The organism is Pseudomonas sp. NPDC089396 (assembly GCF_044749545.1).
Classification (GTDB): Bacteria; Pseudomonadota; Gammaproteobacteria; order Pseudomonadales; family Pseudomonadaceae; genus Aquipseudomonas.
In genome coordinates this window covers 1-55,502 of the sequence record NZ_JBIVIC010000021.1, presented here as the reverse complement: position 1 = coordinate 55,502, position 55,502 = coordinate 1, and the positions used below count along the sequence as shown (strand labels likewise).

General features: G+C 61.5%; 56 protein-coding genes, 4 pseudogenes and 2 riboswitches (1 of these 62 running past the window's edge). Of the genes and pseudogenes, 42 read left to right on the top strand and 18 right to left on the bottom strand.

All coding sequences use genetic code 11. The features are described from left to right. Both cobF and ACIPZB_RS26285 read right to left on the bottom strand, forming a co-directional pair. Positions 1–530, bottom strand: the 5' portion of a protein-coding gene (cobF, locus tag ACIPZB_RS26290; protein WP_400643358.1) for a precorrin-6A synthase (deacetylating). Its footprint begins 220 nt before the window's first position; 530 of the gene's 750 nt are visible here — the first part of the coding sequence; the start codon lies at positions 528–530; its stop codon lies off the left edge, out of view. Between the two features lie 66 nt (positions 531–596). After that, complete coding sequence (locus tag ACIPZB_RS26285; RefSeq protein ID WP_400643357.1) at positions 597–1,886, bottom strand: OprD family porin; 1,290 nt, start codon at positions 1,884–1,886, stop codon at positions 597–599. A 357-nt stretch (positions 1,887–2,243) separates the two neighbouring features. Between ACIPZB_RS26285 and ACIPZB_RS26280 the strand changes: the two genes are divergently transcribed. From ACIPZB_RS26280 to ACIPZB_RS26270, 3 genes are all read left to right on the top strand, one after another. Further along, positions 2,244–2,603, top strand: a complete 360-nt coding sequence (locus ACIPZB_RS26280) for a histone-like nucleoid-structuring protein, MvaT/MvaU family (protein ID WP_400643371.1) — start codon at positions 2,244–2,246, stop codon at positions 2,601–2,603. A gap of 219 nt (positions 2,604–2,822) precedes the next feature. Next, positions 2,823–3,350, top strand: coding sequence for a lactoylglutathione lyase (gene gloA / locus ACIPZB_RS26275; protein ID WP_400643356.1), 528 nt, complete (start codon positions 2,823–2,825; stop codon positions 3,348–3,350). A 98-nt stretch (positions 3,351–3,448) separates the two neighbouring features. Beyond that, the gene (locus ACIPZB_RS26270; protein WP_400643355.1) at positions 3,449–3,691 is read left to right on the top strand and encodes a hypothetical protein; all 243 of its coding nucleotides are present in this window, start codon (positions 3,449–3,451) and stop codon (positions 3,689–3,691) included. Positions 3,692–3,810: 119 nt separating this feature from the next. On the opposite strand, the gene ACIPZB_RS26265 is transcribed toward ACIPZB_RS26270, so the two are convergent. Beyond that, positions 3,811–4,632 carry a shikimate 5-dehydrogenase gene (locus ACIPZB_RS26265; protein WP_400643354.1) on the bottom strand — a complete coding sequence of 274 codons (822 nt, stop codon included), beginning with the start codon at positions 4,630–4,632 and terminating at the stop codon, positions 3,811–3,813. 159 nt (positions 4,633–4,791) lie between these two features. Between ACIPZB_RS26265 and ACIPZB_RS26260 the strand changes: the two genes are divergently transcribed. The 3 genes from ACIPZB_RS26260 (at position 4,792) to pbpG (ending at position 6,577) form a co-directional block, all read left to right on the top strand. Continuing rightward, positions 4,792–5,130, top strand: coding sequence for a hypothetical protein (locus ACIPZB_RS26260; RefSeq protein ID WP_400643353.1), 339 nt, complete (start codon positions 4,792–4,794; stop codon positions 5,128–5,130). A gap of 94 nt (positions 5,131–5,224) precedes the next feature. Then, positions 5,225–5,407 (top strand): hypothetical protein, encoded by a 183-nt coding sequence (locus ACIPZB_RS26255; RefSeq protein ID WP_400643352.1) that lies wholly within the window; start codon positions 5,225–5,227, stop codon positions 5,405–5,407. Between the two features lie 243 nt (positions 5,408–5,650). Beyond that, positions 5,651–6,577 (top strand): D-alanyl-D-alanine endopeptidase, encoded by a 927-nt coding sequence (pbpG, locus tag ACIPZB_RS26250; RefSeq protein ID WP_400643351.1) that lies wholly within the window; start codon positions 5,651–5,653, stop codon positions 6,575–6,577. Positions 6,578–6,731: 154 nt separating this feature from the next. Here pbpG and ACIPZB_RS26245 read toward each other — a convergent pair whose 3' ends face one another. Continuing rightward, positions 6,732–7,160, bottom strand: coding sequence for a hypothetical protein (locus ACIPZB_RS26245; RefSeq protein ID WP_400643350.1), 429 nt, complete (start codon positions 7,158–7,160; stop codon positions 6,732–6,734). A 198-nt stretch (positions 7,161–7,358) separates the two neighbouring features. Between ACIPZB_RS26245 and ACIPZB_RS26240 the strand changes: the two genes are divergently transcribed. From ACIPZB_RS26240 to ACIPZB_RS26200, 9 genes are all read left to right on the top strand, one after another. Then, positions 7,359–8,693 carry a lysine N(6)-hydroxylase/L-ornithine N(5)-oxygenase family protein gene (locus ACIPZB_RS26240; RefSeq protein WP_400643349.1) on the top strand — a complete coding sequence of 445 codons (1,335 nt, stop codon included), beginning with the start codon at positions 7,359–7,361 and terminating at the stop codon, positions 8,691–8,693. Positions 8,694–8,865: 172 nt separating this feature from the next. Continuing rightward, entirely contained in the window at positions 8,866–10,059 is a 1,194-nt protein-coding gene (locus ACIPZB_RS26235; protein WP_400643348.1) for a PepSY-associated TM helix domain-containing protein, read from the top strand. After that, positions 10,056–10,595, top strand: coding sequence for a thiamine pyrophosphate-binding protein (locus ACIPZB_RS26230; RefSeq protein ID WP_400643347.1), 540 nt, complete (start codon positions 10,056–10,058; stop codon positions 10,593–10,595). The genes ACIPZB_RS26235 and ACIPZB_RS26230 overlap by 4 nt, the downstream gene beginning before the upstream one ends. After that, positions 10,592–10,912, top strand: coding sequence for a hypothetical protein (locus ACIPZB_RS26225; protein ID WP_008099886.1), 321 nt, complete (start codon positions 10,592–10,594; stop codon positions 10,910–10,912). The genes ACIPZB_RS26230 and ACIPZB_RS26225 overlap by 4 nt, the downstream gene beginning before the upstream one ends. Positions 10,913–10,923: 11 nt before the next feature. Next, positions 10,924–11,493, top strand: a complete 570-nt coding sequence (locus tag ACIPZB_RS26220) for a DUF6162 family protein (protein ID WP_400643370.1) — start codon at positions 10,924–10,926, stop codon at positions 11,491–11,493. Between the two features lie 17 nt (positions 11,494–11,510). Further along, positions 11,511–12,413, top strand: coding sequence for a metal ABC transporter substrate-binding protein (locus ACIPZB_RS26215; RefSeq protein WP_400643346.1), 903 nt, complete (start codon positions 11,511–11,513; stop codon positions 12,411–12,413). Then, on the top strand, positions 12,410–13,159 hold the full coding sequence (locus ACIPZB_RS26210; RefSeq protein ID WP_400643345.1) for a metal ABC transporter ATP-binding protein: 750 nt from the start codon (positions 12,410–12,412) through the stop codon (positions 13,157–13,159). The genes ACIPZB_RS26215 and ACIPZB_RS26210 overlap by 4 nt, the downstream gene beginning before the upstream one ends. Further along, complete coding sequence (locus ACIPZB_RS26205) at positions 13,156–14,055, top strand: metal ABC transporter permease (RefSeq protein WP_400643344.1); 900 nt, start codon at positions 13,156–13,158, stop codon at positions 14,053–14,055. Before ACIPZB_RS26210 ends, ACIPZB_RS26205 begins: the two co-directional genes overlap by 4 nt. After that, on the top strand, positions 14,052–14,921 hold the full coding sequence (locus tag ACIPZB_RS26200; RefSeq protein WP_400643343.1) for a metal ABC transporter solute-binding protein, Zn/Mn family: 870 nt from the start codon (positions 14,052–14,054) through the stop codon (positions 14,919–14,921). Before ACIPZB_RS26205 ends, ACIPZB_RS26200 begins: the two co-directional genes overlap by 4 nt. Positions 14,922–15,041: 120 nt before the next feature. On the opposite strand, the gene ACIPZB_RS26195 is transcribed toward ACIPZB_RS26200, so the two are convergent. From ACIPZB_RS26195 to ACIPZB_RS26160, 8 genes are all read right to left on the bottom strand, one after another. Beyond that, entirely contained in the window at positions 15,042–16,094 is a 1,053-nt protein-coding gene (locus tag ACIPZB_RS26195) for a DUF1615 domain-containing protein (protein ID WP_400643342.1), read from the bottom strand. 26 nt (positions 16,095–16,120) lie between these two features. After that, on the bottom strand, positions 16,121–16,672 hold the full coding sequence (locus tag ACIPZB_RS26190) for a hydrolase (RefSeq protein ID WP_400643341.1): 552 nt from the start codon (positions 16,670–16,672) through the stop codon (positions 16,121–16,123). Positions 16,673–16,725: 53 nt separating this feature from the next. Then, the gene (locus ACIPZB_RS26185) at positions 16,726–18,018 is read right to left on the bottom strand and encodes an endonuclease/exonuclease/phosphatase family protein (protein ID WP_400643340.1); all 1,293 of its coding nucleotides are present in this window, start codon (positions 18,016–18,018) and stop codon (positions 16,726–16,728) included. Positions 18,019–18,089: 71 nt separating this feature from the next. Continuing rightward, the gene (locus ACIPZB_RS26180) at positions 18,090–19,019 is read right to left on the bottom strand and encodes a hypothetical protein (RefSeq protein ID WP_400643339.1); all 930 of its coding nucleotides are present in this window, start codon (positions 19,017–19,019) and stop codon (positions 18,090–18,092) included. A gap of 76 nt (positions 19,020–19,095) precedes the next feature. Continuing rightward, a complete protein-coding gene (locus tag ACIPZB_RS26175; RefSeq protein WP_400643338.1) occupies positions 19,096–19,833 on the bottom strand; it encodes a thioesterase II family protein in 738 nt (245 codons plus the stop codon). Next, complete coding sequence (locus tag ACIPZB_RS26170) at positions 19,830–20,051, bottom strand: MbtH family protein (protein ID WP_008099910.1); 222 nt, start codon at positions 20,049–20,051, stop codon at positions 19,830–19,832. The genes ACIPZB_RS26175 and ACIPZB_RS26170 overlap by 4 nt, the downstream gene beginning before the upstream one ends. 194 nt (positions 20,052–20,245) lie before the next feature. After that, entirely contained in the window at positions 20,246–20,647 is a 402-nt protein-coding gene (locus ACIPZB_RS26165) for a hypothetical protein (RefSeq protein ID WP_400643337.1), read from the bottom strand. A 172-nt stretch (positions 20,648–20,819) separates the two neighbouring features. Then, the gene (locus ACIPZB_RS26160) at positions 20,820–21,704 is read right to left on the bottom strand and encodes a LysR family transcriptional regulator (RefSeq protein WP_400643336.1); all 885 of its coding nucleotides are present in this window, start codon (positions 21,702–21,704) and stop codon (positions 20,820–20,822) included. A 144-nt stretch (positions 21,705–21,848) separates the two neighbouring features. Between ACIPZB_RS26160 and ACIPZB_RS26155 the strand changes: the two are divergent. Further along, positions 21,849–22,277: pseudogene (locus ACIPZB_RS26155) on the top strand (pirin family protein); the annotation flags it as partial. Between the two features lie 125 nt (positions 22,278–22,402). Here the strand turns inward: ACIPZB_RS26155 and ACIPZB_RS26150 are convergent. Then, positions 22,403–22,696 (bottom strand): DUF1330 domain-containing protein, encoded by a 294-nt coding sequence (locus ACIPZB_RS26150; protein WP_008099920.1) that lies wholly within the window; start codon positions 22,694–22,696, stop codon positions 22,403–22,405. A gap of 78 nt (positions 22,697–22,774) precedes the next feature. Here ACIPZB_RS26150 and ribBA point away from each other — a divergent pair, with 78 nt between their 5' ends. From ribBA to ACIPZB_RS26100, 10 genes are all read left to right on the top strand, one after another. After that, the gene (gene ribBA / locus ACIPZB_RS26145; RefSeq protein WP_400643335.1) at positions 22,775–23,896 is read left to right on the top strand and encodes a bifunctional 3,4-dihydroxy-2-butanone-4-phosphate synthase/GTP cyclohydrolase II; all 1,122 of its coding nucleotides are present in this window, start codon (positions 22,775–22,777) and stop codon (positions 23,894–23,896) included. A gap of 382 nt (positions 23,897–24,278) precedes the next feature. Continuing rightward, the gene (locus tag ACIPZB_RS26140; protein WP_400643334.1) at positions 24,279–25,304 is read left to right on the top strand and encodes an ABC transporter substrate-binding protein; all 1,026 of its coding nucleotides are present in this window, start codon (positions 24,279–24,281) and stop codon (positions 25,302–25,304) included. Then, complete coding sequence (locus ACIPZB_RS26135; protein ID WP_008099926.1) at positions 25,301–26,218, top strand: ABC transporter permease; 918 nt, start codon at positions 25,301–25,303, stop codon at positions 26,216–26,218. Before ACIPZB_RS26140 ends, ACIPZB_RS26135 begins: the two co-directional genes overlap by 4 nt. Before the next feature lie 6 nt (positions 26,219–26,224). Beyond that, entirely contained in the window at positions 26,225–27,034 is an 810-nt protein-coding gene (locus ACIPZB_RS26130; protein WP_400643333.1) for an ABC transporter permease, read from the top strand. A gap of 19 nt (positions 27,035–27,053) precedes the next feature. Continuing rightward, positions 27,054–28,202 carry an ABC transporter ATP-binding protein gene (locus ACIPZB_RS26125; protein ID WP_400643332.1) on the top strand — a complete coding sequence of 383 codons (1,149 nt, stop codon included), beginning with the start codon at positions 27,054–27,056 and terminating at the stop codon, positions 28,200–28,202. 46 nt (positions 28,203–28,248) lie between these two features. Next, a riboswitch (cobalamin riboswitch) is annotated at positions 28,249–28,455 on the top strand. 109 nt (positions 28,456–28,564) lie between these two features. Beyond that, positions 28,565–30,691 (top strand): TonB-dependent receptor, encoded by a 2,127-nt coding sequence (locus tag ACIPZB_RS26120; protein ID WP_400643331.1) that lies wholly within the window; start codon positions 28,565–28,567, stop codon positions 30,689–30,691. Positions 30,692–30,896: 205 nt separating this feature from the next. Then, a complete protein-coding gene (locus ACIPZB_RS26115; protein WP_400643330.1) occupies positions 30,897–32,063 on the top strand; it encodes a DUF1624 domain-containing protein in 1,167 nt (388 codons plus the stop codon). A gap of 28 nt (positions 32,064–32,091) precedes the next feature. Continuing rightward, a riboswitch (cobalamin riboswitch) is annotated at positions 32,092–32,292 on the top strand. A 110-nt stretch (positions 32,293–32,402) separates the two neighbouring features. Then, the gene (locus tag ACIPZB_RS26110; RefSeq protein ID WP_400643329.1) at positions 32,403–33,425 is read left to right on the top strand and encodes a FecCD family ABC transporter permease; all 1,023 of its coding nucleotides are present in this window, start codon (positions 32,403–32,405) and stop codon (positions 33,423–33,425) included. Then, positions 33,422–34,210 (top strand): ABC transporter ATP-binding protein, encoded by a 789-nt coding sequence (locus ACIPZB_RS26105; protein ID WP_400643328.1) that lies wholly within the window; start codon positions 33,422–33,424, stop codon positions 34,208–34,210. Before ACIPZB_RS26110 ends, ACIPZB_RS26105 begins: the two co-directional genes overlap by 4 nt. 16 nt (positions 34,211–34,226) lie before the next feature. After that, the gene (locus tag ACIPZB_RS26100) at positions 34,227–35,564 is read left to right on the top strand and encodes an OprD family porin (RefSeq protein WP_400643327.1); all 1,338 of its coding nucleotides are present in this window, start codon (positions 34,227–34,229) and stop codon (positions 35,562–35,564) included. 107 nt (positions 35,565–35,671) lie between these two features. Here the strand turns inward: ACIPZB_RS26100 and adhP are convergent, their stop codons facing one another. Next, on the bottom strand, positions 35,672–36,682 hold the full coding sequence (gene adhP / locus ACIPZB_RS26095; RefSeq protein WP_008090554.1) for an alcohol dehydrogenase AdhP: 1,011 nt from the start codon (positions 36,680–36,682) through the stop codon (positions 35,672–35,674). 96 nt (positions 36,683–36,778) lie between these two features. Beyond that, positions 36,779–37,657 carry a helix-turn-helix transcriptional regulator gene (locus ACIPZB_RS26090; RefSeq protein ID WP_400643326.1) on the bottom strand — a complete coding sequence of 293 codons (879 nt, stop codon included), beginning with the start codon at positions 37,655–37,657 and terminating at the stop codon, positions 36,779–36,781. A 360-nt stretch (positions 37,658–38,017) separates the two neighbouring features. Between ACIPZB_RS26090 and ACIPZB_RS26085 the strand changes: the two genes are divergently transcribed. From ACIPZB_RS26085 to ACIPZB_RS26020, 14 genes and pseudogenes are all read left to right on the top strand, one after another. Continuing rightward, a complete protein-coding gene (locus tag ACIPZB_RS26085; RefSeq protein WP_400643325.1) occupies positions 38,018–38,263 on the top strand; it encodes a hypothetical protein in 246 nt (81 codons plus the stop codon). Positions 38,264–38,340: 77 nt separating this feature from the next. Next, a complete protein-coding gene (locus ACIPZB_RS26080; RefSeq protein WP_400643324.1) occupies positions 38,341–39,360 on the top strand; it encodes a 5'-nucleotidase in 1,020 nt (339 codons plus the stop codon). Between the two features lie 581 nt (positions 39,361–39,941). Continuing rightward, positions 39,942–41,183, top strand: a complete 1,242-nt coding sequence (locus ACIPZB_RS26075) for a molybdopterin-dependent oxidoreductase (protein ID WP_400643323.1) — start codon at positions 39,942–39,944, stop codon at positions 41,181–41,183. 9 nt (positions 41,184–41,192) lie between these two features. Next, positions 41,193–41,834: a c-type cytochrome gene (locus ACIPZB_RS26070; protein ID WP_400643322.1), complete on the top strand. Its 642-nt coding sequence runs from the start codon at positions 41,193–41,195 to the stop codon at positions 41,832–41,834. A gap of 424 nt (positions 41,835–42,258) precedes the next feature. Continuing rightward, positions 42,259–42,501 (top strand): hypothetical protein, encoded by a 243-nt coding sequence (locus ACIPZB_RS26065; protein ID WP_400643321.1) that lies wholly within the window; start codon positions 42,259–42,261, stop codon positions 42,499–42,501. A 166-nt stretch (positions 42,502–42,667) separates the two neighbouring features. Beyond that, complete coding sequence (locus ACIPZB_RS26060) at positions 42,668–42,937, top strand: DUF3077 domain-containing protein (RefSeq protein ID WP_400643320.1); 270 nt, start codon at positions 42,668–42,670, stop codon at positions 42,935–42,937. A gap of 264 nt (positions 42,938–43,201) precedes the next feature. Then, on the top strand, positions 43,202–44,365 hold the full coding sequence (locus ACIPZB_RS26055) for an AAA family ATPase (protein ID WP_400643319.1): 1,164 nt from the start codon (positions 43,202–43,204) through the stop codon (positions 44,363–44,365). A 99-nt stretch (positions 44,366–44,464) separates the two neighbouring features. Further along, complete coding sequence (locus ACIPZB_RS26050; RefSeq protein ID WP_400643318.1) at positions 44,465–44,914, top strand: hypothetical protein; 450 nt, start codon at positions 44,465–44,467, stop codon at positions 44,912–44,914. Positions 44,915–45,255: 341 nt separating this feature from the next. Next, positions 45,256–45,492, top strand: coding sequence for a hypothetical protein (locus tag ACIPZB_RS26045; RefSeq protein WP_400643317.1), 237 nt, complete (start codon positions 45,256–45,258; stop codon positions 45,490–45,492). A 423-nt stretch (positions 45,493–45,915) separates the two neighbouring features. Continuing rightward, positions 45,916–46,752: a hypothetical protein gene (locus ACIPZB_RS26040; protein ID WP_400643316.1), complete on the top strand. Its 837-nt coding sequence runs from the start codon at positions 45,916–45,918 to the stop codon at positions 46,750–46,752. A 276-nt stretch (positions 46,753–47,028) separates the two neighbouring features. Further along, on the top strand, positions 47,029–47,631 hold the full coding sequence (locus tag ACIPZB_RS26035; protein WP_400643315.1) for a hypothetical protein: 603 nt from the start codon (positions 47,029–47,031) through the stop codon (positions 47,629–47,631). A 12-nt stretch (positions 47,632–47,643) separates the two neighbouring features. Next, positions 47,644–48,068 (top strand): annotated as a pseudogene (locus ACIPZB_RS26030) (DNA cytosine methyltransferase); the annotation flags it as partial. A 319-nt stretch (positions 48,069–48,387) separates the two neighbouring features. Further along, positions 48,388–48,576, top strand: a pseudogene (locus ACIPZB_RS26025) (DNA methyltransferase); the annotation flags it as partial. Between the two features lie 472 nt (positions 48,577–49,048). Beyond that, positions 49,049–49,420, top strand: a complete 372-nt coding sequence (locus tag ACIPZB_RS26020; RefSeq protein WP_400643314.1) for a DUF1850 domain-containing protein — start codon at positions 49,049–49,051, stop codon at positions 49,418–49,420. Between the two features lie 30 nt (positions 49,421–49,450). On the opposite strand, the gene ACIPZB_RS26015 is transcribed toward ACIPZB_RS26020, so the two are convergent. Beyond that, complete coding sequence (locus tag ACIPZB_RS26015) at positions 49,451–51,424, bottom strand: BCCT family transporter (RefSeq protein WP_400643313.1); 1,974 nt, start codon at positions 51,422–51,424, stop codon at positions 49,451–49,453. A 325-nt stretch (positions 51,425–51,749) separates the two neighbouring features. Between ACIPZB_RS26015 and ACIPZB_RS26010 the strand changes: the two are divergent. Then, a pseudogene (locus tag ACIPZB_RS26010) lies at positions 51,750–52,016 on the top strand (Na+/H+ antiporter NhaA); the annotation flags it as partial. Between the two features lie 192 nt (positions 52,017–52,208). Next, positions 52,209–53,207: an NAD(P)H-dependent flavin oxidoreductase gene (locus tag ACIPZB_RS26005; protein ID WP_400643312.1), complete on the top strand. Its 999-nt coding sequence runs from the start codon at positions 52,209–52,211 to the stop codon at positions 53,205–53,207. Positions 53,208–53,691: 484 nt separating this feature from the next. Here ACIPZB_RS26005 and ACIPZB_RS26000 read toward each other — a convergent pair whose 3' ends face one another. Together ACIPZB_RS26000 and ACIPZB_RS25995 are read right to left on the bottom strand one after the other, a co-directional pair. Next, complete coding sequence (locus tag ACIPZB_RS26000; protein ID WP_400643369.1) at positions 53,692–53,916, bottom strand: hypothetical protein; 225 nt, start codon at positions 53,914–53,916, stop codon at positions 53,692–53,694. A gap of 246 nt (positions 53,917–54,162) precedes the next feature. Next, complete coding sequence (locus ACIPZB_RS25995) at positions 54,163–55,089, bottom strand: HNH endonuclease (protein WP_400643311.1); 927 nt, start codon at positions 55,087–55,089, stop codon at positions 54,163–54,165. Between the last annotated feature and the right edge of the window lie 413 nt (positions 55,090–55,502).

Here is a 55,502-nt window from a genome sequence, read left to right as displayed (position 1 = left end):
ATCACACCCTGCTTGGCCAGCCGACGCCCAGGCAGCACGGTCAGCGGCTCGCCGATACGGTTGAGTGGAATCTGGTGCCGGGCCGCCAGCGCCTGCACGCTGCTTATGCCGGGAATCACCTGCAGGCGCAGCGCGACGCCACGTTCGCGGACCAGGTCAAGCATGCGCAGGGTACTGTCATACAAGCCCGGCTCGCCCCACAGCAGAAAAGCGCCGATGTCCTCGGCGCCCATTTCTTCACTGATCAGGCGGGCGTACAGGGCGGCCCGCTGGCGATGCCAGTCATGCACCGCTTCGACATAGTCAACGGCCTCGGCATCGCGCCGTGGGTCTGCAACCTGAACCAGGCGATAACCGCCTTCAGGCCGGTAGCGCTCGAGGATGGCCTTGCGCAAACGTATCAGTTGGTCCTTATCGGCCCCTTTGTCGAGCACGAAAAACACCGTGGCACGGAGCAGCGCCTCCACAGCCTCATAGGTGACCTGCCGTGGGTCACCCGGGCCGATACCGATCAGCAACAGCTCTTTCATCGCCTGACCCTGGAAGGGAACCAGCGGCCATTGTCGGCCGGCCGCCGGGGTTTGGCAAAAACGACCTCAGAAGATCGAGAAGTTGTAGCTGACGATGACCCGAGTTTCGTCCATGTCCCGCGCCCACTGCTCATAATTGCTGCGGTAGGTGGAGTTACGCAGGCGCACGCTGACATCTTTGAACGTGCCGCTCTGCACCTGGTACTTGAACTCGGTGTCGCGTTCCCATTCCTTGCCTTCGGCGTTGCTGCCCGGGACCTTGATATGGTCACCGTTGATGTAGCGGGTGAAGAACGTCAGGCCAGGTACGCCGAGCGCCTTGAAGTCATAGTCATAACGCAATTGCCAGGAACGTTCCTGGGCAGCGGCGAAGTCATTGACCTGAGCGTAGTTGACCAGGTACGGGTTGGTGCCATCCAGGTAAGGCATGGCGCTTTCGCCGTACATGCGCTGCCAGCCGGCACTGACCTTGTGGCCGCCCAGGCTGTAGCCGAGCATGCCGCTGAAGGCACGGTGGTCGATCTCACCTGCATGGGCGTTGCCAATATCATCACTCTTGATCAGCCGCAGGTCGGCCGACAGGCTGCCGGTGGTCAGGGGCTGGTTGGCGACGAAGCCCAGGAAGTGCTGGCGGTAGATGTTGTCCAGCTCGCCGACCTGGTACTGGGCGCTGAAGCGCTCATTGAAGCGGTAGTCCAGCCCCGCCAGGTCGTAGTGGTCGGCCTCGATGTTGCAGGCATAACGCTTGTTCTTGCAGTGCACGCGAATGTCCTGGCGGTCGCTGGAATCCCGTGCGGTGTACTGGTTGAAACGGGCCAAGGTGAACTTGAGGTCGCGAATTTCTTCGGACGTCAACAGGGCGCCGTGGAACATGGTCGGCAGCAGACGGCCATCGTTGTACTTCAACAGCGGAACATCCGGCATCGACGATCCGTATTTCAATACGGTCTGGGATACCTTGACCTTGGCCGCCAGGCCCATCTTCGCGTATTGGTCGGCAGAGTGGCGCGGGTCATGGCCGGAAGAAGGCAACAAGCCGCTGTTACTGTCTGCCGGGCTGGAGTCGAGTTTGAAACCGAACATGCCCAATGCATCGACACCAAAGCCGACCGGGCCTTGGGTATAACCGGACTGCAGATTCAGAATGAAACCTTGTGCCGCTTCTTCACGCTTCGACGCGCCTTGACTGGAACTGCTATGGCCGTCACGAAAATCCCGGTTGAAATAGACAGTGCGCGCTTCGACCTTGGCAGTACTGTCTTCAAGGAAACCGGCGGCCTGGGCCTGGGCACCGGCACACAACAGCAACAGGCCGGCAACACGGCGCCCGGGGGCGAGAGGGAAAGGGGCAAACATGCGAGGGAACATCCAGAAGAAAGGCAAAAAACAAATCCGCGCCGAACAAGGCGGCGCGGATGCGGGAGGGCCGAACAATCGCCAACCCTCATCTGAAATGATCGCGCAAACGCTCTAGGACGCACCATTGGACCATAGTCTAAAACTCAGGGGTCACGCCTGGAAAACGCTTCGAATTTACCGCTCGAAAAACTAGCAAAGTTCCCGAATTACACTAAAAAGTTTGCGGTTTACCGGTACCCGACAAGTGACTACACTCGATATCAGCGAACAGTTAGACCCACCCGCGTGGCCGGCGTTTATGCCTTATCAATGTTCGTCACGCCCTGCCACGGAAGACGTACAGGAGTGATTACAGTGTCCAGACTTGCAGAGTTTCGTGCTGCCGAAAAAGCGCTCCAGGAACAAATGGCACAACTGGAGGCGCTGAAAAAGGATGCCGGCCTCAAACGCGAAATCGAATTCGAGCAGAAACTAGTCGGCCTGATGAAAAGCTATGACAAGAGTCTGCGCGATATCATCGCCATCCTCGACCCGAAAGCCGCGACGCGCGGCGCGCCCAGTGCGCCGAAACAACAGCGCCGCCCGCGCGTGGTGAAAGTGTACGAAAACCCGCATACCGGCGAGCTGATCGAAACCAAAGGTGGCAACCACCGCGGCCTCAAGGCCTGGAAAGAACAGTACGGCGCCGCCACGGTGGAACGCTGGGTACGCTGATGAAACGTCGACGCCAGCTTCACACTTTTTTCACAACAGCTGGCCCAGTATCCAGACAGCTAAAGGACTAGCGACCCCACGCGCCCGCACATGCGGGCCTCTATTTCAGCGCCCTGCCTCGTGCAGGGCGCTTTCGTTTGCGCAATCGCTTCACTGCCGTATCATGGCCCTCCTGTCTGTTTTGCTGGCCCCTCCGCCAGCCTCGTCTCTGGAGTACCCATGAGCCTGCACGATCTGTACACCCTGCCGGGCGTTACCGCCCAACCTGACGCCGCCACCGCCCAGTTCGTCTTCAACCACACCATGCTGCGGGTCAAGGACATCGAGAAATCGCTGGACTTCTACACCCGCGTGCTGGGTTTCCGCCTGGTCGACAAACGTGATTTCCCGGAAGCGGCCTTCAGCCTGTACTTCCTGGCCCTGGTCGACCCGGCGCAAATCCCCGCCGACGACGCCGAGCGCCACCAGTGGATGAAATCCATCCCGGGCGTACTGGAGCTGACCCACAACCACGGCACCGAAAACGACCCTGAGTTTGCCTACCACAACGGCAACAGCGACCCGCGCGGCTTTGGCCATATCTGCATTTCCGTGCCTGACGTGCGCGAAGCCTGCGCCCGCTTCGAGGCGCTGAACGTGCCGTTCCAGAAACGCCTGGCCGACGGCCGCATGAACCACCTGGCCTTCATCAAGGACCCGGACGGCTACTGGGTCGAAGTCATCCAGCCAGCCGAACTCAAGGGCTGATCGTTCATCGGCTCGCGCTCGTCGGGCCGGGAACTCCTGGCCACTCGCTGTGGTATATGAAGGTAACCGCTTCATACGCCACAGCGAGGTAAAGGACGATGCAATCTCTTCACTGTGAATACCGCGACTACACCATCACCGCCAGCGTGATGCCCCATCCCGACTCTCCCCTGCCCTATGCCGCCGGCTGCCTGATCACCGATCCTGAAGGGCATACCAGCAAGCGCATCCCGATGCCGATGAAGTTCTTCTCCGACCTGGAAAATGCCCAGCATGTGTCGCTGGCCCATGGGCGGGCACTGGTGGATGAGCAATTGGACAAGGGGCATAGAGCCTTCTGACTGCCTGCAGGGCCCTATCGCCGGCAAGCCCGCTCCCACAGGGACCTCCACTGGACCCGAGAGCAGTGGGGTACCTGTGGGAGCCGGCTTGCCGGCGATAGGGCCATGGCAGGCACCCTCTAGCTACCCCGCGCGTACGCCACCGCCGCCTCGACCTGCTCCGTCGTCGGCCGAACCCCGGTATACAGCACGAACTGCTCCAGCGCCTGCAGCGCAATCACCTCCAACCCGGTAATCACCGGCTTGCCCAATGCCTGCGCACGCCGGATCAACGGCGTTTGCGCCGGCATCGCCACCACATCGAACACCCGCTCGGCCGCGTCAATGGCGTTTTCGCTGAACGCCAGCTGATCAGCCTCCGGCCCGCCCGCCATGCCGATCGGCGTCACATTCACCAACATGGGCGGGCACAAGTCGCCCAGCTCGGCCATCCAGCGATAGCCGCAGACATCCGCCAGCTGCCGCCCCGCCTGCTCGTTGCGCGCCACGATCACCCCCTCGCGCAACCCCGCATCGCGCAAGGCACTGGCCACCGCCTTGGCCATGCCGCCACTGCCACGCAGGGCGAATGCAGTGCCTGGGTCGACCTGATGCTGGTCGATCAGCTGCCGCACCGCGAGGTAGTCGGTGTTGTAGGCCTTCAGCCGGCCAGCGGTGTTGACCAAGGTATTGACCGACTCGATGGCGGCCGCCGACGGGTCGATCTCGTCGACCAGGGCCATGCACGCCTCCTTGTACGGCATGGACACCCCACAGCCGCGAATGCCCAGCGCGCGTATGCCGGCGATGGCGGCCGGCAAGTCGCCAGTGGTCATTGCCTTGTAGTAATAGTCCAGGCCCAACTGCTGGTAGAGGTGGTTATGAAAGCGCACGCCGAACGTGCCTGGCCGCCCGGCCAGGGAGATGCACAGCACCGTGTCTCTGCTGGGAGTTGTCGCCATTAACTGCTCCTTTTTCATAACTGAAACGTTTGTTCAGCGTAACAGAGACCACCACTGGTCGTCCCTTACACAACCTTTACCGTTCCCCTGTGCTCAGCTGACAGAGCGCAGCTCATAGTAGTAGGACCCCGAGCGTGGGGTTTCTTGCGAGGAACCATCATGAACCGTCTCATCCCCGGAATCGTCCTGCTGGTCGGTGCCCTGGCCATCAGCGGGCAAGCATCCGCCCACGGTGGCGGTGGTGGCTGGTATGGCCCAGGCCCGCTGCTCGGGGCAGCGGTGGTTGGGGCGGTGGTCGGGGCTACGGTTTCCGCTGGCCACGACCGCACGGTGTATGTAGAGCGCCAACCGGTCTACTACGGCCCGCCTCCGGTGTATGTGCAGGCACCGCCACCGCCACCGGTTTACTACCAGCCGTACTACGTGCCGGGGCCACCCCCACCGGTGTATCGCGTCTACGGCCCGCCCCCGGTGTATTACGGCCCGCCGCGTTGGTGACCGTTGAAAAAGCTGATGAGCACTATTGAGCAAGTTGATTTCAAACCGCGTTGGCTGCTGCGTAAGGTAGGGCCATGTTTTACAGGAGGTCCCCATGGCCACTATTCAGATCATGTCCGTCATCGGCAGCGCCGTCCCGTCTACATTGCGTGAGCAAGGGCTGCTGGCATGTTGGTACCTGATGCGCAACGGCGAAGCCGTGAGTGGCCCGCTGACCACCCGCGCGTCGGCCCAGTCACTGGCCGAACAGCTCCAGGCCAATAGCCTGCTCGCTTGAACGAATGTGTTGTGCGTTGCTCCCTACGCCTCTTCTGACCCGCCTCTGGCGGGTCTTTTTTTTGCCCCGCACGAACCGACGAACGGAGGCGGGATAATCGTTACAGCATGAAGCTTTTTTCATTTCGATAGGCCGGTGCAACGAGCAATCGACAGCCGCTGAGCCATACTCCAGAATGCGAGCGTTTTTTGGGGGAAAACCCTTGCACAGCCAACGACATACCAACCTTTAGTGAGCCTCAACGTGAAAACATCCCTGCCCATCCTCAGCCTGCTGCTGTTGCTCACAGGAACTGCGACCCTTCCGTCGACCGCTGCTGCACAACCCCCAGCCCAGGTTCAACGCGACCCCTCCAAGCTGCACCTGGCTTCCGGCAGCGCCCTGCTGATCGACCTGAATACCAATCAAGAACTGTATTCGAGCCACGCCGACCGTGTGGTACCCATTGCTTCGGTCACCAAGCTGATGACCGCAATGGTAGTGCTGGATGCCAAGCAGCCCATGGATGACATGCTCACCATGACCATCGCCAACAACCCGGAGATGAAAGGCGTCTACTCGCGGGTGCGCCTGGGCAGCGAGCTGAACCGCCGCGAAACCTTGCTGATTACCCTGATGTCGTCGGAAAACCGTGCCGCTACCACTCTGGCCAACCACTACCCCGGGGGCTATCCGGCCTTCATCAAGGCGATGAATGCCAAGGCCCGCAGCCTGGGCATGAGCCATACCCGCTATGTCGAGCCTACCGGCCTGTCGACGCTGAACGTGTCCACCGCACGTGACCTCGGCAAGCTGTTGATGGCCTCGCGCAAGTACCCGCTGTTGAGCGAGCTGTCGACCACCCGCGAAAAGACCGTGGCTTTCCGCAAGCCCAACTACACGCTGGGCTTTCGCAACACCGACCACCTGGTGAACAAGAGCAACTGGGACATCAAGCTGACCAAGACCGGCTTCACCAATGAAGCGGGCCATTGCCTGGTGCTGCTGACCCGCATGGACAACCGCCCGGTGGCCATGGTGATTCTCGACGCCTTTGGCAAGTACACCCACTTCGCCGATGCCAGCCGCATGCGTCAGTGGCTGGAAACCGGTGCCGCGAAGCCTGCGCCGGCAGTCGCCATGCAGTACAAGTCGGATCGACAGAGCAAGACTCGCCTGGCTGCTGAGTAACCTGCCAACGCGGTCGCGTTGTAGGAGCGGCCTTGTGTCGCGAAAGGGCCGCGAAGCGGACCCAGGGTTTCTGCAGCGCTGCTGATATTGCCAGGGCCGCTTCGCGGCCCTTTCGCGACACAAGGCCGCTCCTACACCGATCAAGCGAGCCTGCTCAGACCTGGGTGCTGACCATCCCGCCGGCACTGCTGCCGCCCGTCGTCTGCAAGGCTTCGAGCAACTGCGCGGTCGCCTGCAAGATCTGGCCGTTGAGCGTGGCGATACTGGCCTGCTTGGCCCCCACCGCCGCCAACTTGGCCGTCTCCTCCATTTTCTGCGCCATCAGTGCAGCCAGTTGCTTCTGCTCCTCGGCCAACTGCGTCTGCAGTTTCTTGATCATTTCGCGCAATTGCTTGATGTGCGCGGGCTCGCCGCTGTCTTCGCTGCCTTGTGCGCTTTGCGCCTGGTCGCTTTTGCGCAACTTGGAAGTGTCGGCCTGAACGCTGGTGCCCTGCCCGCCTTCGACCTTCTCCGCCTCGCTGCTTACGGCAGCCGTGGCTGCGGGTGAGGCCCCACTGATAGTGATTGCTGCGATACCTACCATGTGTTTGTCCCTGTGCTGAAATGGTCCTGGCGTCGACTTCCCTATCGGCCGCCCGACGCAGACCTTTAGCACGGGCGGCCAGCCGGCACACGGCCGATCAGTAAATTCCCCGCACCTTGGCTCGTTCCAACCCATGTACCTACGCAGGAGCCGGAGTACCGGCGGGCGTCCACATTCGACCATTATGGAATCGCAGCCATGAGCCAGTCTTCGAACCCGGAAACCATCAAAGATCTGATCGGCGTGGGCTTCGGCCCGTCCAACCTGGCCTTGGCCATCGCCCTGGAAGAACTCGCCCAGACCCAGGGTCATGCCCTCGACGCGCTGTTCATCGACAAGCAGCAGGAGTACCGCTGGCACGGTGAAACCCTGGCCACCCAGAGCGAGCTGCAGATCTCCTTCCTCAAGGACCTGGTCTCGCTGCGCAACCCCACCAGCCCCTACAGCTTCGTCAATTACCTGCACCAGAAGGAGCGCCTGGCCGACTTCATCAACCTCGGTACCTTTTACCCCTGCCGCCTGGAGTACAACGACTACCTGCGCTGGGCCGCCGAGCACTTCGCCACCCAAGCCGTGTACGGCGAGCAGGTACTGCGCATCGAACCTGAAGCAAGAGCCGGCCGCGTGGAGCATCTGCGCCTGGTGTCGCGCAATGCCCAGGGCCGTGAAGTCAGCCGCCGGACCCGTTCGGTGGTAGTGGGCACAGGCGGCACGCCGAAAATTCCCGAAAAATTCGGCGCGTTCAAGGACGATCCGCGCGTCTTCCACCACTCCCAGTACCTGAGCAGCCTGAACAAACTGCCCTGCACCGATGGCAAGCCGATGCGCATCGCCGTGATCGGTTCGGGCCAGAGCGCCGCCGAGGCGTTCATCGACCTCAACGACAGCTACCCTTCGGTGAAGGTCGACATGGTGCTGCGCGGTTCGGCGCTCAAGCCGGCCGACGACAGCCCGTTCGTCAACGAGATCTTCTCCCCGGACTACACCGACCTGGTCTACAACGAACCGGCTGACCAACGCGCCAAGCTGCTGGGCGAGTACCACAACACCAACTACTCGGTGGTCGATCTCGACCTGATCGAGCGCATCTATGGCATCCTCTACCGCCAGAAGGTCGCCCACCAGTTCCGCCACAACGTGCTCTGCCGCCGCCAGGTGGAAGCGGTGGTGGCGACCCGCGAGGGCATCGAGCTGACCCTGCGCGACCTCGCCACCGGCCAGCAGCAAACCCACCGTTACGACGCCGTGATCCTTGCCACCGGCTACGAGCGCCGCTCGCACCGTGACCTGCTGGCGCCGTTGGCCGGATACCTGGAGGACTTCGCGGTCGACCGCAACTACCGGGTACTGGCCAGCCCCGAGCTGCAGGCCTCTGTCTACCTGCAAGGTTTCTGCGAGAACAGCCACGGCCTGAGCGACACCTTGCTGTCGGTACTGCCGTCGCGCGCGGCCGAGATCGGCCAGGCCCTCTACCACGACCTGTCCCACCCCCATGGCAGCCTGAAAGCGCCAGTAGCGCTCACCAGCGCCTGAACCCTCGACGCCTCTCAGAAACCGGCCAGGCGCCCCGCGCTTGGCCGGTTTTTGTACTTCTTGAAACATTTGCTTTCATTTAACTACGCAGGATTTTCATTCTCATTCGTCTTTATTAATGCAGCCCCAGTGGTTGGGCCTGTGCTCGACCCTCATTTTCAGAAGACGACCGATGGCCAAATCACCGAAAAAATCCAAGTCCAGGCTGTGGTTCCTGGTCCACAGCTGGCTCGCCCTGCCGATCTGGTTCTTCGTCCTGATCGTCTGCTTCACCGGCATGCTCGCGGTTGTCAGCCAGGAAATCGTCTGGCTGGCCAACCCCGATGTACGGGCCAGCAAGCCTGACGACAGCGCCGAACGCCTGAGCTTCCAGCAGGTGCTCGATGAACTGCACAAGGCCGAACCGGACATAGTGGTGCGTACGTTGCGCCAGCCGGACGGTTCGCACTTCGCCATCAATGCCGGCGTGACCTACCCCGACGGCAGCAGCCCCACGCTTTATGTGAACCCCTACACCGGCGCGATCCAGGGCAAGGTCCCGGACTTCAACTTCGAAGCGTTCACCCGTGCCCTGCACGGCTGGTGGCTGGTGCCCTTCACCAATGGCTTCAGCTGGGGCTGGTACCTGGTGTCGTTGCTCGGCCTGCCGATGCTGGCGTCGCTGGTGACGGGGCTTGTGGTGTACAAGAAGTTCTGGAAGGGCTTTTTCAAACCGGTGCGCACCGGCCACGGCTCACGCATCTTCTGGGGTGACCTGCACCGCCTGGCGGGGGTCTGGTCGATCTGGTTCATCGCGGTCATTTCCATCACCGGCACCTGGTTCCTGATCCAGGCCATCCTGTCCGATAACCACATCTCGATTTCCAGCGAACCGATCGTGCCGGTGATCGCCCGCGAAGATGTACCGCAAACCGCCGATGGCAGCCCTGCCCCACGCATCGACGTGGATGAAGCAGCGCGCCTGGCCGGCCTTGCGGTACCGGGCCTGGAGATCAACTTCGTCATGCTGCCGGCCACCGCCTACAGCCATATCAGCCTGGGTGGACCCGGCTGGTATCCGCTGATGTTCCAGAGCGCCGACGTCAACCCCTATACCCGAAACGTCGACAGCCAGTTCGTGATCAGCGACCGCTCCGCCCTGGAGTTCGTCACCGAGTCCATGCGCCCGCTGCACACCGGCGATTTCGGCGGCCTGCCGGTCAAGCTGATCTGGTTCTTCTTCGGCCTGGTCCTGACCCTGATGGTGTTCAGCGGCTTGCTGATCTGGACCAAGCGCACCGCCCAGGCCACCGCCGCCGCCATCAAACGCAGCGAACGCACGCCGCGCAAGGCCCGTAAGGAAACCACCGTGGAGATCCCCCAATGAGCCACGCCCAGCCCCTGCCCAGCAGCCCGCTCAAACAGTGGTGGCTGAAGTGGCGCTTCCACCTGAACATCCTGCTGATCCTGATCCCGCTGGGTTTCATGCCCAAGTACTTTGCCGATGCAGCGCTGTTTCGCGGCGATGCCGGCCTGGGCGTCAACCCGATCAGCGACATCCAGGTCGGCCCGTATAGCCTGGATCTTGCCGAACTGCGCAACGAAGCCCCTCGCGCCGACGGCCCGGCAGGCCACTTCAAGGCCTTCAACGCCGCCCTGTGCAAGGCCTGCATCAACGACGTCAAGGCCGTCTACCTGCGCATCGGCAAGCCACGCAGCCTGCGTGCCGCCGGCACCATCTTCTTCGGCGCCCCGTACCGCATGGGCACCAACCTGCCGATACCGCCACGCACCCGCCCTGATGCCGAGGTCTGGATCACCCTCGAAGGCTGGGACGGCAGCATGCACCAGGCGTCGGTTCCCCTGGCCAAGGCGTCCCCCGCCACCGTGGCCTGGCTCGAAAAACAAGGAGGCAAGAAATGAAGCACTTGATGCGCAAGCTCGCCCTGCCGCTGCTGGCCCTGGCCGCAGGCCCGGCCCTGGCCCACAACCCGATGTGCGAATGTGAAGAAGTCGCGGGGGGCCAGGTCAAATGCACCGGTGGCTTCTCCGATGGCAGCGGCGCGCCGGGGGTGACCCTGGACGTGATCGGCTACGACGAGCAGGTACTGGTCGGCGGCAAGCTCGGCCAGGACTCGACCCTGACCTTCAAACGCCCCGACGGCGAGTTCTACGTGCTGTTCGACGCAGGCCCCGGGCACGTGGTGGAAGTCGACTACGCCGACATCGCACAACCATGAGCGGCCCGACCCTGAGCCGTACCCAGGTGGTACGCCCCGCCGGTGCCGGGCATGAAACCCTCTATGTGCTGCTGGTCAGCCTGCTGATCGTCGCCCTCGCCAGCACGGTGGTGCTGCTGCGTGGCGAACGCGAGGACGAACAGGTCATCGCCAGCCACCAGATCGACGCACGCCGTGACCTGAGCGCCGCCGAGCAAGGCATCTACACCGACCTGCGGGTGGCGTTCGACGAGATCCAGCTGCTGCGCGAAGAAACCGCCACCACTCCCCCCGTGGACATGCTGGCCGAGGAAGGCCTGCCACCGTTCGTGGTGGACGCTGGCAGCCAGAGCCGTGGTGGCCACCAGTGGTCGTGGTTGCCGACCGGCGCCTACCTCGGCCTGAGCCAGGCGCCGCAGGTAGCGGGCAGCTTTCTGCTGATCCTGCCGAGCGACAGCAACGGCCAGGCCGATGTCTGGCTCCGCCGCGACAGCGCAGCACTGACCCCGGATGACCTCGGCCAGGCGGCGTTGATCGCCGCGGGCTGGCAGCAAGTGGTCAGCCATTACGACGCCGGGGTAACCCGCGAGCACCGTCACTGAACCCAAGGAATTCCTCCATGTTCCGCTCCGCCTTCGCCCTGCTGCTGGCCTGCGCCTTCCCTCTGATGGCCCTGGCCGACACCGGCAAACCCCTGCGCATCGGTATCACCCTGCACCCTTACTACAGCTACGTGAGCAACATCGTCGGTGACAAGGCCGAGGTGGTGCCGCTGATCCCGGCGGGCTTCAACCCCCATGCCTATGAGCCACGGGCCGAGGACATCAAGCGCATCGGCACCCTGGATGTCGTGGTGCTCAATGGCGTCGGCCATGACGACTTCGCCGACCGCATGATCGCCGCCAGCGAAAAACCCGACATCAAGACCATCGAGGCCAACCAGAACGTGCCGCTGCTGGCGGCCACCGGCATCGCTGCCCGCGGCGCTGGCAAGGTGGTCAACCCGCACACCTTCCTGTCGATCAGCACCACCATCGCCCAGGTCAACAACATCGCCCGCGAGCTGGGCAAGCTCGACCCGGACAACGCCAAGTTCTACACGCAAAACGCCCGCGCCTACGCCAAGCGCCTGCGCGCGCTGCGCGCCGAGGCCCTGGCCAAGGTGACCGAAGCTCCGGATGCCACCTTCCGCGTGGCCACCATCCATGCCGCCTACGACTACCTGGTGCGTGACTTCGGCCTGGAAGTGACCGCAGTAGTGGAACCTGCCCACGGGATCGAGCCGAGCCCGGCACAGCTGAAAAAAACCATCGACCAACTCAAGGCGCTGGACGTCAAGGTGATCTTCTCGGAGATGGATTTCCCGTCGGCCTACGTCGAAACCATCCAGCGCGAATCCGGCGTGCGCCTGTACCCGCTGACGCACATTTCCTACGGCGAATACACCAAGGAAAAGTACGAAGTGGAGATGAAGCGCAACCTCGACACCGTGGTGCGCGCCATCCAGGAGAACCGCGCATGACCGCCGCCGCCAACCTTGTCACGCCCAGTGGCCCGCGCCTCGACTTCGCCGGCATCGACCTGACCCTGGGCCGCACGCGCATCCTCGAACAGGTCAGCTTCAGCGTCGCCGTCGGCAGCGTGCATGCCATCGTCGGGCCCAATGGCGGGGGCAAGAGTTCGCTGATCAAGACCCTGCTCGGACAAATGCCGCACCAGGGCCAACTGACCCTGCACTGGCCCGGCGAGCACCAGGTGATCGGCTACGTGCCCCAGGCGCTGGAGTTCGACCGTGGCCTGCCGATGACCGTGGACGACTTCATGGCCGCCATGTGCCAACGGCGCCCGGCCTTTCTCGGCCTGTCGCGCCATGTTCGCCCTGCGGTCGACGCAGCGTTGGCGCGGGTGGGCATGCTCGACAAACGCAAACGGCGCATGGGTGCGCTGTCTGGCGGCGAGCGCCAGCGCGTGCTGCTGGCCCAAGGTTTGATCCCGGAGCCGCAATTGCTGGTACTCGACGAGCCGATGTCGGCGCTCGACGAAGCCGGGATTCAAGTGTTCGAACAGCTGCTCAATGGCTGGCGCCAGGCCGGCACCACCGTGTTGTGGATCGAGCATGACCTGGAAGCAGTATTGCGCCTGGCCGACCGGGTCACCGGGCTGAACCGCCGTGTGCTGTTCGATGCCCCACCCGCCCAGGCCCTGACCCCCGAGCGTCTGCTCGGCCTGTTCTCCGTCCACCCGCGCAGCGAGAGCCTCGCCTCATGAGTTATGAAGCATTCCGCCAACTGGTCCAGGAATGGGCCGGCGCTGGCTACCTGCCGGAGGCGCTGGCCTACGGTTTCGTGATCAACGCGCTGCTGGCTGGGCTGATGATCGGCCCGGTGCTGGGCGGCCTGGGCACCCTGGTGGTGGTCAAGCGCTTTGCCTTCTTCTCCGAAGCCGTCGGCCATGCCGCGCTGACGGGCGTTGCCATCGGCATCCTGCTCGGCGAACCCTACACCGGCCCTTACGGCAGCCTGTTCGGCTACTGCCTGCTGTTCGGCATCCTGCTCAACTTTCTGCGCAACCGCACCGGACTGTCGCCCGATACGCTGATCGGCGTGTTCCTTTCGGTGTCGTTGGCGCTGGGCGCCAGCCTGCTGCTGATGCTGGCCGGCAAGATCAATGTGCACATCCTCGAAAACGTGCTGTTCGGCTCGGTACTGACCGTCAGTGCTCAGGACCTGTTAGTGCTGGGCATCGTCGCGGTGCTGGTGCTGGCGCTGTCCCTGCCGCTGTACAACCGCATCATGCTGGCCAGCTTCAACCCGCAGCTGGCGGCGGTGCGCGGCGTGGCGGTGAAGACCCTGGACTACCTGTTCGTGGTGCTGGTGACCCTGGTCACCGTGGCCTCGGTGAAGGTGATCGGGGCGATTCTGGTCGGTGCCTTGCTGGTGATACCAGCGGCGGCTGCACGGCTGGTCAGCCAGTCGCTCAAAGGCTTTTTCTTCATCTCGGTGCTGATCGCCACCCTGAGCACACTGCTGGGCATTCTGCTGCCGATCATGTTCGACCTGCCGGTGCCGTCCGGTGCCGCGATCATTCTGGTTGCGGGTATCTGCTTCGCCCTCGCCGCCCTGGCGCGCGCCCTCGTTCCACGCCTGCAAGGAAACCCGGCATGAACCTGAAACGACTGACCCTGGCCCTGGCCTTGGCCGGCCTGCCCTCGCTGGCCGCTGCCACGCAAGTGCTGACCACCCTGCCTGTCACCCACAGCCTGGCCACGGCCTTGCTCGCCGGCACGTCGATAGCGCTCACCCGCGCCGCCCCGGCCAACCTGCCGGCCAGCCGCCAGCCTGCGTATTTCAGCAGCCGTGGTGGCGCCAGCCTGGCCAAGGCCGCGCAGCAGGCCGACGCGGTGATCGGCGTGCGTTCGATCTGGCGCGATGACCCGCTCTACCCGATGGCCAGGCGCAGCAACATCCGCATCGTCGAAATCGACGCCGCGCGCCCGGTGGACGGTGCGTTGCCGGGCATCGCGGTGACCGGCGACGATGCCTACAGTGCGTACCCCTGGTTGAACCCGACCAACCTGGGGCGCATGGCCGATGTGCTGGCCAACGACCTGGAGCGCCTGGCGCCGGCCGAAAAGGTCAAAATCCAGGGCAATCTGGCGGGGCTCAAGCGTCAGTTGCTGGCGCTGACGGCCGACAGCCAGACGCAGTTGGCACAGGTCGACAACCTGTCTGTGGTGAGCTTGTCCGAGCGTCTGGGATATCTGGCCAGCGGGCTGAACCTGGATGTGGTGGAACAGCCGTTGCCGGCCGATGGCAAGTGGGATGAGGCCGCGCTCAAGGCGTTGGGCGACAACCTGAAGGAGCAGGATGTGGCGCTGGTGCTGGACCATCGGCAGCCGGAGGCGGCGGTGGCCGAGGTGATCAAGGCCAGCGGGGCGAAGCTGCTGGTGGTGGAGAGTGATCCGCAGGATGCCGTGACCGGGCTCAAGGCCAGTGTCGAACAAGTGGTTGGGGCATTGAGCGAGGGTTGATGCTGGCTGCACTGGCCCTATCGCCGGCAAGCCGGCTCCCACAGGGCCCCCACAACCCTTGAGAGCAGTGGTGTACCTGTGGGAGCCGGCTTGCCGACGATAGGGCCAGTGCAGACACCCCTAGCGCTTCATGCAGCGCTGATACCGCTCATCCACCCTGCCGGCAAACCACGCGGTAGTCAGCTTGCGAGTAATCTTCGGGCTCTTCAGCTCGATCCCCGGCAACACCGCCCGCGGCGCCGGTTTGCCCGCTGCCGCATCGGCCAGGGCGAACACCCCGCTGTACAGCTTGCTGTCCTCGAACGCCAGGCGGTCACCCAGTTCCAGCTGGTTGCGGATCTGCGTATTGCGCAGCCCCAGCTTCACCCCCAGCTTGCGCGCCGCCTGCTCGGTGCTGCCGGGCATGATCGAGCCCGGCGCGATCAGGTCGCCATCGAGCGCCAGCTTGATCCCCGTCGCCTTGCTCAACGCCGCCTGAAACGCGGCGTTGCGGCTGGCGTACCAGCCAGCGTTGAAATCGGCGAAACGGTAGAGCTGACGCTCATAGGAGGCGGGATAACCCAACAAGTGAGCGATGCCGAAGTACATGCCACCTCGGCGAGTGAACACTTCCTGGCGAATCGTGCCTTCATAGGTGTAGGGATAGTCTTTGGCGTGTTGCTCGGCGAACTCGACGCTGACTTGCATCGGCCCGCCCGTGTGCACCGGGTTGAGCCCACCGAGCAGGGTCTTGCCCAGCGGCAAGCGGGCGGTGACTTCGTCGTACAGCGCGCTCAGCTGTTTCTCGCTGCGTACCGCGAGCAAGCGCTGCTGGTAGGTCTGGCCGTTGCCTGAAGTAGTGTTCAGCGCGCCGTCGACCAACAGCCGCGGCACATGCATCCCAGCGGCGCGGCGGTCGATTTCCGCGCGGGCGATGCGGCCCAGGTTGGGCACCTGCGGGTCGGCGTTGAAGGTCGACTCCTGCTCGGTGACCGCCAGCACCGCGCACAGGTTGCTCTTGCTCGGTGCGATGCGCTGGGCCTCGAACGCCTGCTGGATATCCCTGGCCCAGCCTTCGCGGTCCTTGGACTGGGCCGGCAGCAGGCGCAACAGCTGGGCATGCACTTTCGCAGGGTCGGCTTCGACTTCTTCTTCGCGCCGCCCGACGCAACCTTGCAGCAGCGCCAGGGCCATCAGGCCAGCGGTGAGGAGACGAGCGTTCAGGGCTGCTCACCGACCATGTAGGTCTTGCTGATGTGGCGGAACTGGGGATGGCTGGCATTGCCCAGCAGTTCGAACAGGACCATTTCACGGGTCACCAACTGCGCGCCCGCCTGGGCCATGCGCGCCAGTCCTGCGGCCTTGTTGGCCGGGGTGCGGCTGTCGCAAGCGTCCTCGACCACGAACACCTGCTTGCCCAGGCCCAGCAGGCCGAGCACGGTTTGCAGTACACACACATGGGTTTCCATGCCGCAGACGATCACCTGTTCGCGCGCCAGCAGGCTTTCGGGCAGGCACTGGGCCGCCACGCATGAAAAATGGGTTTTCTCCACCACCTCGGCACTCGGTACGACCGCGAGCAGTTCAGGCAGCGTGTGCCCCAGGCCTTTGGGGTACTGCTCGGAAATCACCGTCGGCAATTCCAGGTCGGCGCAAGCCGCCAGCAACCAGCGTGCGCGTGCACGGGTACCTTCGGGGTCGCTCATGGCGCCGATGAGTTTTTCCTGAATGTCGACGGCCAGCAGCGTGGCCTTCTGGTGATCGATCAACATGCTCTACCCTGCCTGAAAAGCCTAAGGCTCTCGCAGGCAGGGCACGCCGTCAATCAGTCCGAGAGCATGAAGTTGAATGACACCATGCGATGGTCCGAGTCCATCAGATCCAGCACTTGACCCGGCTCAGGTGACTGCGCCAGGTCAGAGGTGAGCGAATAGTTGAGCATGTACACCGGTCGGTTGCTCGGGTGGGTTGGGCCCTGGGCCAACACTAGCTGGGCAATACCCTGTGGCGTAATCCAGTTCCTGCTGTCGGGATGGTCAGGTGTTGGCTCACGAGGGTCACGGTTGAAGTCGCCCAGCAGGATGAACGGTGTAGCCGTGTGCCAGACCAATTCACGCAGCACTCTCGGGCTGTTCGGACCTCCGCCCGAAATGGCATGAAAACTGTAAACGGTCATATCGGTACGCAGCCCTGGCAAGCGAATGCGCAGCCCCAGCACCGGCCTTGGCGACAGCAGCCCCGAGGGTGACTGGGCGCCGTCGGCGACTACCGTCACGCCCGTCACGCTCACATCGCTGTTCACCATCATCGCCACTCGCACGCGTTGCCTGCCGACCTCCAGGTAATACAGCATGTAGTTCTCCGGGCGACCGGAAGTCCCGACCTCCCAGCGCCAGCGATTGACTTCATGAGCACCACCAAACTGGTCACTCACGCTGAGCTGTGCCTCATGCCGGGCAGAGGTTGGCGGCTCGCCCGCTTCCTGCAGCGCGATCACATGGTGCTGGCGAATTCGATGTAGCAAATGAGCGCGGAACTTGTCGGTCTGCGTTGCCGAGGTACCTTGCATGTTGAAGGTTGCCGCACGAAATTGAACAGGCGGGTTTCTTCCGCGCTGCCAGCCGATTATCGCTTGTACACCGGTGCCTGGGTCGTGCAGCCGTGCCCGGTGGTAACGGGTAATGCTTCCCCGCAGTTCGATGCTCGCACGCCAAGGCCCCCAGGCAGCGGTGACTGCAATTCGCAACAGGCGCAATGCATCGCTGGGATCAAGCCTCTGCGGCCCATGGTCGCTGAGCAGCCCGGACATGATCAATGCGTGATGGATGTTGTACACCCGCAGCAACACCGCCAGGCTCTGCTCACGACGTGCCGCCTGAAGGCCGGCAATGATGCCCGGCTCGTTGTACAGACGCTGCAACAGTGTCGTCAGGCCATGTGCTGCATCTGCCTGTTCACCCCAGTTGCTGCTGCGCATGAACTCGCTGGAGATGTGATAGCTGACATAGGCCGCCGAATGAGGCGCATCGGTTGGGGCTGTGGTCAGCAGTTGAAACAACTCACGAAAAAGGCGCTCAAGTTCGGCATTGAATTCGGTGTCGCTGAGCGAGCGCAGCAAAAGCCCGGCGCCCCATCGAATGCGAAAATTGACTGGCATGACCCACTCCTGCTTTCAAAGGCCTGATCGACTCAGACCGATGGGAAGATGAGGTTCAGTTCGCCATCCACCACTGCCGCGGCGGGGACGCCTTTGACCACTATGCCAATGCTCCGGTCGACCCGACCCAACACATTGCCGTCATAACGATAGAGGTCTAGCGTGCCCTCGACGTCTCCGTCGTGCAGATCGCCCATGCTTTGCTCGGTTGGCGCGGTCACCGACAAGGTTGGATCAGTGGATTTCACGTTGGCGTATGCCAGCGTCAGCAGGCCATCATGCACAAACACGGCAGGCATGAAGTGGTAGGGTTTTTCGAGCAGTAGTTGCCCACGGCTCCAGCCGCTGTCACCGTCGAACCTGATCAAGGACAAGCCCTCTGCACTCTGGTAGAAAACATGCAGGAGCCGCTGGTAGGTACAAACGACTGGGTCCCAGGGCGAGCGTGCCAGTCGGTTCTGCCCCTCCGGATGGACATGCCCCTGACGGAGCCAGTCAATTCCTGTCGTCGAGTTGCCCCACCGTATCCCGCCGTTCCCAGGTTCTCGCCAGAATAGATACAATTTGCCATTGAGCTCGGCTACGGATGGGGAGCCAAAGACAGTCATGCTCATGTCCAAATGAATCCGAATGTCCTCGCCAGATTGCCAGTGCAGTACTTTCGACCCGTTGGTACTGGTGATCGGGTTTTTGGCTTCGGCACTGGTGAATACATGAATGCGTCCGTTGTAGCCATAGACTGCTGGCAAACCCGAAAGGCTCGGGAACTTCAGATCGACAGGGACGCTCCAGTTTCTCGTCGCGAGCCTTGAGGTCATCATCACCTCATTGCCGTCACCAAAGTAGAAGCAATACAGCACGTTACCCATGGCCAATAGTCGACAGCCTTTTGGGGAACAAACAGGCAGGGGCAAGGAAGCATTCAACAAGCCAAGGTGGGAAACAGCGCGATGCAGCGTCATGAAGGTACCTCGCCATGATCAAGTGAGGTGCCATTAAGTCGGTGTGGCGCGCACGCGTATGTCGCTGCAATCCCGGTCAGATGACAGAAACCTGAGGTGCTGCTTGAAGGGCGGATTGCAAGCGCAAGGTCAATGTCTCAAGGATTGCGTCTTCCTGTTCATGAATGAAGAAATGGCCACCGGGGAACATTTGCAACGTGAAATGGCCGCAGCTTTCCTGCCTCCAGGCCAACAGTTGCGCCTCACTGGCGCGGTCAGCATCTGCGCCCATCACATACAGCGGGCAGGACAACGCGGGCCGCTGACGATAGGCATAACGGCCACAGAGCAGGAAGTCGGCGCGCAGGATGGGCAGGGTCAGGCTCATCAGTTCGTCGTTGGCCAGCACTTCTTCTGGCGTGCCATTGAGCGCGCGCAGCTCGCTTTTCAGCGCCTCATCGCTCTTCGGCTCGCGCCAGTCTTTGCCGTCATAGCCCTCACGCCGGGTTGGCGCCGCCGTGCCGCAGGCGAACAGCGCCACCGGTGGCGGACAACCCAACGCGCGCAGCTCGTGGGCCAGCTCGAAAGCCAGCAGCGCGCCCAGGCTGTGGCCGAGCAGCGCATAGGGCGCGGCCGTGGCCAGGCGTTGTTCGGCGGCCAGTTGCCGGGCCAGGGCCTGCAGGTCGGTGTGCAACGGCTCGGCCATGCGCGCACCGCGCCCGGGCAGCTCGACCGGGCGCACCTGCAGCCAGGCCGGCAGCTTGCGCCGCCAGCGGCTGTAGACCATCGCGCTGGCACCGGAATACGGCAGGCACAGCAGGTTGAGGGGGGTCACTGGGCAGCGGCTTCGGCCATCTTCTGGCGCAGGCTCAGAGGGCGCATGTCAGTCCAGACTTCGTCGATGTAGGCCAGGCAGTCCTGCTTCAGGCCTTTCTTGCCCACGGCGCGCCAGCCGTTGGGAATCGCCTTGTAGTCGGGCCAGATGGAATACTGCTCTTCGTGGTTGACCACTACCTGGAACTGGATATCGTCGCGGTCGAATACGGAAGTCATTGCCTGTCTCCTTGAGTGAGGGATGCCGGTACGCGCTTGGCGTGGGAGGGCTCTCAGGTAGACGTAGGAAGATTCGGAAAAATTAGGGAGCTCAATTTGAGTCTTGCGGTGGGGTTGAGATCGAGCGCCGCCCGCGCGGCGCATCGCGGATGAATCCGCTCCACCCAAAAAGCCCGCCGAACACCCGCCAGCCCTCACGCATCCCGCAGCAAGTCATGCGCATCCAGCAACCGAAACGCGACCTCAGGATTGCGTTCCAACCCTCGCCGAATCGCCGCCGGAATCGACTGCCGGGTCTTGCGACACAGCCCCGGCTGGGCATCGAGCTCGATGACGATGCCGCGCATGGTGCGCACCTCGTTGAACCCTGGTTGTATGCGCACGCGAATGCCAAGGTTCTCGAACATCCGCACCTGCAGGCGCTGCAGGTCTTCCAGATCCTTCACGTTTTCCAGGCGTTCGACCAAGCGTTTTTCTTCCTGCCGGGTAAGCAGCAGGATGCGTTGGGCCGCTGGCGGGCTCTCGGCCAGGTTTTCTCGGCCGCAGTCGCAGGCGCCAGGGGGGCACGGTTGGCGTAGAGGTGGAGGTGTGCTCATGGGGCAAGCATAGCCTGAACTGGCCCTATCGCCGGCAAGCCGGCTCCCACAAGTACAGCACTGGTTTCAAGAACGGCGGGGTACCTGTGGGAGCTGGCTTGCCAGCGATAGGGCCCTTGAGGTCAATGTCATTTGGCTTCAAGTTCAGACATGCCTAACAGCTGACGATCAACTAAAGCTGCGCCAATCGCTCTCGCAGAAACCCGACAAAACCCTGTACCGGCCTCGCCACCTGCCGATGTTGCGGATACACCGCCGACAACTGCAACGCCGCCGGTGCCCAGTCATCCAGCACCGTCACCAGGCGCCCATCGGCCAATGCCTGGCCAACGATGAAGGTCGGCAGATAGGTCACCCCCATCCCGGCTATCGCCGCGTCCCTGAGCAACTCGCCATTGTTGGCGCGCATCCGCCCGGCCACGGCAATGGCCTGCGCCTTGCCAGCACGAATGAACTGCCACTGCACCTGCCGTGAATGCCCGTAAGGCAGGCAGTCATGCCCCGCCAGTTGTTCGGGCCGCTTCGGCACACCGCGCGTTTGAAGATACTCAGTGCTCGCGCAGTACACCCGCTCGACACTGGCGATCCGCCGCGCGATCAGGCTGGAATCCTCCAGCGCACCAATGCGCAGTGCCAGATCGTAACCCTCACCGATCAGGTCCACGGCGCGATCACTGAGGTCCACCTCCACATCCACCTGCGGGTGCAGTTGCAGAAACTCGGTCAACAGGCAGCCCAGGTGCGCCATGGCGAACGACAGCGGTGCGCTCAGGCGCAAGGTGCCGCGCAAGGCCTGGGTCTGACCGCTGATGTCCTGCTCCACCTGCTGCACCTCGCCCAACAGGCGCAGTGCCGACTGGTAGTAGTGCTGGCCCAGCGGCGTAGCGTCCAGCCGCCGGGTGGAGCGGTTGAGCAGGCGCACGCCAAGCCGTTCTTCCAGTTGCATCAGGCGTCGGCTGACCGATTGCTTGGACATGCCCAGGCGGTCGGCGGCGGCGGTGAAGCTGCCGGCCTCCATCACCTGGGCAAAGATGCGCATGTCTTCGTAGGGGTTCATTGTCTTGCTCGCGGTGACAGTCAGCCGCTTTATAGCGGCTTTTTCCCATCATTGCAGCGCCCTACTCACACAACAGGCCAGGTTCTCGGGGTCTCAGGGGGAAATCGCGCTGCATTCGGGTTAAACCCAAATACGGCCCCTGTGGTGGCGCACAGCGAGTTCAACCACAGCCAGACCCAGCCGGAGCACTTTCTGCAGATCTGGATCGTGCCTGACGTGAAGGGCGCGACGCCGCGTTACCAGCAGCAGCACTTCAGTGCCGAGGAAAAGCGCGGCAAGTTGCGGCTGATCATTTCCCCGGATGGCGCGGAAGGGTCATTGCAGGTGCGCCAGGATGCGCGGGTGTATGCCGGGCTATTCGTAGGTGCGGAGCGGGCGAGCCTGACCTTGCCGGAGAACCGCCATGGCTATGTGCATGTGGCCCGGGGCAGCATCGAGCTCAATGGGCAGGTGCTGAATGAGGGGGATGGGGTGCGGGTTCGCCAGGAGCGGATGCTGGAGCTGAGCAATGGCAAGGATGCAGAGGTGCTGGTGTTTGACTTGCGGCCGCATGAGTTGCCGGGCATGGCTTGATCTCGGTGGGGGCTGTGATGGCCTCATCGCCGGCAAGCCGGCTCCCACAGGTTCACCACCGGCCTCAAGAACGGTGGGATCCCTGTGGGAGCCGGCTTGCCGGCGATGAGGCCATCAAGAACAGCTCAGGGCTCGAACCCTTCCACAATGATCACCTCTGCCTTCGCCACCCCTTGTCGGTGGCTGCAAGCTTCCTGATACAGCTCGGACCGATAACAGGCCACCGCCTGCTCATACGAATCGAACTCGATCACCACGCTGCGCTGCGGCGTCTGCCGCCCTTCCATCGCCTCGCTACGCCCGCCCCGGGCCAGGAACCGGCCGCCAAATGCCGCAAAGGCTGCCGGCGCGCGCTGTGTGTACTGCTGGTACTGCTCAGGGTCGGTCACGTCCACATGGGCGATCCAATAGGCTTTCATCCGCTGCTCTCCTGCTGCAAAACTATTTGTGTATGATGGTATACCATAAATCCACCCCCATCACAGTGAGCGTGCAGCATGGCTTTCAACACCATCGAAGAACTCCTCGAGGACTACCGGCAAGGCAAGATGGTGCTGCTGGTGGACGACGAAGACCGGGAAAACGAAGGCGACCTGCTAATCGCCGCCGAGCGCTGTGACGCCCAGGCCATCAACTTCATGGCCCGCGAAGCGCGTGGGCTGATCTGCCTGACGCTGACCGACGAACACTGCCAGCGCCTGGGCCTTGAGCAAATGGTCCCGGCCAACGGCAGCGTGTTCAGCACCGCCTTCACCGTGTCGATCGAAGCCGCCAGCGGCGTCACCACCGGTATCTCCGCCGCCGACCGGGCGCGCACCGTGGCTGCGGCAATGGCCGCCGATGCCCGCCCCGAAGACCTGGTGCAGCCCGGCCACATCTTCCCCCTGCGCGCCCGCGAAGGCGGCGTGCTGACCCGCGCCGGCCACACCGAGGCCGGTTGCGACCTGGCCCGCCTGGCCGGCTTTACCCCGGCTTCGGTGATCGTCGAGGTGCTCAACGACGACGGCACCATGGCCCGCCGCCCGGACCTTGAAGTGTTCGCCGCCCAGCATGGCATCAAGATCGGCACCATCGCCGACCTGATCCACTACCGCCTGAGCACCGAACAGACCATCAAGCGCATCGGCGAGCGCGAGCTGCCGACCGTGCATGGCACGTTCCGCCTGGTGACTTATGAAGACCGCATCGAAGGCGGTGTGCACATGGCCATGGTGATGGGCGATATCCGCCGCGAGCAGCCGACGCTGGTGCGCGTGCATGTGATCGACCCGCTGCGCGACCTGGTCGGGGCCGAGTACGCAGGGCCGGCCAACTGGACGTTGTGGGCGGCGCTGCAGAAGGTGGCCGAGGAAGGCGCTGGGGTGGTGGTGATCCTGGCCAACCATGAGTCCTCGCAGGCACTGCTGGAGCGGGTGCCGCAGCTGACCCAGCCCGTGCGGCCGTACCAGCGTGGGCAGTCGAAGGTGTATTCGGAGGTCGGGACTGGCGCGCAGATTCTGCAGGACCTGGGCGTGGGCAAGCTGCGCCACCTGGGGCCGCCGCTCAAGTATGCGGGGCTGGCGGGGTATGAGCTGGAGGTGGTGCAGAGCATTCCGTTCGAGCCGGGGATGGTTGGCTGAGCGCCCCCTCCCACAAATACACCACGGCCATTGAAACCTGTGGTGTTCCCCCTGTGGGGGCCGGTTTGCCGGCGATAGGGCCCGTACAGCCCCTCCAAGTTGCCTGCGCCGGCCTCATCGCCGGCAAGCCGGCTCCCACAGAGGATTTGCGTCAGCTTCTGGAAATTGAGCAAGCGCACGCGGAGTGATGGCCGGTCGCCTCCCCCTCTTGCGAAAAGTTTGGAATACCATAATATGATATCCCGTAGACCTTGAATTCTCAGGCCACCGCCTAGACTCAAAAAACGGCCACCGCACACATTGTCAGAGCTGCTCCCCGAATACTGTTGGCGGGCGCACACCCAGCCCCGCCTCGAATAACAAAAGCAACGAGGGCGTAACCATGCTGTTGAGCAAACGTGTAACCGCAGTGCTGTCCGCCAGCCTGCTGACCCTGGCTTGTCAGGCCACCCAGGCCGCCGACAGCCTCAACTTCGTCAGCTGGGGCGGGACCACCCAGGACGCCCAGAAAGAAGCATGGGCCGAACCCTTCAGCAAGGCGACCGACATCAAGGTGGTGCAGGACGGCCCAACCGACTACGGCAAGCTCAAGGCCATGGTCGAGAGCGGCAACGTGCAGTGGGACGTGGTCGACGTCGAAGCCGACTTTGCCCTGCGCGCCGCCAGCGAAGGCCTGCTCGAACCCCTGGACTTCAATACCATCCAACGCGACAAGATCGACCCGCGCTTTGTCTCCGACCATGGCGTCGGTTCGTTCTTCTTCTCCTTCGTGCTCGGCTACAACGAAGGCAAGCTCGGCGCCAACAAGCCGGTGGACTGGACCGCACTGTTCGACACCAAGACCTACCCCGGCAAGCGCGCCCTGTACAAGTGGCCAAGCCCCGGCGTGCTGGAACTGGCCCTGCTGGCTGACGGCGTCCCTGCCGACAAGCTCTATCCGCTGGACCTGGACCGCGCCTTCAAGAAGCTCGACACCATCAAGAAAGACATCGTCTGGTGGGGCGGCGGCGCCCAGTCGCAGCAGCTGCTGGCCTCCGGTGAAGCCTCGCTCGGCCAGTTCTGGAACGGCCGCGTCTACGCCCTGCAGCAAGACGGCGCACCGGTGGGCGTGAGCTGGAAGCAGAACCTGGTCATGGCCGATTTCCTGGTCATCCCCAAAGGCGCCAAGAACAAGGACGCGGCCATGAAGTTCCTGGCCAATGCCAGCAGCGCCGAAGGCCAGGCCGAGTTCGCCAACAAGACCGCCTACGCCCCGGTGAACGTCGACAGCGTGGCCAAGCTCGACAAAGACCTCGCGCAAAACCTGCCGACCGCCTACGCCCAGGACCAGGTCACCCTGGACTTCGCCTACTGGGCGAAGAACGGCCAGGCCATCGCCGCGCGCTGGAATGAGTGGCTGGTGAAATGAAAGTCGCCATCAACGCCCTGCACAACGCGCAAGGTGCCCCCACGGGCGCCGGCGCCCCGGGAGCGGCCCCTCGCCGCGAACCGCTGAACCGCCGTTGGAAAGGCAGCCGTAACCTGCTGCCCGCCCTGCTGTTCCTTGGCCTGTTCTTCTTCGCCCCGCTGATCGGCCTGCTGCTGCGCGGTGTGCTGGAGCCGGTGCCGGGGCTGGGCAACTACGAGCAGCTGTTCGCCAACTCGGCCTATGCGCGGGTGCTGTTCAACACCTTCTCTGTGGCCGGCGTGGTCACCCTGATCAGCGTGCTGCTGGGCTTCCCGCTGGCCTGGGCGATCACCCTGGTGCCCAAGGGCTGGGGCCGCTGGCTGCTGAACATCGTGCTGCTGTCGATGTGGACCAGCCTGCTGGCGCGCACCTACTCGTGGCTGGTGCTGCTGCAAAGCTCGGGGGTGATCAACAAGGTGCTGATGGCCCTGGGCATCATCGATACCCCGCTGGAGATGGTGCACAACCTGACCGGCGTGGTGATCGGCATGAGCTACATCATGATCCCGTTCATCGTGCTGCCGCTGCAGGCGACCATGCATGCCATCGACCCGATGGTGCTGCAGGCCGGCTCGATCTGCGGCGCCAGCCCCTGGACCAATTTCTGGAAGGTGTTCCTGCCGCTGTGCCGCTCGGGGCTGTTCTCCGGTGCGCTGATGGTGTTCGTGATGTCGCTCGGTTACTACGTCACCCCGGCCCTGCTCGGCGGTGCGCAGAACATGATGCTGCCCGAATTCATCATCCAGCAGGTGCAGTCGTTCCTCAACTGGGGCCTGGCCAGCGCCGCCGCCGCACTGCTGGTGGTGATCACCCTGGTGCTCTTCTACCTGTACCTGAAGCTGCAGCCGGAATCCCCGGTCGGCAACGCGAGGTAATCCGCCATGCTTCTGTCACCCAATGCCATGGGCCGCCCACTGCGCACGGGCCTGTACCTGACCACCGGGGTCATCGCCGCGTTCCTGCTGCTGCCGGTGGTGTTCATCGTGCTGCTGTCGTTCGGCTCCTCCCAGTGGCTGGTGTTCCCGCCACCGGGCTGGACCTTCAAGTGGTACGTCCAGTTCTTCGCCAACCCGGAGTGGATGGACGCTGCACTGGCCAGCCTCAAGGTCGCCGTACTGACCACCGTGTTCGCCGTGCTGCTGGGCCTGCCCACCGCGTTCGCGCTTGTACGCGGCCGCTTCCCCGGCCGTGAGATGCTCTACGGCCTGTTCACCATGCCGATGATCGTGCCGCTGGTGATCATCGCGGTGGCGGTGTACGCGCTGTTCCTCAAGCTGGGCTACACCGGCACGCTGTTCGCCTTCGTGGTCAGCCACGTGATCGTCGCCCTGCCCTTCACCATCATCTCGATCATCAACTCGCTGAAGCTGTTCGACCAGTCGATCGAGGATGCCGCGGTGATCTGCGGGGCGTCGCGCCTGCAGGCGATCTTCAAGGTGACCTTCCCGGCGATTCGCCCGGGGATGATCGCCGGTGGCCTGTTCGCCTTCCTGGTCTCGTGGGACGAGGTGGTGCTCAGCGTGATGATGGCCAGCCCCGACCTGCAGACCCTGCCGGTGAAAATGTGGACCACCCTGCGCCAGGACCTGAGCCCGGTGATCGCCGTCGCTTCGACGCTGCTGATCGGCCTGTCGCTGATGGTCATGGTTATTGCCGCCGCCTTGCGCCGGCGCACCGAAGTCAACGCCTGAGTGCCCGGAGACAACAACAATGAGTGCAGTGATCAAAGACAACGCGCACAACAAGACCCTGGTCAGCCTGCGCGGCCTGAACAAGCACTACGGCGACTTCACCGCCGTGGACAATCTGGACCTCGAAATCCAGGACGGCGAGTTCCTCACCTTCCTCGGCTCCAGCGGTTCGGGCAAGTCCACCACCCTGTCGATGCTGGCCGGTTTCGAAACGCCCAGCAGCGGCGAGATCCTGGTCGAGGGCCAGTCGCTGGTGAACGTGCCGCCGCACAAACGTGACATCGGCATGGTGTTCCAGCGCTACTCGCTGTTCCCGCACCTGAACGTGCGCGACAACATCGCCTTCCCGCTGGCCATCCGCAAGCTCGGCGCCGCCGAGATCAACAAGCGGGTCGATGCCATGCTCAAGCTGGTGCAGCTGGAGAAGTTCGCCCACCGCAAGCCGTCGCAGATGTCCGGTGGCCAGCAGCAGCGTGTGGCGATCGCCCGCGCGCTGGTGTACGAGCCACGCATCCTGCTGATGGACGAACCGCTCGGCGCGCTGGACAAGAAGCTGCGCGAAGACCTGCAGGACGAGTTGCGTCAGCTGCACCGGCGCCTGGGCATCACCATCGTCTACGTCACCCACGACCAGGAAGAAGCCATGCGCCTGTCCCAGCGCATCGCCATCTTCAGCCACGGCAAGATCGTCGGCCTGGGCACCGGCTACGACCTCTACCAGAACCCGCCCAATGCCTTCGTCGCCTCGTTCCTGGGCAACTCGAACTTCCTGCGGATCAAGGCCAGCAGCCACGGTGCCGGCAGCTTCGAAGGGCAATCGGTGGCCATACGCCTGACACCTGGCCTGGCGGCCGGGCAGGAAGCACTCATCATGGTGCGCCCGGAAAAAGCCCTGGCCCTGACCGTCGACCAGGCCGCGCGCGAACCGCTGCCGGCGGGCTGGAACGAGGTGATTGCCAAGGTCGGCGAAGTGTTGTTCCTCGGCGAAAGCCAGACCTGTCATGTGATGACGCCAGGCGGCAGCGAACTGACCGTGAAAGCGCTGTCCGCCGCCGGCATGCCGATGCAACCGGGCGACACAGTGAAAGTGCGCTGGGCGGTGGCCGATGCCTGCATCTACACCGAGTGGGCAGAGAGCGATTTGAGCAAGGCGGCGGGTGCCCACTGACCGTCAGCCGCAGGTAAAGGATTGACGCGCGTCCCGACCAATGGTCAGATGCGCGCCAGTTTCAGGTGTCCTGCGCCGCCGCGCGCAGGGTGAAACGGGAAGCCGGTGCGTCGTGGTCCACGACAAGTCCGGCGCTGCCCCCGCAACGGTAAGCGAGCGACGCCTTCGACACACCACTGTGCGCCTGCATGGGAAGGTGAAGGCGTCATGACCCTCGTAAGCCCGGAGACCGGCCTGAAGCTTCACTTGGCAACCCGCGGTGGGCGGGCGCAGGCCGGTATCCGCGTGCGCGGCCTGCGTGCGCGGTTCGCCTTTGCGTGTTTTCCACCGGGATCCATTCATTCCTGCAGTAGTGGAAAGACATGTCCCGTTTCTTCAAGCTTCACCCTCTGGCGGCCTGCCTGGCCGTCTCCTTCCCGGCCTTGGCCGACGAGCACGACAGCCAGGTGCTGGCACTGCCCTCCACAGCCATCACCGATACCCGCGATCAGCAGCACGTCGACCTTGCCACGCCGACCGAGGCGGGTTCGCGCCTTAACCTGAGCGCCCTGGAAACCCCGGCCAGCACCAGCAGCATTACCGACGAGCAGATTCAGCAGCGCAATAACCTCACCGTGCAGGACGCCGTGACCCGCTCGCCGGGCATCACCTTCATCGGCAACCCGGGCGATGGCGGCACCGGCCTGTCGGCGCGTGGCTTTACCGGGCATGGCTCGGTGATGACCCTGTTCGACGGCGCGCACCTGTTCACCGGCGCAGGTACCCAGACCTTCCCGGTCGACCCGTGGATGGTCGAGCGCATCGATGTGATCCGTGGCCCGGCCTCGGTGCTGTATGGCGAGGGCGCCACCGGAGCGGTGATCAACGTCATCCCGAAAAAGCCCTTCGCCGGTGAAATCCACAACCACCTGCGCCTGGGCTACGGCTCCTGGGACCGCCAGCAACTGGGCCTGGACAGCGGCGGCAGCCTCAGCGAGCGCTTGAGCTATCGCCTCACCCTGAACCAGCAAGCCGGCAACGGCTGGGTCGACCGCACCGATTCGCGCAGCCTGGCCCTGAGCGCCGCGCTGCGTTTCGACGCCAGCGACGACTTGAGTTTTACCCTGGCCCATGAGCGTGGCGATGCCGAGCCTGCCAACTACTACGGCACGCCGCTGATTGACGGCCATTACCGCAGCAGCCTGCGCAAGAAGAACTACAACATCCAGAACGACGTGCAGCGCTACCACGATGAATGGACCCGCTTCACCACCGACTGGACCCTCAGCGACCAGGTCAGCGCCAGCAACCAGCTCTACTACATCAAGAGCCGCCGCCACTGGCGCAACGCCGAGAACTACAGCTGGGACGTCGATCGCGAGCAGCTGCTGCGCCAGAGCTACCTGGAGATCAGGCACAACCAGGAGCAGATCGGCGACCGCCAGACCTTCACGTTCGACCATTCGCTGCTCGGCCTGACCAGCAGGACGCTGGTCGGTGCCGAGTACAACAAGGTGCGTTTCAACGTCGACAGCAACGCGCCCTACAACGATGTGGGCGGCGACTACATCGACCCGTGGCAGCCGGCGCCGGGTTGGTTCCACAGCGATTCGCCCACGCGCCCGCAAACCTTGTCCACCACCCACACCTTCGCCCTGTTCGCCGAGAACCGCCTGCAGCTGACCGAGCGCCTGTCGCTGGTGACCGGCGTGCGCCGCGACCAGAACCATATCGACCGCGACAACCTCACCGACGGCACCCGCAGTGACCGTAGTTTGCAGGGTGGCAACTGGCGCGCAGGACTGGTGTTCGCGGTCACCGACAACCTGTCGCTGTATGGCCAGTACTCCACCAGCGAGGACGGGGTGAACAACCTGATCAGCCTCAGCCCGAGCCAGATGCACTACGACCTGACCGAGGCCAGGCAGACCGAGCTGGGCCTCAAGCAGCGGTTCTGGGAAGGTCGGGGCGAATGGACGCTGGCGGCCTACCACATCGTCAAGAAGAAGCTGCTGGTGGATGACCCGTTCACCCATGAACCGCAACAAGCTGGGCAACAGACGTCCGATGGCCTGGAGGCGACGCTGGAGCTGAGTTTGCCGCAGCAGTGGCAGGTTTCGGCAAATGCCGCGGTGGTGCGCGCCAAGTATGACGAATTCGACGAGATGGTCGGCGGCGTGCCCCAGGACCGTGCTGGCAATCGCCCGACCAACGTGCCGCGGCGTAGTGCCAACCTGTGGCTGAGCAAGGGATTCGGCCAGCAAATGGAAGTGGGTATGGGCGCGCGCTATGTGGACGAGCGTTATGCCGACACTGCCAACACCCAGCGTGCGCCAGGGTACACCGTGGTCGATGCCAATATCGGCTGGCAGGTGCTGCCGGATGTGAGGTTGGGGTTGCAGGTGAACAACCTGTTCGACCGGGAGTATGTGGCTTCGGCGTTCAGCGGCACGCAGTGGGTGATGGGGGCGCCGCGGTCGTATTTTGCGACGGTGGATTACAGCTTCTGATTTGAGGTGACTGCACCGGCCCTATCGCCGGCAAGCCGGCTCCCACAGGGACACCACCGTTCTTAAAGCCGGTGGTGTCCCTGTGGGAGCCGGCTTGCCGGCGATAAGGCCCGCATGAACACCACAAAAACAACTTCCCTGCTTACCCCAAAAAGTTATAAGATAACATTTCATTTGACATTCATTCCTGCCTGCGACCCCTTCCATGACCAGTGCCGCCGCCACTCCCACCCAGCTCACCCAGCGCCTGCAGAGCATCGACGCCCTGCGCGGCCTGGTGATCCTGTTCATGCTCCTCGACCATGTGCGCGAAACCTTCTTCCTGCACCGCCAGGTCAGCGACCCGATGGCCATCGACGCCACCGACCCGTCGCTGTTCGCCAGCCGCACCCTGGCCCACCTGTGCGCGCCGGTGTTCGTCCTGCTCACGGGCCTGTCGGCCTGGCTGTACGGCGAGAAATACCAGGGCCGCAGCGATGTCTCGGCCTTCCTGTTCAAGCGCGGGCTGTTCCTGGTGGTGCTGGAGTTCACCCTGGTCAACTTCGCCTGGACGTTCCAGCTGCCGCCCAGTGTCATCTACCTGCAGGTGATCTGGGCCATCGGCATCAGCATGCTCGCCCTGTCGCTGCTGGTGTGGCTGCCGCGCCCCGCGCTGCTGGCCGTGGGGGCCGTGATCGTGGCCGGGCACAACCTGCTCGATGGCCTGCACTTCGGCGTCGAGTCCGCCCTGCACGTGCCCTGGGCGATCCTGCATGACCGTGGCTGGCTGGAGCTCTCCGAAAACCTGCGCCTGCGCACTTCCTACCCAGTGCTGCCATGGATCGGCGTGATCGCCCTGGGCTATGGCCTCGGTCCCTGGTTCGCCCGGGGTAGCGATGCGCAACAACGCCAGTATCACCTGCTGCTGGCCGGGGTCATCGCCCTGCTCGGCTTCATGGTGCTGCGCATCCAGAACGGCTATGGCGAAGCCCCCTGGAGCGGCTTCCCGACCGTGACCCAAACCCTGATGAGTTTCTTCAACATCACCAAGTATCCACCGTCGCTGCTGTTCCTGGCCCTGACCCTGGGCTGCGGCCTGCTATTGCTGCGTACCTTCGAGCGCGCCGGGCAGGCCCGCTGGATCAGCGCCCTGGCAGTGTTCGGCGCGGCGCCGATGTTCTTCTACCTGCTGCACCTGTACGTGCTGAAGCTGCTGTACCTGGCCAGCGTCGCCCTGTTCGGGCGCAACCACGGCGACTACTTCGGCTTCGACGGCATTGCCGCGGTGTGGCTCACCGCCGCGCTGCTGGCCGTGGCGCTGTACCTGCCGGTGCGCGGATTTGCCCGGCTCAAGGCACGCCGGCGCGATATCACCTGGCTCAAGTACCTGTGATTTAGCGTTTCACCCGGCGGCCTGATGGTCTACCATGCCGCCCGCCGGTTTCCACCATGGAACTAACAGGGAATCCCTGGCCCGCCCAAGGCGTGCCAAACGGAACTGCCCCCGCAACTGTAGGTGCCGAGCCCGCTCCATCGATGCCACTGGGTCAACCGACCCGGGAAGGCCGGAGCCGGGCGACGACGCACCAGTCAGGAGACCTGCCGGCCTACATTCACCAACCGGCGGGGTGTCCGGGATTGGCCATTGGTGCTGCCCCCGCTGCGTGCGGGGGCTCGGCGATGCCTGTCCGTGGGTTCCTTCCGTGAACTGTCCGATAGGAGATCGCCCAGCATGCAGCCCCGTTTCGCCATCCTGCTCGCAGGCCTCGCCCTGCTGACCCTGCTGGCGGCCGTGCTGGCCGGCACGGCCATTGGCGAAACCCAGTTGTCGCTGCGGCTGGTCTGCCAGGTGCTGGCCAACCACCTGTGGCAAGCCGATTACCCGGTCGACCCGATCGACGCCGGCATCGTCTGGAACTACCGCTTGACCCGCACCCTGGTCGCCGCCGCCTGCGGCGCCGGGCTGGCGACCTGCGGGGTGATCCTCCAGGCGCTGCTGCGCAATCCACTGGCCGAGCCGTACCTGCTGGGCTTGTCGGCAGGCGCCTCGACCGGTGCGGTACTGGTCGGCCTGCTGGGCCTGGGCAGTGCGGCCCTGAGCCTGTCCGCCGGTGCATTCATCGGCGCACTGACGGCCTTCGCCCTGGTGCTGGTGCTGGCCCGTGCGGCCGGCCCGAGCAGCCATAACGCCCAGGTGATCCTGGCGGGCATCGCCGGCTCGCAGCTGTTCAACGCCCTCACCGCGTTCCTCATCACCAAGTCGGCCACCGCCGAACAGGCGCGCGGCATTCTGTTCTGGCTGCTGGGTAACTTGAGCGGCGTGCGTTGGCCGTCGGTGTGGCTAGCGCTGCCCGCAGCGCTAGTCGGCTTGCTGGTGTGCCTGTGGCAGCGCCGCGCCCTGGACGCCTTCACCTTCGGCGCCGATTCGGCGGCCTCGCTGGGTGTTGCCGTGCGCCGCACGCAGTGGCTGTTGATCTGCTGCGCGGCGTTGGTGACGGCGGTGATGGTGTCCATTGTCGGCGCCATCGGTTTCGTCGGGCTGGTCATTCCGCACGCCCTGCGCCTGTTGCTCGGCCCCGGCCACAACCGCCTGTTGCCGGCCAGTGCACTGGGCGGCGCGCTGTTTCTGATTGCCGCTGACGTGCTGTCACGCACGCTGATTCCTGGTCAGGTGATTCCGGTGGGTGTGGTCACCGCACTGATCGGCGCACCGGTGTTCGCGCTGATCCTGGTCAGCCGCCGGGGACGCCCATGACGGCCATGACAGCGCTGCAACTCGCCCCTCTCGCCTGTCAGGGCTTGAGCTTTCAGTTGGCCGGTAACCTTGTACTGCGTGACATCGACCTGAGCGTGGTGGCAGGCGAAACCCTCGGCATCGTCGGCCCCAACGGCTCCGGCAAGTCGTCGTTACTCAAGCTTCTGGCCGGGCTGCGCACCCCGCAAAGCGGTAGCGTCCACTTGCTCGGCGAGCCTATCGCGCGCCTGCCTCGACGGCGTATCGCCCAGGTCCTGGCGCTGGTCGAGCAGCAAGCCGACACCCTCGATGCCATTCGCGTATTCGACGCCGTGACCCTGGGGCGCACGCCGTGGTTGTCGGCGTTGGCACCGTTTTCCCGCGAGGACCGCGCCATCGTCGAGCAGGCGCTGGCCGACCTCGATGCCACGCACCTGCGCACACGTCTCTGGGGCTCGCTGTCCGGTGGCGAACGCCAACGCGTGCACATCGCCCGTGCCCTGGCCCAGCAGCCCCAGGTGTTGCTGCTCGATGAGCCGACCAACCACCTGGATATCCAGCATCAGCTGAGCCTGCTGCACCGCGTCCAGGCGTTGCCGGTCACCACCCTGGTGGCCCTGCACGACCTCAACCAGGCGCTGACCTGCGACCGCGTGGCAGTGCTCGACCAGGGCCGCCTGGTTGCCCTGGGCAAGCCGTTGGATGTGCTCACCCCCGAACGCCTGCTGAGCACCTTTGGGGTGCACGGCCACTACCTCACCGATCCCTTCGACGGCGCGCGCTTCCTGCGTTTTCGCGTCCCCTGAACCAGGAAGCTGCCCCATGCGCTCCACAGCCCTGCTGCTCGCCAGCGCTTTACTGCCCGTTGCCGCGCTTGCCGAATCGGTGCAATCGCAAAGCCGTGGGCTGGTCGAAGACAGTAACTGGAGCTTGCTCAACCGCACCGTGTACGACCAGCGTGACTACAAGCATGGCGGGCGCAACAGTGCCGCCCGCAATGCCTACAAGCCGCGTAGCGAACGCAATGGCCTGGCTGAAGAATGGGCCTACGGTTTGATGGGGACGCTGCAGTCCGGTTTTACCCAAGGCTTGATAGGCGTGGGAATCGATGCCCATGCCTACCTGGGCGTACAGCTCGACAGCGGTGGTGGCCGGGCGGGCAAGGCGCGCCTGCTCGGTGTGGACAATGACGGCCACCCGAAGAATGAGTACAGCCGGGGCGGCGCGGCGGCAAAGTTGCGCCTGTCCAACACTGTGCTGTCCTATGGCGAGCAGCGGGTGAAGACGCCGGTGTTCAGCTCATCCGACAGCCGCCTGCTGCCGGAAACGGCAACCGGGTTCTTCTTCTCCAGCAACGAAATCGACACGCTGAAACTGGTCGCGGGGCACTTCAACGAAAGCACCGACCGTAACGCCTCAAGCCATGATCAGGGCTTCGTGGTGAACTACTCCAACGGCCGCCAGGGCAATACCTTCGACCTCGCCGGCCTGGTGTGGAACCCCGGCGCCGCGTTCACCGGCAGTCTGTATACCTCCCGCTATGAAGACACCTGGAACCAGCACTACCTCGGCAGCACGCTGACCCACGCACTGGACGACCGCCGCAGCCTGAGCCTGGACCTGAACCTGTACCGTACCACCGACACTGGCAAGGCCCTGTCCGGACGCATCGACAACACCACCTGGAGCCTGGTCTCGCGCTACAGCCAGGGGCCGCACAGCGTCAGTCTCGGTTGGCAGCAGGTGCACGGCGATACCCCGTTCGACTACGTGACCCGTGGGGCGATCTACCTTGCCAACGCGGTGCAGATGTCCGACTTCAACGCACCGCACGAGAAGTCATGGCAGGCGCGCTATGACCTGAACATGGGGGGGTACGGGGTGCCAGGCTTGAACCTGACGGCACTGTATGTGCGCGGGTTCGATATCGATGGCAGCCATGTCGACCCCAGTGGTGGCTATGCCTACCTGGGTTATGGCCAGGGCGGCAAGCACTGGGAGCGAGACCTGGAGGCACGCTATGTGGTGCAGAGCGGCAAGGCCAAAGGCACGGCTTTCTCGCTGCGGCATAACCTGCATCGGGGGAACACGGCACAGGCGGAGCTGGATGGCGACCAGATCCGCCTGGCCGTCGAGTGGCCGTTGACGGGCGGATTGTGAAAGCACTGGTGTCCCTGTGGGAGCCGGCTTGCCGGCGATGAGGCCAGGGAAGGCTGGCGCCGGCTCGGGCCCTATCGCCGGCAAGCCGGCTCCCACAGGGGATCGCGTCAGCCTTCGAAGTTGATGACCATGCGGCCCTTGATCTTCCCTTCGAGCATCTCTTCGAAAATATCGTTGATGTCTTCGACCGGACGCAACGTCACCTTCGGCACCACCTTGCCTTGCGCGGCGAACTCGAAGGCCTCGATCAAGTCCTGCCGAGTACCGACCAATGACCCGACCACTTCGATGCCATCGAGCACCAGGCGCGGGATGTCCAGGCTCATGGCTTCAGACGGCAAGCCTACGGCAACCAGCCGTCCACCTGCTCGCAGCGCATCGACCGCCGAGTTGAAGGCGCTTTTCGATACTGCCGTCACCACGGCCGCATGCGCGCCGCCGGTCTTTTCCTGAACGACCTTCGCCACATCCTCGCTGCGAGGATTGAGCACCAGGTCGGCGCCCATCTCACGGGCAAACGCCAGCTGCTCATCATTGACATCAATCGCAATGACCCGGGCATTGAAGACGTTTTTCGCGTATTGCAGGGCGAGGTTGCCCAGGCCGCCAAGGCCATAGATGGCAATCCACTGCCCCGGGCGGATATTGGACGATTTCACGGCCTTGTAAGTGGTCACCCCGGCGCAGGTGATGCTGCTGGCCGCTGCCGAATCGAGGCCGTCCGGCACTTTTACCGCATAGTCCGCCACCACGATGCAGGCCTCGGCCATGCCGCCGTCCACGGTATAACCAGAGTTCTTCACTTCCCGGCACAGCGTCTCATTGCCGCTGTTGCAGTATTCGCAGTGCCCGCAGCCCTGGTAGAACCAGGCCACGCTGGCCCGGTCGCCCGGCTTGAGCGAAGTCACACCTGGCCCGACCTCGACCACCACGCCAATGCCTTCATGGCCCAGGACCACGCCGGTCTTGTCGCCGAAATCGCCGTTTTTCACATGCAAGTCCGTGTGGCATACGCCGCAGCACTGCATTTTCAGTAACGCTTCACCGTGCGCCAGCGGCCGCAGTGTCTTTTCCACCACCTCGACGCGACGCCCTTTGGCAACAACTGCAGCTTTCATGAATGCCTCCTTGTTTACCTGAGTGAGCTTGAGTTGAAGGGTTCAGCATAGAGGCGATCTGGACGAAGGGATTGCTTCAGGTCAAAAAGCGGCCGCTCAGTCCAGGCTCAACCACGGCTTGAGCTCTGCCCGATTGGCCAGCACCAGTTGCTGGGCCTCGGGCCTGGCGTCATGAACACTGGGGTTTACGTGGAAGCGGCGGACGACATACTTGGCCAACGCCAATGAGCTAGGCACCACGAGACGCCCCTCGAGCATGCCGTAGTCAACTTCGATAATGGCCCGTTGCGCGGGCGTCAGGCGCTCGTCCGGTTTGAAGATCACATCGATCTGCGAATTCCATTCCGTATCGTGTTCCATGCCGTTCTCGGTGACTTCATCGCGCAGCAGCGGTACACCGCGGAAACGGCTGAGTACGAAATCGCGGTACTTGCGGTTTTTCTCGCAGTACGCCCGCACATGCCAACGCATCCCGGTATAGACCAGGGTGTGCGGTGCGATGGTACGCCCCTCCAGCTCCGGGCTATTGAAGGACACATAGTCGATATCCAGCCGCCGTTTCTCCCGGCAGGCCTTGAGCAACGGTCGCAGCACTTCGGGCTGCACTGACCGGTCAGGGACCTTGAGCACTTCAGTGTGCCCATAGGCCAAGGCCAAGCCTTCGATATGCGGCGCACGCGCGTTGTTCTGGTTGAGCAGATCCAGGTAGGCACTGGCGCTGTCATCGATGAACAGCGGCTTGAACGCTTCGGTAGGCACGTAGCCTTTTATCTGCTTGTCGTAGACCAGGTTCTCCGACGCGTAGTCGGTGATGTAGGTGTTGATGTCCTTGGAAGCCTGCTGCCGGCTGATACCGAAGCTCTGCATCAAGTGGTTGGTCGTCAGCCGCCCCTCCCACCAGACCACCGTTTCGATCAGCTGGTAGCGCAAGGCCAGGTCCCAGCGGGTTTGCTGCATGTGTTGGGCGCGTTTCATCCAGGATCCTGTAAGGAGCAGCCATATCTGCTCAGTCAAATGACGTGTCGTCAAATCCTACGTGTCTGGCAAGGCGCAAAGCAAATTGCAGTTCACCTGTAAAGTAAATCGACACATCCATGCGCCGCGCGCCAGGCAGAGGGGCAAGGGCCCTCGAGCATGCCCAAGCCACGGTATTCGGCGACTGCGCCACACCCTGCGATATCAAAACGCTTTCTCCTTCTGGCAAACGGCTCGCCACGAACCCTGCTCAACCTGTACCAATCATTTACCTGTACAAGTCACCACTATAGACATGTCGCTTTACTAGACATATCTTTCTGGCTACCGGCAATAAGCCACTACTCAGGAAGCCTCACCATGGAAGCACTCGAAATCATTTTGCTGGGCGTCACCGGCACCTGCCTGCTGGTGCAAGGCCTGCAACACGCTCGGATGGGAGATATCTGGAATTTGCTGAAAAGTGATCGTGACCTGGAGCGCACCGCGCGGATCCACCAACAGGAAAACAGCGAGCTGCGCTCCGAGCTTCGCGCCCAACGGGAGCATGTGAGCCAACTGCAACGTCAGGTCCAGCTGCTGCTGGGGCTGGTCCCCGAAGCCTGATGGGGCGATCCGACCCTCATCGCTTTTACCCTGACACTGTGTTTACCTATTTACGCATCCACCCAGGGAAACCTTCCATGCCCTACCCCATCGAACAGAAACTCGTCGTCGGCGTGGCCTCCAGCGCCCTGTTCGACCTGACCGACTCGGACGCCATCTACCAATCGGAAGGCGTCGATGCCTATCGGGAGCACCAGCAAGAGCACCTCGACGTCCCCTTCCCCAAAGGCGTCGCTTTTCCGTTCATCCGCCGCTTTCTGAGCATCAACAAAGCCTTTCCCGAGCAATTGCCGGTGGAAGTGGTACTGCTCTCGCGCAATTCCCCAGAAACCGGGCTGCGGGTGTTTCGCTCGATCGACCACTACGGCCTGGACATTACCCGTGCGGCGTTCATGTCCGGCCGTTCGCCCTACGAGTACATTCCCGCCTTCAATGCATCACTGTTTCTAAGTGCCCATGAAGGCGACGTGCAACGCGCCATCGATGCCAATTACCCGGCCGGCCTGGTACTGCCGACACGTATCTACGACGACGAGATCGATACGGAGTTGCGCGTGGCCTTCGACTTCGATGGCGTGATTGCCGATGACGAAGCGGAAAGCGTGTACAAGCAGCGCCTCGACCTGACCGAATTCCAGGCCCATGAACAGGCGCGCAAGACCATTCCACACCAGCCAGGGCCGCTGGCGGACCTTTACCGCAAGCTCTCGCTGATCCGCCAGCTCGAAGACCGCAAGCTGGCGCAGGACCCGACTTACAAACGCATTCTGCGCATCGCCATCGTCACGGCGCGCAATGCACCCTCCCATGAACGGGTGGTGACGACGTTGAAGAATTGGGGCGTTTCACCGGATGAGTCGTTCTTTCTGGGCGGCATGGAAAAAGACCGGGTGCTGTCGATTCTCAAGCCGCACATGTTCTTCGATGACCAGCGCAGTCACTTGATGTCCGCCGCGGGGGATTTGCCGATGGTGCATGTGCCGTTTGGCGTGGCGAACAAGTCGCTTGGGAACGTGAATGTGCAAGCTGGATCCGCGGAACAAACGGAAGTGTTGAGCACTGCAGTGCTCGAACAGAAGGATTCCGTGGGGCTATAGGCGATATAGCGGGCGGCCGGCCTCTACACGCGGACCTCAGGTAACGACCCAATGCGCGACAATGCTCTTGACCAAGTGCCAAGGCTTCCACAATGAGATGTGTTCCATGACACGACTGGAGGTTCCCATTACACCTGCAACGGAAATGTACAAGAACCACTTCTTCAGCACTCTGGACAGCTTCCTTCTGGTTCGTCGTAGCAATTAACACACCCTGAACCGTGTCCCTGTCCCCAAAATGAAAAAGCCCGACGCTATGTCGGGCTTCTGCATCACTCCCCAACACGCGCAGGAATGACAGGATCGAAAAATAATCTGTCATGCGGCCATGCTAAGTCAAGCGGCATTCTTGCTACGCAAGCTCCACGCTGGATTCTCGGAGCGTTAGCAAAACCATCCTCGCCCGCCCTCTGTTGTCATCGAATGGGAAGTCAATGACGCCGAATGAAAAGCATCCTAGCGATACATGTGGATACTGAATCGCTCGGTAACGATAAACCGTTACGCAAAGCCGGATGCGCGCCCCTGTTCCCTGGCGGGAGGCAATCAAACGCATCCCAAGCAATCAAAGGGAATATTGGATGAAACTCAGTTTTATTGATGGCGCACGCCTCAGTCGCCGGCGTGTGCTGCGCGATGCCTTCGCCCTCGCAGTCGCGACCAGTCCATTAGCCAGCCTGGCGAAGACAGCCGAGGAAAAAGACCAGGACGTCAGTGTTGCCGCAGGCCCACGGCCATTGGTGCAATACCCGCAAAAAAGACCGCTGACCGTAGTAAGCACTCGCCCCCCACATCTCGAAACCCCGTTCCGCGTCTTCAACGAGGGCCCCATCACCCCGAATGACGCTTTCTTTGTCCGTTACCACCTGGCCAACTTTCCTACCAGCATTGACCCGGATACCTACCGCCTGACGATCAAGGGCTCGGTCAATACCCCCCTGTCACTCTCCCTTGCCGAGCTCAAGGCACTCGCCGAACCGATAGCGGTGGTGGCCGTGAACCAATGCTCGGGCAACAGCCGAGCGTTCTCGATGCCTCGCGTATTCGGGGCCCAGCTGGGCAATGGATCGATGGGTAACGCCCGTTGGGTGGGCGTGTCGCTCAAGACCGTTCTGGAAAAAGCAGGCGTGAAAGCCGAGGCAAGGCAGGTGACGTTCGACGGTCTCGACAAGCCTGTGCTTTCAAGCACGCCAGACTTCACCAAGGCCCTGGATATCGACCATGCCATGAACGGGGAACCCATGATTGCCTGGTCCATGAACGGCGCTGAATTACCCTTCCTCAATGGATATCCCATACGCCTGGTGGTGCCGGGCTATTTCGGCACCTATTGGGTCAAGCACTTGAGTGAAATCGAAGTGCTCGACCACACCTATGAGGGGTTCTTCATGGCGAAGGGCTACCGCGTGCCAGACAACGACTGCCTCTGCGTCGCCCCCGGTACCACGCCGGCCAAGACACGGCCGATTTCCAAGTTGCCCGTGCGCAGCTTCATCACCAGCGTTAGCCACGGCGATGTATTGCCGCGAGAGCAATCCGTAATGCTCAAGGGCATTGCCTTCGATGGTGGTGCCGGGATCAGCAAAGTGGAGGTCTCGATCGACGGTGGCAAGCAGTGGCGCGCAGCCGAACTTGGGCAGGACCTTGGCCGCTTCTCTTTCCGTGAGTGGACGCTGCCGATCAACTTCGCCCACCGTGGCGCGACCCAGCTGATGGTGCGGGCCTCTAGTAACGCGGGGGAAACTCAACCACTGCGAGCCGACTGGAACCCTGGCGGCTACCGCCGCAACGTCGTGGAAACAACCCACGTGACCATTGCCTGAGGGGGTAGCATGAATCGCATCACATTCCTGCCCGCCTTGCTCTTTGCAACGCAGGCTTGCTGGATTGCCACGGCGCAGGCAGAACCGCTCACGATCAAATTGCCTCCGGAAACGGCTGCGCTCAAACCCAGTTCGCTGCCGGGTTATGCCTTGGCACAACAGAAATGTTCAACCTGCCATTCTGCCGACTACATCAACTTCCAACCGCCAGGCATGAGTCTGGAACAATGGACGGCAGAAGCAGGCAAGATGAAAAACACGTATGGCGCTCCGATCAGCGATGAAGATGTGAGCATCATCGGTGCCTACCTGGCCACGACCTACGGTTCTGCCCAGACCAGCGACGCCGGGGTGCAAGCTGCCTCTTATCCATCAAAAACCGAGGCCACTCCTGTTGCAAAAAACGATGCCATGTCGTTGCTGCAGAACAATGCCTGCCTGTCGTGTCACGCCATTGATCACAAGGTTGTGGGCCCGTCTTATCACGAGGTGGCAGCCAAATATGCCGGCGACGCACAGGCGCTGGAGAAAGTGACATCCAGTATTCAGCAAGGCGGCAGTGGCAAGTGGGGCAATGTGCCCATGCCGGCTTTTGCGCAGTTGAAAGCGGATGATTTGAAAAAGCTGGCGGCGTTTATTCTTGAGCAGTAAAGAACCGGGACAATGACGAGCGTGCGGCCTAGAAAGGCCGCACTTTGATTTCGTAGTCCTTACCCCTATTCACGCGTTACATGTTGTTACGCCTAACGGCTAAAAAAATCAGATTTAGCTTCTTTCTTGTAGGACATTTCCCAAAGATACTGCCGATGCCTGTTTTTCGTTGCGCACGCAAAAAGTGGACTCTAGTCTCGGCACGTCGTTGTCACTCAGCGACTGGGTTAGCCGCCCAAAAAACGTCGGACACCACAGCCGTGCAATACCGAGCAATCGGCATTCGCGCCTCTATGGCGGCTGTGCGTGGGGCACCTTAAGGTGCGCCGGGTGCCTGACGTCCCGGTCGGCTAACCCGCGTACAGCTGCCACCTATTCGTTTAGCCGCGTTTGGTGGTTGCTCAACTACGACAGGAGCCACACCATGCTGAAGATCGTTCCCGATCCGCCTCACAACGCTCACTCTCTCGAAGACACGCTGATGGTGGCCGCTGACTACGCACTCTGCGCGGAAGTCGTTGCCCAACAGGCGATGTTGATGCAGCCCAAATCACCCGTGTCTTTGTTGATCATGGCGTCAATGCACGAGCTTGAAGCCCTGCGCAAATTGCTCGAGTCGGCACTGGTTCAAATACAAAAGCCAGCCGATCCGCAGACACTGCATTAATCCGCATCATGATCCGCCTGGCCTGACCCTTTCGCAGGCTTGCCCCCTCGCACAGCACCGCCCTGAGGTTGTAGACGACCCTCAGGCGATCAGTGAAACCTGTGGGAGCCCGGCTTGCCGGCGATAGGGCCAGCCCAGGCACCTACAACTTCAGGGAGATCAAACAATGGCCACCGAAGACACCCATTTCACTGTCGGCAAAACCACCTTCTTCCAAGGTGAAAACCAGACCCATCCACTGTTTCGCATCGAACCCGGCATCCCCTGCCAAAGTGCCCGCGAACAGGCCTCAGAACTGATGGGCTATGCCCGCGACCTGTCCATCGACGGCCTGATCGAAGACAAACCCCAACTACTCTGGGCCTCGCACTACCTCTGCGCCCTGGCCAAGGCCCTGCTCGACGATGCTGAACTGGGCATGATGAAACCCCCTTGAAGCCCCACCCCACTCGGCGCGCCCCCACTGTGGGAGCCGCGCTTGCCGGCGATGGGCCGCAAAGCGGCCCCAACAACCCAACTCCCAGCGCCGACACCCAGGACAACTCACTCATGCATCCCCCCCACCTCAACACAATGGTAAGTGCGCTATTTGACCATCTTGAAGACGAACTCCCCTCACTCCCGAAACCGTGTTGATCAGTAGTAAGGCAGGCCCAGTTCGGCCACAATCGATCACTCAGTTCAAGCTGGGACGCTCCGCATGCTCACCACCCTCGCCATCGGCAACTACCGCTCGATCAACCATCTTGTGCTGCCGTTAGGCCAACTCAACCTGGTGACCGGCGCCAACGGCAGCGGTAAATCCAATCTGTACAAAGCCCTGCACCTACTCGCCGAAACCGCCCAGGGTGGCGTGATAGAAGCGCTTGCCCGTGAAGGCGGACTGGATTCGACCTGGTGGGCCGGGCCTGAGATGAGCCAGCGCATGAAGCGCGCTGAAGTGCCCATCCAAGGCCAGCATCCGAGCGAAGCCAAACGCCTGCGCCTCGGTTTCGCCACCGAGGATTTCGGCTTTGCCATCTCGCTCGGCCTGCCGATTCCCCTGCCCTATCCCACCGCCTTCATGCTCGACCCCGAGATCAAATCCGAAGCCATCTGGGGTGCCGGCGCGTACCGGCCATCGTCCTTGCTGGTAGAGCGCAAGAACGCGATGGTTCGTGCCCGGGAGGGAAACGGTTGGACGGTACTGGATCAACATGCCGATAGCTGTGAGAGCTTTTTCAACATCGTTGGCCGCCCACGCCAGGCGCCGGAGATCGGAGAGCTGCGGGCGTTCATCAACAGCTGGCGGTTCTACGATCACTTGCGCATCGACCGCGATGCGCCCTGTCGTCAACCGCAGCTGGGGACGCGCTCGCCGGTTCTGCATCACGACGGACGCAACCTTGCCTCGGCGTTGCAGACCATCATCGAGATTGGTGAGGTTGAAGACCTCATGGCAGCACTGGATGATGCGTTTCCCGGTAGTCGCCTGGAGATTGATGCGCCACCGGGTGGGCTGTTCAGCGTGCGACTGCACCAGCATGGGCTTCTGCGCCCGCTGGGTGGCGCTGAATTGTCGGATGGCACGCTGCGTTATCTGCTGTTGATGGCTGCGCTGCTGACGCCACGGCCGCCGTCACTGATGGTGCTCAATGAACCGGAAACCAGTTTGCATGCTGACCTGTTGCCTGCCCTAGCGCGACTGATCATTCGCGCTTCTCGTCGTAGCCAGGTTTGGGTCGTGTCTCACAGTGCCCCGTTGATTGAGGCGCTGCGGGCATGTGACGGTTGCAATGTGTTGGAGCTGGAGAAGAACCAGGGCCAGACTCAGCTGCGCGGGGTTGGGTTGTTAGATGAGCCGCTCTGGCGCTGGGTAGATTGAAGCTGGCGTTGGGCTGCGAATGACGTGCGTCGTACAGGAGCGCTGAAGCTGCTGTTCATGAGCTACCCTTTATGGGTCTTCTCCAATAGGACGTCGACAATGAACCTCGAATTTCGACTAGCCCTTTCAATAATCATTACAAGCATCCTGGGCTGCGCAACATCGTCAAATCAAGTGGTAACGCTTACCCTTGATGCTACTCGGCAAAATACAGGACAAATCGCCAATGTCACGCTGAGCAGCCAAGACACACAGACCGGCTTCACGTTCTTCATCGGTGGAGTTCCGAATGGAACCACCCTCCCCTTGCGCCTCTACACATTCATAAACAAAGGTAGCTGCCAGCAACCCGGGCCAATGGCATACGCAATGAATGATCGCGTTGACACCGATCGCATGGCAAGAACGCGTACATGGACGTACTCAAGAACCGCAAATGTCATGATGTCGGCGTTGTTTGCCGATGAATATTCTATTGTTGTCCGAACAACACCGGCCGACGGCAACATCGATATTTTCTGCGGAAATATCAAGAAAGAGGCATTGTGAAATAGACAAGCCCATTCTCTATCCCGCCGCACCTACATACCTAATCAACACCAAAGTTAGTGCACGTCAGAGGCGCCCGCCTAGCTGGGTAGTGATCGTGTCCCTTGTGGCTCGACGGCGTCGCACAGTCAGTCGATTTCTCAGCCTAGCCCACCAACAACGGACTCAGGGTCGGCGCGATGCCGCGTGCTAAATCGCCTCCCAGTCGGGTTGTTTTGACCTTTTAGCTCACGGCGAATTCGGAACGCTCTCAATGTCATTCCAAAATACTCTATGAGTCATCTTGATGGCTTCCCTGTGTAGATCTAATACTGAGCCTCATGCCAGGGGAGGCACGAAAGATGCAAAGAAGATTCGTTATCGTTCCAGCCGTACCTATCGAGAAAGACTCATTTCAATCAGGAGCTCGCTTCTACGCCAATACCGTATCCGGGGGCTTCGACATCTACGACAACCAAGAAAAAATGCGACGCAAGCCAAGCTATCCGACGAGGACACTGGCAGAAGCCGCCTGCGCAGAAATGAACGAGACCTGTCGAAATCCCGACGAACGCTTTACTCCAATGAGAACTTGTTGAAGCGCCACCCAATGATTTTGTGGCGCGCTGTCCTGCCTGAGGACATCGCCACGACGTACAGGACTACGCCAGCTTGAGCAGCACGCGCCGGATGTAGTCATTGCAAGCATCTGGATGGTGGGGCCGCTTCGCGGCCCATCGCCGGCAAGCGCGGCTCCCACAGGCACAACGTAAGACTGGAGGCTGGTGATACTTCTGTGGGAGCCGGCTTGCCGGCGATGAGGCCGGCGCTGGCAACAGAACTTTCGACAGGGGTAGCCGCTTTGGGTCGCAAACCGTTATTTCTTTAGCCTTCACCCTCGATTCAGTTCGCGCGTCAGCACGGGTGCACTTATCCACGCTACAGCCCCGATGAATTGATCAGCACATTATTGGATGATGCGCACACCAGTAAGACAGAGCCCTCATTTTAAGGCGCTCGTCATGCCTTCCTTAGTCACCCCATGTGACGACGCCAAAATTCGCTTGCTTCGAAAGTTTATGGCAATCTGCCGCATCCTTCTAAAACGCAAATCCATGAAAAGCAAAACTTTCAAGAGCAAGCTAATGCCCGAGATTTCAGCCGAGAATGCCAGCCTGATTCATGCCATTGCTATGTCAACCGCCATCATCGCCGCATTGATCTCTGCTTGCGCGGTCATCTTGGCGCAACTTATGTCCGACGTCCAAATCAAACAATCGGACAGGTCCATGGCAGAGGCCGGCCAACTCATTCCCAAGGCCGATGAATCTAGCGCGCAGTCTCAATTGAAAATCGACGCGCTCATCCAACAGAACCAGGCGTTGACCGCGCGACTGGCAGCAGAGGAACAGGCCCGACTGAAAATCGAAGCCCGCCTCCAACCCAGGAAGTTGACGGCGCAAGCTCAGGCCGCGTTCAAGGCATTGGCTGTAGCGCTGGCCAAGGACAAGGCCACCCCAACCGTACTGCTTAACATCGTCAAAAATGATGACGAAGCACTGGCGTTCTCAAAGCAGATCGCTGTAGCCATGATGAAAGCAGGCGTACGGGTTCAGATAAAGCATTTGATGCACACGAAAGACGCCACGGGCGCTCATGTGGTGCTGTACAACAGCCCGGGTAGCCAGCACATCGAGCACGCCTTCATAGCGGCCAACATTGCTTCGCAGATCACCCGGTCTTCTCAAACACCCAAGATTCGTATCGACGATCAGGATACGCCCGCGATCAGTGCGTTCATTACCGTTTATCCTAAGGACTTGTCGCTGAGCGATACGACAGAGCCGCCCGCAAGGTGAGATAGTTTCTCAGCGGGCTGGCAGCAACTTACCTTTGTAGCGCCGAACAGAGAGGGCATTCCCAACTGCATGCATGGAGAACGCCATGATCGTCACACCCTGCAAATAACAGCCACATCGCATTGCGGGGCAAGTCGGGTCGCCGCAGTGCCGCTACCTACCAGAGGTTGAGAAAATCTGACACCATCACGCCCTTTTCACCGCAAGCTGCTTCGAGTCAGGCTCTGCGTGTAATCGAAGGGCACAATAAGCCCTCATTTTTTGCTGGGGCGATGGATGAAACAAGGGCGACTCTGGGCGTTGATGCTGATGTGCGTGATCATGATAGGTTGCGCCACTGCGCCACCTAAAGATCAAAACAACCTGTGCAATATCTTCCGCGAATACCCCGACTGGTATGAAGACTCGCTGGAGATGCAACAGCAATACGGCACGCCGCAACATGTAGCGATGGCAATCATGAAGCAGGAAAGCAGCTTCGTTCACGATGCATTGCCTCCTCGTGATTACTTGCTGTGGGTAATTCCCTGGGGCCGTGTCAGCTCTGCCTACGGTTATGCACAAGCCCAAGATCCAGTTTGGGGTGAGTACAAGGATGGCACCGGCAATGGCGGCTCGCGAGATAACTTCGACGACGCGATCATGTTCATCGGCTGGTACACCGCCGGTACCCAAAAGCAGCTGGGCATCTCCAAGTGGGACACTTACAACCAGTATCTTGCCTATCACGAAGGCCGCGGTGGTTTCAGCCGGGGCACCTACCGCAGCAAACCTTGGCTGATGCAGGTGGCGCGCAAGGTTGAGCAACAGTCGAAGGTCTACGGCGCACAGCTCAAGCAGTGTCGGGGGGAGCTGGAGGATGATAGTGGCTGGTTCTAAAGTGAGGTAGTCATGGTGCTGACGCGCAGCAAGGCACCGCTGATGCTGCAGCTGCCGCGCGAGCGGCACGTACCGGCCGCCAGCTTGACGCCGGACGCTGGTCGCCGATCGAGAAACCAAGCCGGGTCCAGGCCACACTCGACCGAGTGCGCAACGGACGCCAGCGCTTCGGCGACCGGTTCTTCATGCCCTACAATGGCAAGGGCTTCGGCACTACCGGGCGCGACATCAACCGGCCGATCGGCACCATCACCACCCTAGACCGCTGGGCACTGGTCGAAGGCGACAGCATGCGGATGCTCATCGCCAGCGAGGCCTTGGCCGCTATGTCATTCCGGCGCCCGGACAACCACCGGTTGACCATGTACATGGCCGGAAGGCCGTGCCGCCACTGGCCGGGCAGCGCAGTTATCGAAGCTCTATTGAAGGCGGCCTAAACTCGATTCTGCCATCAGCTTGAATCGATAGGTTTCAGACCCGCCCGGAAGCCCAAGCTTTGCGAACGCAGCGTGCTTCGCACCGCAATGAGGACAGATTACGAATAGGTCATCCCACTCAGGATCTTCCGTGATACGACCCTCGAATGTAGCTGCACATGCCTCATTCTGACAGCGAAATTCACTGTTCATATGACCTCCCTAACTCTCCTCAAAAATTGTAGTCGAGCTTACGAGGTATCCCTTTGCCCTCAGAAAACCGATCCAGCAAAAGCGAACAGACGGCCCTTCGACCAGGCCGGTGCACTGCGCGTAGCTGCATTTCTGGAACCGCGCCCAAGGTTTCCCTGTCGACTACATCATCGACAAAGGCGCTGACGGCAAGCCGTTCACCAAGACCGAGCAGGTGCACATGTGCGGCAACAGCGTAAGCCTACTTCCAATGGCAGCCCTTGCGCGCGCCAACGACCCGTGGCCCGTGGCTGACCGACAAACTGCAGCGGCCTAGTCTTCGACTAGCCGGAACTGCATTTCTAGTGGCCCGCCAGGTGCACGGGACTCCATGACAGCTACATGCTTAGCCCCGCACTGCTGACAAAAGAAAACCTGGCGGTCCAATCCCTCGTCGTGTACCAACTCAGCGTCTGTTTCTTCCTCACAGTTCAGGCAGATGAATTTTCTGGTCATCGCCATTCCTCCTATTCCAGACACATTCAGCTTAGCCGGCCTTAAGGCTGGCTCCGAGGTATTCCCATGCCCACAGAAAACAGAGCCAGCGAACCTCGTGCTACGCCCCCGGAAGCATTATCTGCATCCCCAATTTGAGCAGTGCCTAGATAGGAGCAATTCGTATTCAAATCCCATTATCACGTACCCATCGACGTGAACGCCTGTGCTGAGCAGGGAAATGGATGCCCGAACCATGCGGTGTTTTCAGCGTTAAAAAATTTCTCCTTGAGACGGAACGTTTTGATAGCACAGTGATTCAGCATGACTTCACCCTGGCCTGGCAGCACAGCATCGAGAAGATTCGCTGGGAAGAAGACTATCGGCTGACGCCCGCGGGCCTGATACTGATGGAGGCACGGGTTCACGGCAACGGTGCTGGCATGGAGATCCCGGACGATGCCCAGCTTCGCGATGGCGCGTGGGTTTATCATCGCCCGTTACCGCCACTGCAACCCTTGCACGCTGGACGCACCCCTGAAGCCGGTGACTATGAAGTGTGCACTGCCGATGGGTGTCGGCCGCTTTCCTACTGGCTGGGGCCGCCCAGCAAGGACGTCGCCGCCGTGGATTTCTGGGCCTGCGAACTGCCCTCAGGCGCGGCGCAGCACGCGGCATTGCCCTGACCCTCTGATCAGAGCAATGCAAACAGGCCTTCAGCTCACCACATGCAGGTAGTGAAGGTGGCGCTCGTATTGGTCCAGGATATCCCCGATCACATCATCGCGGCTCCACCCCATGATGTCATAGTCCTGGCCACCCTCGCGCAGGTGCACTTCGGCACGGAAGTACTTGCGGGCATCGGCGCCGTCCTCGGTATCACGCATGATGAAGCTGGGGGTATTGAATGCGCGCGGCCGCACTTCATAGAGGAAGCGCCCCTCGCCGGCATGAGAAAGCTCAAGGGTCACGCGCCCGTCCTCCCGCTCACTCACCGTCACTTCATAACCTTGCTTGCGCAGTTCGAGGGCGACCTCTTCACAGGCAGGCTGAACCACCTCGGCGATGAAACGATTGACATGCGATCGGCGCGGCATCATAGCGATATTACGCAAACGGCGTTGCCAACCGCCGTGCGGGTGCCGGGTATGTCGAGGGCCGGGCAATGCCTGGTTGCGCAAACCGCGGCGGGTCGCATCCAGGCTGAGGGCCTTGAACAAACCCCAGATGGCAACCAGAAGGATGACCGCAAAGGGCAAGGCACTGGCAATGGTCGCCGTCTGCAGGGCCTTGAGCCCATTAGCCAACAACAATGCGATCGCTACAACGCCGATGCTCACCGACCAGAAGATGCGTTGCCATAGGGGTGAATGGCCTTTTCCGGAAGAAGCCAGCATGTCGACCACAAGCGCCCCCGAATCCGCCGAAGTCACGAAGAACACGACTACCATCAACACTGCGATCAGTGACACCACGCTGGAAAACGGGAAGTGTTCAAGAAACGCGAATAACGCCAGGGAACTGTCCTGGTCGACCACCGCCGCCAAGTCTTTCACGCCATCGTTGAGGATCATGTGAATCGCCGAGTCACCGAATACCGTCATCCACAGCAGGGTGAACCCTGCCGGTACGAACAGCACGCCGCAGACGAACTCACGAATCGTTCGCCCTCGGGAAATGCGAGCGATGAACAGCCCCACGAAGGGCGACCAGGACAACCACCAACCCCAGTACAACAGGGTCCAGCCACCAATCCAGTCGGTGGGTTCATAGGCATAGAGGTTGAACGTTTTGTTGACGATGTCCGAGAGATAGGCGCCGGTATTCTGGATATAGGTCTGCAGCAGAAACACCGTGGGCCCGAGCAACAACACGAACACCATCAGCACGACCGCCAGCCCCAGGTTGAGCTCCGACAGGATGCGGATTCCTTTATCCAGGCCACTGGCCACCGACAACGTCGCCAAAGCACAGGTGGCGGCGATGAGTATCACCTGCACCGTGGCATTTACCGGCAGGCCGAACACATGGTGAAAACCACTGTTGATCTGCAGCACGCCATAGCCCAGCGAAGTGGCCACGCCAAATACCGTACCCAGAATGGCAAAGACATCCACGGCATGGCCTATGGGCCCGTAAATGCGTTCACCGATCAACGGATAGAGCGCGGAGCGCAAGGTCAGTGGCAAACCGTTGCGGAAACTGAAATAGGCCAGAATCAGCGCAACGATGGCATAGATCGCCCAGGCGTGAAGCCCCCAGTGAAAGAAGGTGATCTTCATCGCTTCACGGGCCGCAGCGACGGTTCCTGGGTCACCTACCGGCGGCGTGGTGAAATGCATGACCGGCTCGGCTACGCCGAAGAACATCAGGCCGATACCCATTCCTGCCGAGAAAAGCATGGCAAACCAGCTGCTCTTGGGATAGTCGGGCTCGCTGTGGTCCGGCCCCAACTTGATGTCGCCGTAGCGGCTGACTGCCAGGAACACCACGCTGATCAGCACCAGCGCCACGGTAAGAATGTAGAACCAGCTGGCGTTCGTGATGATCCAGTGCTGAACCTGCTCGAACAATGATTGGGCGTGTTCCTGAAATGCCGTGGCGTATACCACCAGCAGAAAGATCAATATTGCGCTGGTATAGAAGACAGGTGGATTGAGAGTGCTCCTGGGCTTCGGGGCTGCAGTCATTGCGGCAGTTCTCCTTTTGGGGACGATGAGCACAAGGTCGCCGGGCACGACGACCTGCTCAAAGACTAGCAGCCAGGCAAATGCCCGGTCACCGAACCTTCCATGCTCGAAATGGAGATAAACCGTAACGTTCTCCGATCAAAATCTCAAACGATCGCCCAGCACGACCTGTTCGACATTGCGTCTCACGAGGTGGCCGTTCATCTGGTCCCCGTTGTTCTGAAGACTACCGGCGGGTGCTAGCTGCACGGTGCAGTGAGGTAGGTTAACGAACAGCGCAGGTCGGGCCGCCATGCGGGAGTCTCTGTGACTATGCAAAAAAGAATTGCCTCGCGCCCAGGAACTGGCCGAGCGGGCCTTCGCCAACCTTGAACGCTTTCTGCACAACGAAGCCGTCAGCGGTATCGTATTACTGCTCGCGGCTGTTGCCGCCCTGATCTGGGCGAACTCTCCAGCTGCCGAAAGCTATGAAAGCCTTTGGCACACCCCGCTGACCTTCGGGCTCGGTGAGCGGGTCTACTCGCAATCTCTGCATTTTTGGATCAATGACGGCTTGATGACCATCTTCTTCCTGGTGGTCGGTATGGAGATTTCGCACTGAGCCTGAATCATAAAGTCCAATGGTTGCTTTCGACCCAAAGCTGATCTTCGCCTTTACTGCTGAACAATTGTTCAGTTATAAGGTTCTAGCCTTCCCGTGATGTGTGGCACTGTCGAGTGGATTTGACTTCCTTCGTCCGGATCGGCTTGCCCCCTTGTGCCGTCAACGAACTGGAGAGCCAATATGCGAAGCCCGTTGTTCAATACGCGCATTACTGAAATGCTCGGCATTCGCCACCCCATCCTTTGCGGCGGAATGGGGCCCGGTGTCTCGGACGCGAGCTACGTCGCGGCAGTCGTCAACGCTGGCGGGATGGGGTTCATTGCTGCCGCCGGCCTCCCGGATTCGGACGCGCTTCGTGAACAACTTCGGATGTGCCGTGACCTGACCTCCGGCAAGGGCTTCGGCGTGAACCTCTACATTTCAAGTCAAGCCGAGGCGGCTGAGCTCCTGCAAGAGTACGTGAGGATTCTTGCCGAGGAAGAAGTCCTCTGCGTCGAAACCTCGGGGGCAAGCCCGGAAAAGATTCTTCCAGCATTACGGGATGCGGGTATCAAAGTCCTGCATAAAGTCCCCGCTGTCCGTTACGCGCGCTCAGCTGCACGGCTTGGCGTGGATGCAGTCATCGTTGTCGGCAATGACTGTGGAGGCCATCCTGGTACCCATGGAATCAGCAGCATGGTTCAGGCGCCCCATGCCTCGAAAGAGATTTCCATTCCACTGGTCATCGGCGGAGGAATAGGAACAGGTCGCCAACTGGCGGCGACCCTGATGATGGGGGCTGACGCTATCTTGATGGGCTCTCGGATGTTGGTCGCGGAGGAGTTGTGGATTCACCGTTATTACAAGGATCTGCTGGTCCAGAGCGATGGTACCGATAGCGTCGTAGTGAAGACTGGCCTACAGCAACATCACAGGGTTCTGAACAACCAAAGCGCAAAAGCAGTCGCAGCGTTGGATGTGACAGGGACTAGCGACTTCGAACACTACCGCCCGCATGTGATGGGGGCGCTCACCACCCAGGCCTACCGGACGGGCGACAGTAGTCTTGGCATGCTCGACTATGGCCCATCCGTAGTGTTTGTCGATACCGTGCAGTCGGTGGAAGCTATCTTTGATGAGATTCTCGACGATGCGCATTGGGCAATGCAGCGTTTGCAAGGTCTGCGCAGCCAAGCCTAGATGTCCGCTTGGGGTCGAAAACGGCCATTCAAGATTCACCGACCCGAGCATCTGACCATTCACCCATAGAGTTAAACGGTCCTGAGTAGCCCAACTCACGGATTCGGATGTGCTAACCAGCACGCGAAATTCAATCGACATCTCGGTGGGGCAAAAAGTGGGACAAAATTGCTGACCAGTTAGAATCGATCAGGCATAAAAAAATCCAGTCACCGTTAAGTGACTGGATTCTTTGGAGTTTTTTGGTCGGGACGGAGTGATTCGAACACTCGACCCCTTGCACCCCATGCGTGCAGGGAAGCAGAAAAGCCTTGAATTACAGGACCTTGAGCGGGCGCTCGCTGCAAACGGTGCCGCACTGTGTCAGACCAGATTTCACGCCCCCCCGAAAATCTCCCCACGGGCTCCGGCCTGCATCCGGCGTTCTGCCGACCGTTACCCTTCCTTGATGTGGCTACTCACAGGAGTGCTGCCGATGAGCAGCTTAGTGGAGAGGCGGCAGATCCTTGCCGCGTGCCTTGGCCATGACTCGAAGTTGATAATCAGATACCGCCTGGAACAGCGACTCCGCCAGAAGGCGCAGGCGCTCGACTTCTTCGGTAGGCCAACCGGCATCTTCGGCTTCGTGGTACTGCCGCATGGCGTCGACAGCCTGCTGAATAAGCGGCTCGCCAGCCTCAACCATTCCAATTAACGTGCGCTTTTCCACCGCCATGCTCCGATCTGTGGTCATCGGATTATAGGACGCCAAAACCGGACACAATCTGAATGAAGATCTGTAAGGACCGCTATCGACCCAATGCAATTCTTCGCCAAGCTCATCTATGCAGGCTCAGTGGTAGGGGCCTTCGGTCCTGAAGCAACTTTCACCCATAGCTACTTCTGGTGATTTCCAGAGGTAGAGGGCGTCCAAAAAAAGAAGAAGCAGGCCCGCTGTTCGAATGATTCGGGCTGTCTAGTTCTCCAAACCAGCTTGAGTCCACCTTCTCTCAAGGTATTCGGGGTCAGGATGGGATCCGTCTATACGAGACCTAAGCTTTTTCCCGGAATATCTCTGATACCCCGATTCCGCTAATAGCGGTGATACCACGATATTGAGTGTTTTCGGATCAACCGCGATGAGGCTTCTATCAAACAGCCGATGGAGATCAGAGCGTAGTAGCAGCCCGTTCCCTGTATGGTTCAGACCGGTCTCAGAGTGGCTCACAATGTGTGCAGCCTCAAGCACCTCCCCAACACATTCGCCGGATATTGCGCATGCGCTATCGTACAGCTCCATCAGATTGAGTCTGAATCGACTTTGATTACGCCGGGCTCTGCGCTTTGCCATAACCGTGCTGCCGTCGTCATCTCTCGCCTCCGCACGTTGATGATCCCCCTCGTCGTCGGTTGTGTGCGCTTTTATCGCTTTGCTCATCAACTCAAGAAAGTGCTCGCAGACAACCGACCACTCGGCATCATCAATAAATCGATAACCTGTACGGGGCGTGTTTACGCCGGACTCTAGGCGCCTCTTTACGCCTTTGACCGACTGTGAATAGCCCTCGTCAAACGTCGAGCACGCACCCAACCAGGCCTCAAGCAGTGCGACATTCTGCTCATGGCTCGGTACTTTGAGATGCCACGTGAAGCGCCCCCACTGATGCACAATCATCGACAGATCAAGTTCAAATACGTACTTCGCGCCTTTGAACAAAATGATGTAGAAAGGCCCGCCACCCCCACGCCAGCTGGTGAAGCGCACATGCATCCCGTTGGGCAGTTCCACTGTCTCATAGGCCCCGAGAGCTCCACCTGAAATCAACTCGGCGCTGATCGTCGCGGCCAACTCCTTCATCAACTCATGACCAAGACTCTTGTAGAACGCTTTATCTCGCGGCATGTTTCGCATTCCTTTCATGGTTTTATTTTCCCACTGTCGAATCTATCCGAAGATTTGAGTCAAGCAGTAGATTTGTCAGTGAACGGGGGCTTCGCAGATTTGAAAGGCACTTTGGGCGGCAGGTCTGGACCAGTTGCCGCCTCTGGCGGCCGGTAGCTATAGGTCGAAAGCAGTCCCTCACAAGCAGCTGCTTGCGACCCATAGCTGCACCTGTCCAAAGTTCTGTTGCCAGTGCTGGCCTCATCGCCGGCAAGCTGTTCTGGTCAAGTTTTGCCGGACACCGATTACGGTGATCAAGCTACCTGTTGCTCCATAGCAATTGGCGACAGGTAGTTGTTATAGCTGTGGAGCCTGATTCGGTTGTATCGCATGAAGAAGCTGGTCATATCCTGCCTAGCTTCTTCAATCGCCGC

Excerpts from the sequence above, each read along its gene's own strand:
- gloA (WP_400643356.1), top strand. The coding sequence starts at position 2,823 with ATGAGCCTGCACGATCTGTACACCCTGCCGGGCGTTACCGCCCAACCT.
- ACIPZB_RS26035 (WP_400643315.1), top strand. The coding sequence starts at position 47,029 with ATGAAACAAGGGCGACTCTGGGCGTTGATGCTGATGTGCGTGATCATG.
- ACIPZB_RS26230 (WP_400643347.1), top strand. The coding sequence starts at position 10,056 with ATGAGCCACGCCCAGCCCCTGCCCAGCAGCCCGCTCAAACAGTGGTGG.
- ACIPZB_RS26105 (WP_400643328.1), top strand. The coding sequence starts at position 33,422 with ATGACGGCCATGACAGCGCTGCAACTCGCCCCTCTCGCCTGTCAGGGC.
- ribBA (WP_400643335.1), top strand. The coding sequence starts at position 22,775 with ATGGCTTTCAACACCATCGAAGAACTCCTCGAGGACTACCGGCAAGGC.
- ACIPZB_RS26270 (WP_400643355.1), top strand. The coding sequence starts at position 3,449 with ATGCAATCTCTTCACTGTGAATACCGCGACTACACCATCACCGCCAGC.
- ACIPZB_RS26065 (WP_400643321.1), top strand. The coding sequence starts at position 42,259 with ATGCTGAAGATCGTTCCCGATCCGCCTCACAACGCTCACTCTCTCGAA.
- ACIPZB_RS26100 (WP_400643327.1), top strand. The coding sequence starts at position 34,227 with ATGCGCTCCACAGCCCTGCTGCTCGCCAGCGCTTTACTGCCCGTTGCC.
- ACIPZB_RS26080 (WP_400643324.1), top strand. The coding sequence starts at position 38,341 with ATGCCCTACCCCATCGAACAGAAACTCGTCGTCGGCGTGGCCTCCAGC.
- ACIPZB_RS26240 (WP_400643349.1), top strand. The coding sequence starts at position 7,359 with ATGAGCCAGTCTTCGAACCCGGAAACCATCAAAGATCTGATCGGCGTG.
- adhP (WP_008090554.1), bottom strand. The coding sequence starts at position 36,682 with ATGAAAGCTGCAGTTGTTGCCAAAGGGCGTCGCGTCGAGGTGGTGGAA.
- ACIPZB_RS26215 (WP_400643346.1), top strand. The coding sequence starts at position 11,511 with ATGTTCCGCTCCGCCTTCGCCCTGCTGCTGGCCTGCGCCTTCCCTCTG.
- ACIPZB_RS26005 (WP_400643312.1), top strand. The coding sequence starts at position 52,209 with ATGCGAAGCCCGTTGTTCAATACGCGCATTACTGAAATGCTCGGCATT.
- ACIPZB_RS26260 (WP_400643353.1), top strand. The coding sequence starts at position 4,792 with ATGAACCGTCTCATCCCCGGAATCGTCCTGCTGGTCGGTGCCCTGGCC.
- ACIPZB_RS26195 (WP_400643342.1), bottom strand. The coding sequence starts at position 16,094 with ATGGCCCTGGCGCTGCTGCAAGGTTGCGTCGGGCGGCGCGAAGAAGAA.
- ACIPZB_RS26235 (WP_400643348.1), top strand. The coding sequence starts at position 8,866 with ATGGCCAAATCACCGAAAAAATCCAAGTCCAGGCTGTGGTTCCTGGTC.
- ACIPZB_RS26085 (WP_400643325.1), top strand. The coding sequence starts at position 38,018 with ATGGAAGCACTCGAAATCATTTTGCTGGGCGTCACCGGCACCTGCCTG.
- ACIPZB_RS26140 (WP_400643334.1), top strand. The coding sequence starts at position 24,279 with ATGCTGTTGAGCAAACGTGTAACCGCAGTGCTGTCCGCCAGCCTGCTG.
- ACIPZB_RS26090 (WP_400643326.1), bottom strand. The coding sequence starts at position 37,657 with ATGAAACGCGCCCAACACATGCAGCAAACCCGCTGGGACCTGGCCTTG.
- ACIPZB_RS26225 (WP_008099886.1), top strand. The coding sequence starts at position 10,592 with ATGAAGCACTTGATGCGCAAGCTCGCCCTGCCGCTGCTGGCCCTGGCC.
- ACIPZB_RS26265 (WP_400643354.1), bottom strand. The coding sequence starts at position 4,632 with ATGGCGACAACTCCCAGCAGAGACACGGTGCTGTGCATCTCCCTGGCC.
- ACIPZB_RS26130 (WP_400643333.1), top strand. The coding sequence starts at position 26,225 with ATGCTTCTGTCACCCAATGCCATGGGCCGCCCACTGCGCACGGGCCTG.
- ACIPZB_RS26110 (WP_400643329.1), top strand. The coding sequence starts at position 32,403 with ATGCAGCCCCGTTTCGCCATCCTGCTCGCAGGCCTCGCCCTGCTGACC.
- ACIPZB_RS26055 (WP_400643319.1), top strand. The coding sequence starts at position 43,202 with ATGCTCACCACCCTCGCCATCGGCAACTACCGCTCGATCAACCATCTT.
- ACIPZB_RS26075 (WP_400643323.1), top strand. The coding sequence starts at position 39,942 with ATGAAACTCAGTTTTATTGATGGCGCACGCCTCAGTCGCCGGCGTGTG.
- ACIPZB_RS26165 (WP_400643337.1), bottom strand. The coding sequence starts at position 20,647 with ATGAGCACACCTCCACCTCTACGCCAACCGTGCCCCCCTGGCGCCTGC.
- ACIPZB_RS26160 (WP_400643336.1), bottom strand. The coding sequence starts at position 21,704 with ATGAACCCCTACGAAGACATGCGCATCTTTGCCCAGGTGATGGAGGCC.
- ACIPZB_RS26070 (WP_400643322.1), top strand. The coding sequence starts at position 41,193 with ATGAATCGCATCACATTCCTGCCCGCCTTGCTCTTTGCAACGCAGGCT.
- ACIPZB_RS26180 (WP_400643339.1), bottom strand. The coding sequence starts at position 19,019 with ATGACGCTGCATCGCGCTGTTTCCCACCTTGGCTTGTTGAATGCTTCC.
- ACIPZB_RS26060 (WP_400643320.1), top strand. The coding sequence starts at position 42,668 with ATGGCCACCGAAGACACCCATTTCACTGTCGGCAAAACCACCTTCTTC.
- ACIPZB_RS26125 (WP_400643332.1), top strand. The coding sequence starts at position 27,054 with ATGAGTGCAGTGATCAAAGACAACGCGCACAACAAGACCCTGGTCAGC.
- ACIPZB_RS26285 (WP_400643357.1), bottom strand. The coding sequence starts at position 1,886 with ATGTTTGCCCCTTTCCCTCTCGCCCCCGGGCGCCGTGTTGCCGGCCTG.
- ACIPZB_RS26190 (WP_400643341.1), bottom strand. The coding sequence starts at position 16,672 with ATGTTGATCGATCACCAGAAGGCCACGCTGCTGGCCGTCGACATTCAG.
- ACIPZB_RS26170 (WP_008099910.1), bottom strand. The coding sequence starts at position 20,051 with ATGACTTCCGTATTCGACCGCGACGATATCCAGTTCCAGGTAGTGGTC.
- ACIPZB_RS26205 (WP_400643344.1), top strand. The coding sequence starts at position 13,156 with ATGAGTTATGAAGCATTCCGCCAACTGGTCCAGGAATGGGCCGGCGCT.
- ACIPZB_RS26045 (WP_400643317.1), top strand. The coding sequence starts at position 45,256 with ATGCAAAGAAGATTCGTTATCGTTCCAGCCGTACCTATCGAGAAAGAC.
- ACIPZB_RS26050 (WP_400643318.1), top strand. The coding sequence starts at position 44,465 with ATGAACCTCGAATTTCGACTAGCCCTTTCAATAATCATTACAAGCATC.
- ACIPZB_RS26245 (WP_400643350.1), bottom strand. The coding sequence starts at position 7,160 with ATGGTAGGTATCGCAGCAATCACTATCAGTGGGGCCTCACCCGCAGCC.
- ACIPZB_RS26255 (WP_400643352.1), top strand. The coding sequence starts at position 5,225 with ATGGCCACTATTCAGATCATGTCCGTCATCGGCAGCGCCGTCCCGTCT.
- ACIPZB_RS26015 (WP_400643313.1), bottom strand. The coding sequence starts at position 51,424 with ATGACTGCAGCCCCGAAGCCCAGGAGCACTCTCAATCCACCTGTCTTC.
- ACIPZB_RS26040 (WP_400643316.1), top strand. The coding sequence starts at position 45,916 with ATGCCTTCCTTAGTCACCCCATGTGACGACGCCAAAATTCGCTTGCTT.
- ACIPZB_RS26115 (WP_400643330.1), top strand. The coding sequence starts at position 30,897 with ATGACCAGTGCCGCCGCCACTCCCACCCAGCTCACCCAGCGCCTGCAG.
- ACIPZB_RS26135 (WP_008099926.1), top strand. The coding sequence starts at position 25,301 with ATGAAAGTCGCCATCAACGCCCTGCACAACGCGCAAGGTGCCCCCACG.
- ACIPZB_RS26210 (WP_400643345.1), top strand. The coding sequence starts at position 12,410 with ATGACCGCCGCCGCCAACCTTGTCACGCCCAGTGGCCCGCGCCTCGAC.
- ACIPZB_RS26150 (WP_008099920.1), bottom strand. The coding sequence starts at position 22,696 with ATGAAAGCCTATTGGATCGCCCATGTGGACGTGACCGACCCTGAGCAG.
- ACIPZB_RS26120 (WP_400643331.1), top strand. The coding sequence starts at position 28,565 with ATGTCCCGTTTCTTCAAGCTTCACCCTCTGGCGGCCTGCCTGGCCGTC.
- ACIPZB_RS26200 (WP_400643343.1), top strand. The coding sequence starts at position 14,052 with ATGAACCTGAAACGACTGACCCTGGCCCTGGCCTTGGCCGGCCTGCCC.
- ACIPZB_RS25995 (WP_400643311.1), bottom strand. The coding sequence starts at position 55,089 with ATGCCGCGAGATAAAGCGTTCTACAAGAGTCTTGGTCATGAGTTGATG.